Genomic DNA, 42,756 nt, shown 5'->3' on the forward strand with positions numbered 1-42,756 from the left:
AGTTCTGCGTAGTGCCGGAGCCGTCCGATCGTGTCACCGTGGTGATGGCCGTCGAAGGCAGCGTTACTCCGGGATTGTCGGCCATGATGGCGGCATCGTCCCAGGTCTTGACCTGCTGGCTGAAGATCTTCGCCAGGGTATTGGCCGAAAGCTGAAGCTTGTCCACGCCCTTGAGGTGGAAGACGATCGCCACCCCGTCCAAATAGACCGGAAGATTCACCGCTCCGCCGGTGCCGCAGACGGCCTGGGCCTTGGTGGCCTGATCCGCCGAGAGATAGGCGTCGGAACCGGCAAAATCATACGAGCCGGCGGTGAAGTTGGTGACACCGCCGCCGGATCCCTGCGATTTGTCGTAGTTGACAGTCACCTTCGGGGTCTGTGCCTTGAATCCCGCGCTCCAGGCTGCCTGGGCGTTGGCCTGCGCGCTGGAACCGCCGGCGGTGATCGTACCGGCGAGAGCGCTGTAATCCGCCGCGGCCGATGCCGACCCGGATCCGCCGGCGGAGGACGTGCCGGCAGCGCTGGAATTGCCGCCACAGGCTGTCAGTGCAAGGGCGCCGGCCGTCAATACTGCCGCAGCCTGCCCAAAGCGAAAAGCCTTCACTAAATTTTGCCCCTTCCAGGGAATCGCAGATCGGCTCCATAGTCCAGGAGCCACTGGTGTGCCTTACCGCTGCTTACGCTATGCAGCCCAGGTAACGGGACGGTCCGGGGCACATGAACGGCCGGTGAACAGTTCAGGACCTTCCGTGGACGTTGCCGACGGCCGGCCACATCGGCCCGTGTCGGTGGGCGCCGCTACGCTGGTTTGATGGCAACGAAATCCCTCCGCACCGGGCGGACACCCTCGCAAGGCTACAAATGCTCCGAATGCGGCTGGTCCACGGTCAAGTGGGTGGGCCGCTGCGCAGAGTGCCAGGCCTGGGGAACCGTGGAGGAATCCGGCGTCAGCGTCGGCAGAACGACGGCGGCAACAGCCGTCGTCGTTCCGGCGCTGAAGATTGCAGATGTGGACGCCTCGACGGCTGCATACCTGCCTACCGGCGTTCCTGAACTGGACAGGGTGCTCGGCGGAGGTATGGTTCCCGGTGCCGTGATCCTGCTGGCCGGTGAGCCGGGCGTCGGAAAATCCACCCTGCTGTTGGACGTGGCGGCGAAGTTTGCGCGCAATGAGGATCGGGTGGAGGTCCGTGATGTGCTCTATGTCACCGGTGAAGAATCGGCGGCGCAGGTCAAGCTGCGTGCCAACAGGATCGGCGCTGTTGCCGACACGTTGTATCTGAGCGCGGAAACCGATCTGGGCGCTACCTTGGGCCAGGTGGAGGCGCTAATGCCGAAATTGCTGATTGTCGATTCCGTGCAGACGCTCAGCAGCGCCGCCGTGGACGGCAGCGCAGGCGGCGTCTCGCAGGTGCGGGAGGTTGCCGCTTCCCTCATTGCCGCGGCGAAGCGGCTTAACATGACGACCCTCCTGGTCGGCCATGTCACGAAGGACGGCTCCATCGCCGGTCCGCGCCTGCTGGAGCATCTGGTGGATGTGGTCTGCCAGTTCGACGGCGAGCGCCACTCCCGGCTCCGGTTGGTCCGCGCAATCAAAAACCGTTACGGTCCCACGGACGAGGTTGGCTGTTTTGACCTCACCGAACACGGCATTATTGGCCTCGCCGACCCCAGCGGGTTGTTCGTGTCCCGGACCAAGGATCCTGTTTCCGGTACGTGCATCACCGTCACACTGGAGGGCCGGCGTCCTTTGCTGGCCGAAGTGCAGTCCCTGCTGGCGGCCAGTTCCACCTCGCAGCCCCGCCGTTCCGCCACTGGTCTTGATTCGTCCCGGGTTTCCATGCTGCTTGCCGTGCTCCAGCAGCGCGGCGGTGCCGATCTGACCGGCGAGGACAGCTACGTCGCCACCGTGGGCGGGGTGAAGCTGACCGAACCGGCCATGGACCTGGCGATTGTGCTCGCAGTGGCCTCGGCCAAGGCCAAGGTCGCCATTCCCAACCGGCTCATCGCGTTCGGCGAGGTGGGACTGGCGGGCGAGGTCCGCCCGGTCCCGGGTATCAGCCAGCGTATTCACGAGGCTCACCGCCTCGGTTTCACGCACGCCATCGTGCCCGCCAGCCCGAAGGGTGCCGGGACAGTACCCAAAGGATTCTCGGTCCGGGAGGTCCATCATCTGGCCGAAGCAATGCACCTGCTCTTCCGCGACGCCGCCAAGGAGCGTCCGGCGCAACCGTTGCCGGAATGACCAGCCGCTGTGATCCGAAGCGCCGAATTCTACTATTATTGGCGTAGTGACTAACGCGGACGTACCCGCGCGCACCGTGGAAGGAAAAAGGCGATGGCCCGGAGCCCCGAAGAAGCCCTCAAGGCCACGCTGGCCCGGGTTGCGCCCGGAACTCCGCTGCGAGACGGCCTGGAGCGGATCCTGCGCGGACGAACGGGCGCACTAATAGTCCTCGGTTCCGACCGCACCATCGACCCACTGTGTTCCGGCGGTTTCGACATAGGCATCGAATTCTCGCCGACCCGGCTGCGCGAGCTGGCGAAGATGGATGGCGCCATTACCTGCGACAAGGATGCGAACAGGATCCTGCGGGCTGCCGTGCAGCTTGTTCCGGATCCCAGCATTGAGACGCAGGAATCGGGCACCCGGCACCGCACCGCCGAACGGGTGGCCAAACAGACCGGCGTCCCGGTCATTTCGGTCAGCCAATCCATGCAGATCATCGCCCTCTACGTGCACGACCTGCGCTACGTGCTTGAGGGCTCCGAAAAAGTGCTTGCCCGGGCCAATCAGGCGCTGGCAACGCTGGAGCGCTACCGGTCCCGGTTGGACCAGGTCACCAGCTCGCTTTCCGCCCTGGAAATAGAAGCCATGGTGACGGTCCGGGACGTTGCGGTCACCCTGCAGCGGCACGAAATGGTGCGGCGCATCTCAGAAGAAATTGCCCAGTATGTGCTGGAACTGGGCGTGGACGGCCGGCTGCTGTCTCTACAACTCGACGAGCTGACGGTTGGGCGTGGCCCAGGCAGCGAAATGGTCATCCGCGACTATTCCGCTTCCCGAACGTCGGCCGAAATTGACGCTGCCGTCGCAGCGCTGGAGGGAATTGGCCCCACCGAGCTGATCGATCTGAGCCGGATTGCGAACATAGTCGGCCTCACCACCGGTCCGGAATCCCTGGAGGCAATAATCGGACCCCGCGGCTACCGGCTCGTGTCCGGGCTCAAGGCCGTGCCGAGGGCAGTGGCGGATAGACTGGTGGATCACTTCGGCGGTTTGCAGAACCTGATGGCGGCCACCATTGATGAACTTATGGTGGTGGACGGAATCGGCGAACAACGCGCCAGAACGGTTCGTGAAGGCCTGTCCCGGATCGCCGAGGCAAGTCTGCTGGACCGGTTCCTGTAAAGACCGCCGTTTCCGGCGTGGGCGCGGTTACGCTTACTGCAGCTCGAAGGAGACTTTAGGGCTGGTCCACGGCCCCAGGGTAGCTGCCAGCGAATAGTAGGCTCCACCGGCTCCCGGCGTGGCGGCGACGGTGGTACACCCGGCAGCCGAACGAATCCGTTTCCACGGGAAGTTTGCCACTTCGGAAGCGCCCGGCGCTATCGTCTTAATAAGGTCCGTGCCGCCCTCCTGGCAGTCTCTGGAGGAAAAAATCCTGTCAGCTCCGCTGCTGATCACGAATTCCATTTGATTGGTGCCAACGTTGACCGTGCACGGCGATTTGGACAGATTCGTCACTCTGAGCGTCAGCACTGGGTCCTGACCTGCTGCGTAGACCGCGGCATCCGTGCTTGCGGTGACAGAGACCGCGTCTGTCCCGCATGCGGGGACGGCCGCCTGCGTCGGGCTCGCGCTGCCGGCGGATTCCGTGCTGGTTGCATCCGAGGACGCCGTCGCCCCCGTTTCAGAGGTTTGCGTCCCTGCCGTCGGCGGTGCTGGAGCCTGCCGTGAGATGCTGCTGCCGGCACTGGACGATGACGCTGCTGCACTGGGGTGGTCCCCGCGCGGGCGCAGATAGGAGACCGCCGCAATCGCTGCGACAACGATCACGATCAGGACAAGTAGCGCGGCAGCTACCGCGGCCCGGCGGCGGCGGAAAATCACCCGCGGGGATGGGCGGGCAGAGGAGGCACCGGCAGTTCCACGTCCGCGCCCGGTGTCACCGCGCCCGTTACCCTTCCCAGCCATTCCTCCACTGTATGTTCCCTCGTCCCTGCAGCCTTGTCACCACGCCGCAGCTCTCCGGAGTGCGGCACGGGGAAGCCGGCGGACGGCAACAGCCGCACGCGCCCGTTAGCATTATTCCGGCATCGGTTATGGTTTTCGTTTGTTATTGCTTGAGGATGTTCAGTTGCACGAAGAAATCATCAATTGGTTCGCTTCCCATGCCCGGGACCTGCCCTGGCGGGACCCCGACTGCTCCGCGTGGGGTGTTTTGGTCAGCGAGGTCATGCTGCAGCAGACTCCAGTGACGCGCGTGCTGCCGGTCTGGAAGGACTGGCTGCTCCGCTGGCCGGACCCTGCCGCCTTGGCACAGTCTCCCTCCGGCGAGGCGGTCCGTGCCTGGGGCCGGCTGGGCTATCCCCGCCGGGCGCTGCGGCTGCATGCGGCCGCGGCACTCATGGCCCTGGAACACGACGGCGAGGTACCCGGCTCGTACAACGAACTGCTGAGTTTACCGGGAGTCGGCAGCTACACCGCTGCCGCCGTCGCCGCATTTGCCTTCGGCCGCCGGGAAACCGTGGTGGATACCAATATCCGCAGGGTGCACGCCCGCCTGATAGCCGGGACGGCGCTGCCGGCACCTGCTCTGAACGCTGCAGAGATTCGGCTTGCGGAGCAATTGCTCCCGGCAGAACCGGGGCAGTCGGTGCGGTGGAACGCTGCGGTGATGGAACTCGGGGCGCTGATCTGCACGGCCCGCTCACCCAAATGCGGCCAATGCCCCGTCCGGGAGAAATGCGCCTGGCTGGCTGCCGGCGGGCCCGCACCTACGTATCAGCCGAAAGGGCAGGCCTGGGCCGGCACGGACCGGCAGGTGCGCGGGGCCGTGATGGCGGTACTGCGCGCCGCCGGGCCCGGGCTGCAACGCGGGCTGCTCTTCTCCCCCGCAGCGGCACTGAGCGCGGCACCCGCACCGGACCCCGCCCAGGCGCACGATTCCGGGGCCTCTGGTTCCCGTGCTGTGGAGGCTTCCGGTCTGACGCCTACCGAACCTCCTGTAGCCACAGAACTGGCGCGGCTCTATCGGCTCAACGCCGAAGAAAGCCAACTGGAACGCGTCATTACGGGGCTATTGCGCGATGGACTTGCGCAAGCCACTGGCGGCGGTGGCATTGCCCTTCCTGCTTAGAAACTTCGTTGCCGCGCCTTCCGGTTGCCGCGGGCAACCGTTATAACTCCCCGAAGCCGTTTTCGATCTCAGAGCGCACCAGCTTCACGGCCTGCTGCGCGTCGGCGCCCGTGGCGCTCACGCACAGGGTCGTGCCGCACCCCGCGCCGAGCGTCATCAACATCATCACCGATTTCCCATCCACCCCATTGATGTCTATCTCCACGTCCATCGCACCGAGTGCCCCGGCAAGGGTGGCGGCTGGCCGGGCGTGCAGGCCCATTGGATTGATCAGCTCCAGCTCGGCGGTCACCGCATCAGCGTCCGGCCCTCTGGTTTCCGCGGGACTTGCCTTCTCGGGGAGGAGACCGGAGACGGCGGACGCCGTCGGATCCGGCTCAGGGTCCGGGTCCGGCTCCGGCTCAGGGTCTTGGCCCGACGACATTGAAGGCTGCCAAGCCTCTTCGGCAGCCCTGCGGACCGTATCCAAATCCTTGCCGGATTGCGCCGCAACTGCGGCGGCAACGGCGCCTTCAACCAGCGGCGCGTCCGCCAGCAGCGTGGTCGCCGGACTGCCGATGATTTCCAGCGCCGATTCGGCGATCATCACGGCGGAACCAAGATCGGTCAGCACCAGGACACCTTCGCCGGATTCAGCAGCGTTCAGAGCATCCATGATTTTCTCCAGCGAGGTGCCGAGCACGGTTTCCCCGGCCGCATCCATGGTCCCGCCTGCCGCAATAATTTTCACCGCCGGAGCCATTTGGGCTGCCAATTCAACGACGCCGGCCGCCAACTTCTCGCTATGCGAAACGATCACCAAGCCGACGCTCATGCGGCCTCCGCGGCGGCGCGCAGAATCAGAGCAGAAGACGCGGCCCCCGGATCACGATGCCCGGCGCTACGCTCCCCCAGATAGCTGGCCCGGCCCTTCCGCGCTATCAGCGGATCCGTGGCCACGGCTCCCGTTTCCGCGGCGGCTGCGGCAGCGGCCAGCACCGCCGTCACGTCCGCTCCGGCGGCCACTGCGGAATTGGCGGCATCGACGGCCGGCGTCCACGCATCGATCATTGTCTTGTCGCCCGGCTCCGCCTTGCCACGCAGAACAACGCCGTCACGGGCGGCTGTCAGCGCACCGGCGAGCAGCACCGGATCCAGCTCCATTGCATCGCCGACGGCGGTCGCCGCCCGCAGGAAAGCGGTACCGTACAGCGGACCCGCCGCGCCCCCCACCGTGGACATCAGGGTCATTGCCGCGAGCTTGAATGCCGCCCCTGGTGTTTCCGGGGCATCCAGGCGCAGCTTGGCCGCAACGGCGCTGAAGCCACGGTCCAGGTTTTCCCCGTGATCTCCATCGCCGATGGCTCGATCCAATTCACTCAATGCCACGCGGTGTTCGGCCACGGCCTCCGTGGCGCCCTGGAGCCATGCAATGGCCCATTCGGTGTCCAGTGTTGTCCTCATGCGCGGCGCTCCCTAATCCTCAGATGCCCCATCGCAGGGCGGCGGTGTTGACGGGGGCGTCCCACAACGCAGTGAGCTCGTCGTCCAGGCGGAGCACCGAGATGGAGCATCCCTGCATCTCCAACGCCGTGATGTAGTTCCCTACCAGTGAGCGCTCAATGATCATGCCCGCCTCGTCGAGGATGGCGGCTGCGTGCCGGTAGACAATGTACAGCTCGCTCAGCGGCGTTCCACCCATGCCGTTGACAAAAAGCAACACCTTTTCCCCCGAACGCAGCTGAAGGTCGGCCAGCACCGGCTCCAGTAGGCGCTCGGTAATGGAGTCCGCGCTCTCCATCGCGATCCGGTGCCGTCCGGGTTCGCCGTGGATGCCGATCCCTATCTCCACTTCGCTGTCCGCCAGCTCAAAGCTGGGGACTCCGGCGTGCGGTACGGTGCAGGCGGCCAACGCCACTCCCATGGTGCGCACATTCGCGTTCACCCGTCGGCCGATTTCCGTGACCGCATCCAGGTCGTCACCACGCTCGGCCGCGGCCCCGGCGATCTTCTCCACCAGCACCGTGCCGCCGACGCCACGGCGGCCGGCGGTGTACAGCGAGTCCTCAACAGCTACATCATCATTGACCAGAACGGTGCGCACCTGCACGCCCTCTGCCTCGGCCAGCTCCGCTGCCATCTCGAAGTTGAGCACGTCGCCGGTGTAATTCTTCACAATATGGACGACGCCGGCTCCAGAACTGACAGCAAGCGTTGCGGGCAGTATCTGGTCCGGTGTCGGTGAGGTGAACACCGCGCCGGGGACCGCGGCGTCCAGCATCCCGATCCCAACGTACCCGGCATGCAGTGGCTCATGACCGCTGCCGCCGCCGGAGAGCAGTCCCACTTTCCCGGGCACCGGCGCGGTCCTGCGGATGACAAACAGCGGGTCCGTGTTGACTTTGACCAGATTGGGATGGGCCAGGCCGAAGCCCTGCACGGATTCGTCGACCACGGACTTAGGGTCGTTGATGAGCTTCTTCACTGCGGACTCCTCACAGGCTTCGTCTCGGGCGCCTGCGACCGGCGCCCTGCTTGAACCCTACCTGCCGCTTTATGCCTTGGATAGGGCAGCAAAAGCGGCGGCGGACCCCCTGTGGGATCCGCCGCCGTCGAACTTACCATTACAGTGGCGCGGTGCTCCTCCGGTTTCTTCGCAACCGATTTTTTGCGCCGCACCAATGCAAGGCTGAGGCCTATTTGAAGGTGTCCTTGACGTTCTCGCCGACCTTTTTGGCGTCCGCGCTGACCTGATCCTTCATGCCATCGGCCTTGAGATCGTCATTATTGGTCGCATCTCCGGTGGTCTCTTTCGCCTTACCCATCAAGTGCTCTGCCTCGTTCTTGATCTTGTCACCCAGTCCCATTAACGTGCTCACTTTCGTTGTAGACAATGACGGATCCGCGGACGGATCCGTTGTGCCGAGTGCGACACCAAGCTCGTTTATTCTAAGCACGTAGGGGTAAAAAAAGCTAAGCAAGCGAGCTATTTTTGCGCCGTTTCCTCGTCACTGCTGAGGGAGGACGGCACCCCCGTCCCATCAGTTTTCCGTCTCGTGCTTGAGCTGTTGGCCGAAGAAGTCCTCGATTCGCTGCCAGGCATCGGCTGCGGCCTCCGGGTCCGGGCCCGCCCCGGTAATCAGTTTGAGCACCGGTCGCAGCAGCGTGGGGCCGGTGGGTGAATCGTTGAGGAAGGCATGCCCGGCATGGGGATAAATTTTGACATCGTGGGTGATGGAATGCTGCTTCAGCGCCGCCTCCAGCCGGGGGACGGATCTGGTCAGCAGAGGATCCCTGCCGCCATAGCTGGCCACTATCGGGCAGGCGCCCTCGAGCACCTGGGAGACGTCATTGGGGATCATCCCGTAGTTCACGGATGCGGCCCCAAATCCACGTGCGGCCGAGGCGAGCGCGAATCCGCCGCCCATGCAGAATCCGAGCACGCCAGCCGCCCCGGTGCAGTCCGCCCGGTCCAGTAGCAACCTGCGCGCGGCTTCAATATCCGCAAAGGCGCGGCCCTTGCCCGACTTCAGTGCCCGGAAGGTCGCGCTCAGGCAGCGCCGCGGGCCTCCGGCGCTGAACAGATCCGGCATCAAAACCAGGTAGCCGGCCGCGGCCATCCGCGCGACCTGGCGCAGCATGACGGCATCAATGGCGAACGCTTCGTGGAGCATTACTACGGCCGGCCATGGCCCGTGCCCCGGAGGTGTTGCCAGGTAACCGCGCAGTTGCGGGCTCTGCTCCGCCAGCAGCGAGGGGATGACTATCCGGCGAACGCCGGGCGGTAGTGCGGGAGGTCCGCCCTGCCCGTGTTGGGTCGGTGTGCCGGAGCGAGTAGCAGGTCCGGCGCCCAGTGCATGGCCAGCCTCGAGGGCCCCGGCATTGCTGACCGGTTGCGAGCCGGCAATCCTGCGGGCGGCCTCTTCCATCGCTTCACGGCTCACGACGTAGGGGGTCCCTACGGATGCATCCCTGGCCACCGTGGCCAGCCAAATATCGGGTGCGGTGGGGGCACCCCGGCGGGCGAACGCGTCCCGCAACATTGCACTGATCTCCTCCGGCGTGTGGCCATCGGCACGCGCCGTCACATCCAGAATGGCCAGCTGCCGGGCGACATTGTTTTGGGCTTCACTGTTCGGGGATTCCTGAGCGTTGGAATCCTGGGCGTTTTCCATCGGTCCTTCTTTCCTGCCGTCACGTTGTCCTACCGTCTGCTGTCCTCAGATTAGGCCTGTTCGGGCGCGAATTCACCCCTTAGACCGGCCGGCCCGCCATTCGCCAGCAGCAAAGACTCCGGCGACGACGGCGTCCGTGAGGGCCGCGCGTCTGCGCTTGGCATCTGCTGCAGCGAGCAGCACCATGCTGGCGGCATGAAGTGCATCCACGGCCGAACCTAACCGGTGGGCGGCAGAGGCTCTCGGGGACCCCGGAGGGGCAGAGCCTTGAACGACTGAAACCACTGCGGCCTGCAGCAGGTGCCGGGCACCGAGCACCCTGACCACCGCGGTTGCTCGCCCATCCAGCTGCAGCCCGGCCACGCGCTCTGACAGCAGGTTCGGAGCGACCAACTGCACCGTGCCGTAACCGGCCCGGGAAAGTTCCAGGCCCCTCATGGTCGCTTCCCCCGGCCCATCGCGGCTACCGTGGCTGCTGCTGTGGCGACCGTTCCGGCCACGGCATACAACAGTCCATGATGCTGCGACGCCCACAGCTGAAGGCTCCACTTGGCCGAGCGCTTGTCGAACACACCATGGGTTCCGAAATCCCGGTCCTGGTCCGCCGGCTCCCATAGATTGATTGGCTGGTCCGGGTCCTTAGGTTGGGATGTTTGCTGGGAGCTGAAGCCTGTACGTCCCAGATACCTGTCCAAGACACCGGGGGCGACGGCGTTGATGATTAGCGTTCCTGCCGTGCTGGCACCGACCCAATATTCGCGCCGTCGCGGATGCGCAGCAGCGTAGAGCACACCCCGCGCCGCCACCTCCGGTTGGTAGATCGGCGGCACCGGCTGGGCCTTGCGCGGCAGCCGGGACAGCACCCAGCTGAACTGCGGTGTGTTGACGGCAGGCATTTGGACCATGGTGTTTCGGATCGGACTCTTCTCATGGAGCAGCTCGCAGCGCAGCGCCTCGTTGAAGCCCTGAATGGCATGTTTCGCGCCACAGTACGCGGACTGCAGGGGGATGCCGCGATAGGCCAGCGCGGAGCCGACCTGCACGATTGTGCCCCGCCGCCGGGGCTTCATAAGCTTCAGCGCAATCATGGTGCCGTACACGTAACCGAGGTAGCTGACCTCGGTTACGCGCTTGAACTCGTCAGGTTTGATCTCGGCCAGCGGGGCAAAAACCGAGGTGAAGGCGACGTTGACCCAAATGTCGATTGGGCCCAGTTCGTCTTCCACCCGCGCCGCGGCCGCCTCGAGATCGTCAAATTTGGAGGTGTCCACGGAGATCGTGAGCGCGCGGCCGCCTGCCGCTTCAACCTCTTTTGCCGCCCCCGCAAGCCCCTGCTCGCCGCGGGCCAGTAGCGCTACGTGAGCACCAGCTCCACCAAAAGCGATCGCCGTCGCCCTTCCGATGCCGCCGCTCGCGCCGGTGACTACCACAACCTTGTTCAGCATGTTTATCATTTGGGCTCCTTTTCGGGTGGGCCGGCCAAAGGTCGGGATGCTTGAGGCATCGCGGCGTTAATGCGGGCCTGCGGGACTTTCCCGCACAATTCTCGCCTGTCGGTGTCGTATTTCTCGGTGAATTCCGAGCATTCGATCCACGGGTCCGCGACGGCTATGGTGTCCATGCGGAGGACCTGGGCTGACAACGCCTTAACCGAACTAATCAGCATACTGGCGAGTCTAGGAGCACCCGCTCCGAGGTTGCAATGAAAATCCCGGGAAGAAGCTGGACGTGGTCCAGAGTGGCGGGGCTACAGTCTGCGAATCATCCTGGTGTTGCCGAGGGTATTTGGCTTGACCCGCGCCAGGTCAAGGAACTCGGCGACGCCCTCATCGTGCGAATGCAGCAGCTCCTGATAAATGATCGGGTCCACGGCTTCCTGCTCTGCCATCACCGTGAAGCCGTGCCGGATAAAGAAGTCCACCTCGAAGGTAAGGCAGAAGACGCGGCTGACGCCCAGTAGCCGCGCCTCGTTCAGTAGCTGTTCCGTCAGGTCATGCCCGACGCCGTGTCCCCGCCAGGCGCCAGAAGTCGCCAACGTACGGATTTCGGCCAGATCCTCCCACATGACGTGCAGTGCACCGCAGCCAATGATCTCGCCGTCGCATTCCGCGATCCGGAACTCCTGCAGCGACTCGTAGTATGCCACCGTTTCCTTTGCCACCAGGATCTGCTGTTCCGCCAGCGGTGCCACCAAGGCCTTGATCGCCCTGACATCGGCGGTGCGGGCGGGGCGGATCCTTATAGCAGAGGCATTTACTGGCGCGGTCACCCAGCAATCCTACTGCCCATCGGTAGGCGGACTCCTGCGCGAGGTCGATTTCGCCGTGGATCCGGAGGTACCTGCTGGTTACGTTGTGCGGACCTGGACGACATAGGCAACGGCGCAGACCGGCGCTACTCGCTGACATGAAACCTAGCGGTTAAGCTGGTGAGGTTCACTTCTGGCGTTTGATGGAAGACGGTGAATCGCGAAGCGCATATTAATCCATTTCAAAAGGAATTTCATGAGGGTCGCTCTCTTAGCTGATGTAGGCCAGTCCGTGTATCACGTTGGGGATGAAGCGATAGCCCACGCTGCCACAAATGAGCTGCGAAGCCGCGGGATTGATGAATTAGTACTTCTCTCCCGTGACCCTGCGCAGACCCGGACTATACACGGCACGGACTCCGCCAAGACCGTCGAATTCCCTTGGGAGCCGCTGGGCCGGGAAAAGTATTTGGATCAAATTTTCCAGGTTCTGGGCGGTGAAACAGAAGCGCTGCCGGCGGATGACCAGTTCTGGGAACTGTTCCGCGTCGTCCAAACCTGTGATGCGGTCCTTATCGCCGGCGGCGGGAACATGAACTCGACCTACGGCTGGCTGCTTTATGAACGGGCGGCTGTCGCAGCCATCGCCAACCACTTGGGGAAACCTTTAGTAATCTCCGGGCAGACTTTCGGGCCCGTTCTCACCGTAAAGGATGCAGCCACTTTGGCCTGTCTGCTTGAATCCGCAGACTTAGTGGGAGCCCGGGAAAGTCAGTCCCGGCAATTGGCCCTGGACCTGGGGGTACCTGAGCTCAAGCTCTCAGCAGGGCTCGACGACGCGGCCTTCCTTGCCGCCGGTGTGTCGGGTACGCCAGCGGATACCGATTCGTACATCGGCGTTTCGTTCTCCCCCGCGAAAGGCGGGCTGGCAGAAGACGAGTTTTACCGTGCGGTCGGCGCAGTACTGGACGAGATCGCCGAGGTGTCAGGACTGGGCATCGTTTTTATCCCGCATATGGACTCACCCACCCTTCGGAACCAAGACCTGCACGCGCATGAACAGGTCGCAGCAACCATGACCACGACGAATCTGACCCTGCTCGAGGTCCTCCCATTCGAGGAAACTGCCGCGATGACCGCTGGAGCCAGCATGGTTATAACGTCGCGTTACCACCCGGCAGTCTTTGCCACAGGAGCCGGTGTTCCCGCCGTCGCCCTGAGTGCTGATCATTATTCCGACATCAGGCTTTCCGGCGCCCTGGGCAATTGGGGACTCGGGTCTTTTAACCTCCCCCTCACGTCCTTACTCACGAGCAGCTTTCGGGAAGCGGTTCTGGCCGCATGGGCCCAACGATCGGAAATACAAGCTCACCTCCGTAACCTCCGGAGGGGGAGGGTTCGGGAGTCACAAGCCTGGTGGGACGCCGTCGCCCTGTCGCTGAAAGGCCAAGCACAGCCGGCGCCACCGAACCTCAGCCCAGCTCCAGAGTATGCATCCCATGGCCCGTGGACCACGGAGGCAGCTGCCGTGCGGAAGGCCTTGGGTCAGGTTCAGCTGCGGGCAGCCGTTGCGGAATTGGAGCTACATCGCGAACGGGACGTGTGCCACGTCCTGGCGGGCGACAGAGACAGCATCCGCCATGAATTGGATGAGTTAGCCGGCTCCAAGGCTTTCCGAGTTGCTTCGATCGCGTGGCGTGTAACCGGGATGTTGAAGCGGGTGCGGGCCAAGTGATGGTAATCCGGCCGGACAACGACGCGGCGGCAATGAGGGACGTTCCCGCGGCAACAGTTGCGATCATCATGCGGACGAAGAACCGCACCTTGCTGCTGGAGCGGGGAATTCAGGATGTCCTTAACCAGACTTACACCGACTGGGTCCTGTTAATCGTCAACGATGGCGGTCCGGCCCGCCCTGTGAACAGCCTTGTCGCCAAGCACGCGGGCGAGGGGAAAGCACGCATCCAGGTAATACACAACCCCTCATCCCTGGGAATGGAGGCAGCGTCGAACCTGGGAATCCGGGCGACGAATTCTACCTACCTTGCCATCCACGACGATGACGACCAGTGGCGGCCAGACTTCCTACAGTCAACAGTTGACTGCCTTGAAGCCTCCGGCGAGGAAGGGGTAATGGTTCGGACGGACATCGTCTACGAACGGATTGTCGGAAGCCAGATCGAAGTTGTGGGCCGTGAACCGTTTGCGGCGGATATCACCGAAATAACGCTTTTCGATCTCCTCCGCCATAACCGCGGGGTACCGATCTCTTTCCTCTACCGACGGTCCGTCCATGACCAGATCGGCTACTACGATGAATCCCTCCCCGTCGTGGGCGATTGGGAATTTCACCTGCGATTCGCTGCCTGCTTCAGCATCAGCTTTATTGACGGTGCGGCCCGCGCCTACTGGAACCAACGCCGTGACGCCACCGGCGACATGGGCAACAGCTTCATCGCCCGAAGCGACGACCACCGAAAATACGATCTTAAGGTGCGGGAGCAGTATCTGAAAAACTATGTGGAAACCCACGGCGTCGGTGCCCTGCTCTACCTCACCAAACTTCAGGACCGCCAAACCCATGAATTCAACCTGCGCTCAGACCAGATTGAGCGCAAACTGCAGGAACTACTCGACGCGGTCAACACTGCCAGTGCCGGCTTAGCCCGTCTAGAAGCCCGTCACAACGATCCACATCACATCGGTGTCCTCCGCCGCCACTATCACCAATTCAAAAAACTAATAACAACGAAAAACCGCACCGCAGAGTAATCTGTGCCACCTAGGCCAACCCTTGGCAGACGCGCAGCATGCCGGACCGGTGGCGGGGCAGATGATCTTTAGGATGCGGACAAGGTAGAGCGGAGCCGCACAAAGCACGGACTCCTGTAAATAGGCTGGTAAATATCTGCTGAAAGACTTTACATGTCGGTCATTACACATAAGGGTAGAAGCAGTGGCCGCTTCTCCTTTTTTTTGGGGGGGGTCTGCCACCGGGGGCCCGAGTATCCGCTCGGTTAATCCTGACTTCACCGTATAGCCGCGGCGCCTGGGGGCAGCACTAACCTCATGCACGGCTCAGCACCGCCGTGGCGATCCTGCATGAGGAGTTCGATGAGCAAGCAATCACGACGAGCCAGATCACAATTTCTGGCCGTCCTTACCGGAGTGGCCATCGTCGCAACCATGGGCAACGCAGCCATGGCCGACGATGCCAAACCACCCAGCAATCTGGCCGCGGGGATTTCCGGCCAGAAAGCACCAGTCCAGCTGAAGCCGGTCCAAAAAATTGGCGGAACGCTCGGTTCCGCTTCCGGACCGGTTTCCGTCTACGTCCAGTTCAAGGGCCAAGGAGCTTTCGCCGCCACTCAGCCGCAGCAGGTTAAGGACGGTACGCAGGCGCCGGTGGACAAGTCAGCGCAGGTCAAAGAGCTCCGCGCCGGCATCGAGGCCACGGCACAATCTGTCGCAGGCGAAGCATCGGCCCAACAGATCTACACCACCACCAATACGCTTCCTGGTGTGGCCATCATTGGCGACGCTGCCAAGGTCCGGGCCTTGGCCAACCGGAGCGACGTCGTAAAGATTACTCCGATCGTGTCGAAGTCCTACGAGAACAAGGGCACCGACATCGACACCAAGGCTCTCGACGCCTGGGTCTCCAAGCACCAGACCGGAGAGGGCGCAACGATCGCTGTACTTGACACCGGACTGGATTACACGCACGCCGATTTCGGCGGCCCCGGAACTGAAGCAGCCTTCGCCGCTGCCAAGGCGATGACAGATCTGCCCCCTGCCAGTTCGGGGCTGTACGATCCGGCCAAGTTCGCCGGCGGTTGGGACCTCGTCGGCGACGACTACAATGCTGCATCACCAGACCCTGCAATGCACGTACCGCATCCGGACAGCAACCCGCTGGACTGCGGCGGACACGGTAGCCATGTGGCCGGCACTGCCGCCGGATACGGGCTCAATGCTGACGGCAGCACCTTCACCGGGGATTACAGCAAGCTGACGGCGGCTGATGTCAACTCGATGAAGATCGGCCCCGGCTCAGCACCGAAGGCCAAACTCGTAGCTCTGCGCGTCTTTGGCTGTGAAGGCAGCTCGGACGTCGTCGGCCTCGCCTTGGACAAGGTGCTGGACCCCAACGGGGACGGTAACTTCAGCGACCGCGCCAATGTGGTCAATATGTCCCTAGGCTCCGACTACTCCCCCACCGACGACCCGGAAAATGACATTGTCGATGCCCTCACCGGCCTCGGTGTACTCTCCGTGGTGGCGTCCGGAAATGCCGGCGATTTCTATGACATCGGGGGTTCCCCGGGCAATGCAAAATCCTCACTGACCGTCGCCAACAGTGTCGGCTCCCAGGCCGCTGTGGACCGGATCGATGTACTTGCACCCGCAGACAAGGTCGGTTCGGTTGCCGGTCAATATTCGGCCAGCTTCAACTACTCGGATCCTTTGGTGACACCGGCCACGCTCAAGGGCACGGTCCAGTTTGCACCGGATTCGAACAACACCGGATGTGCGTCTTTCACCCCGGCCGAGGCTGCCACCTTCGGCGGCAAATGGGTGATGCTCAGCTGGGATGACAACGATGCTACCCGTGTCTGCGGCTCCAAGGCCCGGTTCGACAATGCCGAGAAGGCCGGCGCCAAAGGCGTCGTTTTCACCTCCCAGCGCACCGTCTTCGAAGCCGGGATTGCCGGCAACTCGACGATCCCGGGTGTTCAGTTCAACAAGGCAGCAACAGATTCGTTGACACCCGCCGCCAAGGCAGGAACTCTGCAGATCCAGCTGGACGAGGCATTCAAGGGTGCTGCCGCTGCAGCCACTAATGCCCTCGATACGCTCAATTCCAGCTCCTCCCGCGGAGTCCACGGTTCCAATGGCATCGTCAAGCCCGACGTTGCAGCCCCAGGGACCTCGATTGGCTCTGTTGGTGTTGGTTCCGGTAATGGAATCGCCGTTATGAGCGGAACGTCGATGGCTACCCCGCATGTGGCCGGCATCGCCGCCCTGTTGTACGCAACGGGCAAGATGACGCCCTACCAGGTCAAGAGCACCATCATGAACACCGCCAACGTGGACATCATGACCGGTGATCTGGCGTACGGGCCGAACCGGGTAGGTTCCGGCCGGGTCAATGCCTTGGACGCCGTCAGCGACAGTGTTTTGGCGTATGCCACCGATGATCCGGCGCTCACCAGCGTGGACTTCGGCGTCGTGGAGGTGGCCGACAAGGCGGTCTCCGTGACAAAGAAGATCACCGTCGAAAACCGCAGCAATACAGCGCAGACGTTTGATGCGTCCTACCTTCCTGCTACGCAGATGCCTGGCGTTGCCTACAGCGTCTCTCCGGCTTCCCTCGTGGTTCCGGCGAACTCCTCGGCGGCCCAGGTTTCCGTCACTATGACGGTGGCTGATCCCTCCAAGCTGGCAAAGTCGCTGGATCCCACGATGTCCACGACTCAGTTGGGCGTTCCCCGCACGTTCCTTGCGGATGCCTCCGGCCGGGTACAGCTGAAGTCGGATTCTTCACCCACGCTGCGGGTTCCTGTCTATGCAGCCCCGAAACCCGTCTCCACCATGACCGCCGGCCCGAAGATCACTTTCAACCCTTCGGACAACACGGCAGCTGCCACCCTCGCGGGCCGCGGCATCATGCAGGGCACAGGGACACAGCAGTTCGTGTCCATCGCGGCTCCCTTCGAACTCGGCGCAAGCAGCGAGCGTAAGGCAGACAACCCGGTCGCTACGATCACTAACAGGTCGATGGATCTGCAGTACGTCGGCGCATCCTCGACTGTGCCAGCCTTGCTGAAATCCGGCGGTGACGTTGCTAACGGCATGATCAACTTCGGCGTCAGCACCTGGGGAAATTGGCCGGCGTTGCTGGCGGCCAGCCAGATCAGCGTCGAAATCGATACAAACGGCGACGGGCAAGCCGATTTCCAGACGTACACTACGGTGGCAAAAGGTTACGACGGCATCCTCGTGGTCACCGACAAACGAGCTGCCGATGGCACCTGGGAGACCGTGGACCAGGAGTTCGCGAACGGCGTGCTGGGTAATACCGATACCAACACCTACGACACCAACACCATCGTGTTGCCGGTGCTTGCCTCAGCCCTCGGAGTGGATGTGAAGAAGCCGGTACCGTTCACCTATAAGGTGGTCACCTCCAGCGCCTACAGCATCGACAACACGGGCGCGAATGTGCCGGTGGACCAGACCGCGGCGATCTCCTACAACCCGGTCACGCCCAACCTGTGGTTCGAAGGCGGTGCCCCCGATTCGCTGTTCGTTGATGCTAACGCAGCACAGCTGACCGTGCACCGTGCCTCTAAGGTTGTTAAGTCGCAGGCGTTATTCCTGCACCTGCACAATGCAACCGGGCAGAAGGCTGAGGTCGTTCCGACCGAGAACGGGCAGCTCCGCTTCAGCGATGTACCGAGAACGAAGTTCGAGGCGGACATCAACTGGATGGCTGACAAGGGCCTGACCACCGGATACCCGGACGGCACCTACCGGCCCTACGAGACGATGAACCGAGACGCCATGGCGGCGTTCCTCTACCGCCTGGCTGGTTCACCGGCGTATTCCGCCCCCGCGGAATCGCCCTTCAAGGACATCAACTCCAATACGCAGTACTACAAGGAAATGTCCTGGATGGCTGCGGAGAAATTGTCCATGGGCTATGACGACGGTTCCTACCGTCCACTGGCTCCGGTCAACCGTGATGCGATGGCCGCTTTCCTGAAGCGATTCGCCGGGGACTACTGCATGATCCCGGCTGCCAAGGACTACAAGGCCCCGGCAACCTCCGCGTTCAAGGATGTCGCCACGAACAATCAGTTCTACAAGGAGATCTCCTGGATGGGCGAGACCAAAATCTCCACCGGCTACCCGGATGGAAGCTACCACCCGGTGGAAGCCAACACCCGTGAGGCGATGGCCGCCTTCATCCACCGTCTGGACACCTATGAAGGTGCCAACGGCGGCTGTAACCCCGTAGCCCCGTAACGAGGCTGGGGATACACAACAAATAGCGAGCAACTGAGGTGGCCCGGAAGCGTTCCGGGCCACCTCTCTTGCGTCCGGGCAGTGGGCGCTCGGCGGCTCAGCCATCTCCGGATCCATCGGTCCGCCCCGGTACGCAAACCCACAGGGCCACTACAAAAAAGGTGAGTGTGGCGATCTGCCCCCAACAACCCTCGTTGTAGGGGCAGATCGCCACACTCACCGTGCAGTTGCTGCGGTGTTTAGCCGTGCAGTGCTAGGCGCCTGCGGGCAAGGCATCGGGGACGCGCGGCTTCGCCGTTCCCTCGAAGGTGAACTTGGCGTCGTCGCCCTCCCCTGCCACGTCAATAGCGACGATATCCCCGGCCTTGATCTCGCCGAAGAGGATCTTCTCGGAGAGCTGGTCCTCGATTTCGCGCTGAATGGTGCGGCGCAGCGGCCGGGCACCCATCGCGGGATCGTAACCCCGGGTGGCCAGCAGTACCTTGGCGGCACTGGTCAGCTCGATGCCCATGTCCTTGTCCTGCATACGCTTTTCCAGCCTGGCGACGAACATGTCCACGATCTCGATAATCTCCGTCTGGGTCAGCTGCGGGAACACCACAACGTCGTCCACGCGGTTGAGGAACTCGGGACGGAAGTGCTGTTTGAGTTCTTCCGTGACCCGGGCACGCATCCGGTTGTAGCCGGTCTGCATGTCCGTGCCGGACTGGAAGCCGGTGGCCACGCTCTTGGAAATATCCCGGGTACCGAGGTTGGTGGTCATGATGATGATCGTGTTCTTGAAGTCCACCACGCGACCCTGGCTATCCGTCAGACGTCCGTCCTCGAGGATCTGCAGGAGCGAGTTGAACAGGTCCGAGTGGGCCTTTTCCACCTCATCAAAGAGCACCACCGAGAACGGCCGACGGCGGACCTTTTCGGTCAGCTGCCCACCCTCCTCATAACCGACGTAGCCCGGAGGGGCACCGAAGAGGCGCGAGACAGTGTGCTTCTCCGAGTACTCGGACATATCCAGCGTGATGAGGGCGTCTTCGTCGCCGAAGAGGAATTCCGCCAGCGCCTTGGCCAGCTCCGTTTTGCCGACGCCGGTGGGGCCGGCAAAGATGAACGAGCCACCCGGACGCTTAGGATCCTTCAGCCCGGCACGCGTGCGGCGGATAGCCTGCGAGATGGACTTTATCGCCTCGTTTTGGCCCACCACACGCTTATGCAGTTCGTCTTCCATTTTCAGCAGACGCGAGGACTCTTCCTCCGTGAGCTTGAAGACCGGGATGCCAGTCGAGTTGGCCAGCACCTCAGCAATCAGTTCCTCATCAACCTCGGAAATGTCATCCAGCCCGCCGGACTTCCATTTGCGTTCCTTCTCCGCCCGCGCGGCAATGAGCTTTTGCTCCTTGTCACGCAGCGAGGCAGCACCCTCGAAGTCCTGTGCATCAATAGCGGATTCCTTCTCCCGCTTGACCTCAGCAATGTTGCCGTCCATGACCTTAAGCTCCGGCGGCGCAGTCATCCGCCTGATGCGCAGCCGGGCCCCTGCCTCATCGATGAGGTCAATGGCCTTGTCCGGCAGGAAACGGTCGCTGATGTATCGCTCGGAAAGCGAAGCAGCAGCCGCCAAGGCGCCGTCTGTAATGGAAACCCGGTGGTGAGCCTCGTAGCGGTCGCGCAGGCCCTTGAGGATCTCGATGGTGTGGACGACATTGGGTTCAGCCACCTGGATAGGCTGGAAACGCCGCTCCAGCGCTGCATCCTTTTCAATGTGTTTGCGGTACTCATCCAACGTGGTGGCGCCAATGGTCTGCAGCTCACCGCGCGCCAGCATTGGCTTAAGGATCGAGGCCGCGTCAATGGCACCCTCGGCCGCGCCTGCACCGACCAGCGTGTGGATCTCGTCGATGAACAAAATGATGTCCCCGCGCGTGCGGATCTCCTTGAGGACCTTCTTCAGGCGTTCCTCAAAATCACCGCGGTACCGTGACCCTGCCACAAGTGAGCCGAGGTCCAGCGTGTACAGCTGCTTGTCCCTAATGGTTTCCGGGACATCTCCGCGCACAATGGCCTGGGCCAGGCCCTCGACGACGGCCGTCTTGCCGACGCCCGGCTCACCGATCAGGACGGGATTGTTCTTGGTCCGGCGGGAGAGGACTTGCATGACGCGTTCCATCTCGTGCTCGCGCCCGATGACCGGGTCCAGCTTGTTTTCGCGCGCTGCCTGGGTCAGGTTCCGGCCGAATTGGTCCAGGACCACCGAACCGGCGGGCGCGCCTTCCTGTTGCCCGGCACCGGAAGCGACAGGCTCCTTGCCTTGGTATCCGGAGAGCAGCTGGATAACCTGCTGGCGCACTCGATTGAGGTCGGCGCCGAGCTTGACCAGGACCTGCGCCGCAACGCCTTCGCCCTCGCGGATCAGGCCAAGCAGAATGTGCTCCGTGCCGATGTAATTATGACCAAGCTGCAGGGCCTCGCGCAGCGAGAGCTCCAGCACCTTTTTGGCGCGCGGGGTGAACGGGATATGCCCGCTCGGTGCCTGCTGGCCCTGACCGATGATTTCCTGGACCTGCTCACGCACGCCATCAAGGGAAATGCTCAGCGACTCAAGTGCCTTTGCTGCGACACCCTCGCCCTCGTGGATGAGGCCGAGCAGAATATGCTCGGTGCCGATGTAGTTGTGGTTGAGCATGCGGGCCTCTTCTTGGGCCAGCACGACAACTCGTCGGGCTCGATCGGTGAATCTCTCAAACATTGCGCCACACTCCTAGCTACTGCGTACTTTGATGCTACGCAGGTACCGGGCTCCGTGGGGGCTTGTTCGCCACGGGGGAAATATGCAGGACGCGGCGCTTAGCCGTTGGCCCGGAAGTACGCCTCCTGGATTTCCGCCTGTATCCTGCCACGTTCGCGGACGGGATAGCCGTTTTCCCGCGCCCAGCGCCGGATCTGCCCCACGTCCTGGCCCTTGGACGTGCTCCCGGAGCGGCCCTTGGTTACGCGGCCCGTGACACGTCGGCCCTTGGTGAGATAAACGCCTAAGGCCTCGCGCAACTCACCGGAATGGGCGGTGGAAAGGTCGATTTCATAGCTGACACCGTCGAGGGCAAAACGGACATTTTCATCCGCGGGGCCCCCATCAATGTCATCGACCAGGGTGATTTCAACTTTTTGCGCCATCAGAACCCCTTACATAGATTCACGGATCCGCTGAGCCTGACATATAGCAGACCACACCTAACGGACGGTTGCTATTGCCAATTCATTTCCATATTAAGTATGGCTCTCTGCAGGTGCGCAGTCAAAGGCCTTTAATTCAGCTGTGGAAATGGAACCTTTTAATCGAGTCTTTCGTCCGCTTCCCGCTCGGCCTGTGCCAGCGCCTCACGTTCCGATCTGTCGGCATTGAAAATTGCCTTCATGGCGAAATAAAACAGCGCCGCAAGGGCGGCCGACGGGACGATAACCGCCAGGTAGGGCACCATAGCTGCCAGAAAATCCATTATTTCCCTCTTCTATTCTGGTTTTGGGAGGCTTTCGGGCTTCATAAGGGGGAAGAGAATGGCCTCGCGTATTCCCACACCGGTAAACAGCATTACCAGCCGATCCACCCCCAGGCCCAGGCCACCCATCGGAGGCGCACCATATTCCAGGGCGCGCAGGAAGTCTTCATCTAGCGCCATGGCCTCCGGATCCCCGGCCGCGGCCTGGAGCGACTGTGCGGTGAGCCGCTCGCGCTGAATCACCGGGTCCACCAATTCGGAGAACGCTGTGCCGGTTTCCCGGCCGTCAATGATCAGATCCCACGCCTCGATCAGCCGACCGTCCGCGCGGTGCGGGCGGGCCAGCGGCTGGGCCGACGGCGGATAGTCGCAGACGAAGGTCGGCTGGATCAACGTTGGCTCAACGATCTCGCCAAAGAGCTCCACCGCCAGCTTCTCGGCATCCCACGCCGGATCAACTGGCACGCCGCGCTGCGCGGCGATGGCCCGCAGCGCCGGCGCCGACGTCTCAGGTGTTATTTCCTCGCCGATGGCGTCCGAGAGCCCCCGGTACAGCGGCAGCCAGGGCCACTCGCCGTCGAGCTCCACCGTCCCGCGCGGCGTCTGGATGGTCCGCGAACCGGCCGCGTCGGCGCACGCCAAAATTATGCGCTGCATGATCCGGGCCATGCTGAACTGATCCCCGTAGGCTTCATAGGCCTCAAGCATGGTGAATTCGGGGCTGTGGGTGGAATCAACGCCTTCGTTGCGGAAGATGCGGCCGACCTCGAAGACCTTGTCAATTCCTCCGACGACGGCCCGCTTGAGGTAAAGCTCGATCGCGATGCGCAACGTCATGGGCTGATCAAAGGCATTTAAGTGTGTCCGGAACGGCCGGGCAGCAGCGCCGCCGTGCAACAGCTGAAGAATAGGCGTCTCCAGCTCAAGGTAATCCTCGCCGTGCAGGGTGTCCCGAATGGCCCGGACAATTGCCGAGCGGGTCCTGACCTGGTCACGGGCCTCCTGGCGGACAATCAGGTCTACGTAACGCTGGCGGACGCGCATTTCCTCGGAAAGCTCCGCGTGCAGCACCGGCAGCGGGCGCAGCGCCTTGGAAGCCATCCGCCACGAGTCCGCCATGATGGAAAGCTCACCGCGCCGCGAACTGATGACCTCCCCGTGGATGAAGACGTGGTCCCCCAGATCCACCAGCGCTTTCCAGTTAGCCAGTGTCGCCTCCCCCACCACCGCCAGGCTCAGCATGGCCTGCAGCCGAGTTCCGTCGCCGGCTTGGAGGGTGGCGAAGCAGAGCTTGCCGGTATTGCGGATGAAAACGATGCGGCCGGCAACACCGACGATGTCGCCGGTGCTTTCATCGGCCGCCAGCTCCGGGTACTGGGCGCGCACCTGCGCCAGCGTGTGGGTCAGCTCGACACCGACCGGGTAGGCCTGCGCCCCCGTTTCGATCAGCTGTGCCCGCTTTTCCATCCGGACCTGCATCTGCTCGGAGACTTCCGCGGCTTCTGGGATCAGGGTTTTTTCATTGCTCACAGGAGACAAGTTTAGTCCGTGGAACCGGGAACGCTTCCCAGCTGCGGACCCCGGGTCCGGTCAGTACCCCAAGGGCATGCTGTCGATCAGCCGGACTGGGCCAACCCGGGCTGCGATCAGAGCCAGCGCCGTACCGGTGAATGGTGTTTCGCGGCAGTTCTCCGCCCTCGGCTCCAACGTCTGGGGGTCAACAATCTCGAAATAATCCAGTTCCGCTAACGGCTGGCTTTTGATCATTTCGAATACCGAATCGGGATCCAGCGGAATGTGCCGGTCCGCGCGGTCGCGGAGGAGTTTCAGGGCCCGGGAAAGAACCAGGGACGCGTCACGTTCGGCCGTGGAAAGGAAGCGGTTCCGACTCGAAAGTGCCAGGCCTTCGGCACTGCGCACGGTCGGGACTGCGACTATCTCGACGGGAAAATTCAAATCTGCCGCCATTTGCCGGACGAGGACCAATTGCTGAGCATCTTTTTGGCCGAAATAGACTCGGTAATCCCCCGCCGCGGGCTGGCAGATATGCAGCAATTTGGCGACCACTGTTAGTGCGCCGTCAAAATGTCCCGGCCGGGAAGCCCCTTCATACTTCTGGCCTAAACGCCCGGACGCCACGCAGATCGACGGTTCGCCTGCCGGATAGATCTCCAGTGCCGAGGGAGCGAAGACCAGGTCCACCCCCGCTGCCTCAAGCAAGGCCATGTCCGCATCCAACGTGCGCGGATAGCGGTCCAGGTCTGCCGGGTCACCGAACTGCAAAGGGTTGACAAAGATGCTGGCGACGACGACGTCGTTGTGCTCCACCGCGGCGCGCGCCAGACCGGCATGGCCGGCATGCAGTGCGCCCATGGTCGGCACGAAGCCCAGCGACGGCAGCTGCGCGGACCCGACGGACCCGACGGCCGGCCCCTCTTGGTGGGCTTCCTGGCTTTTTTTCGCCAGCAAAGCCGCACTGGCGCTCCGGAGTCCGGCAATGGTGGTGGCAAGCGCGATGGCCATGATTTGAATCGCTTTCGTGGATTGGATTAAACGTGCTGCAGCGCAGCGGGAACGTTAAGCCGGCGGCAGGTGATCGGCCAGTGCCGCCTCGATCAGCTGAAGCTGAACCGGCGTGAGCAGACCTCGCGCCGCTGCCCGTGACGCGGTGGCTGCGGCCATGGCGAGATATGCGGCAACAAAATCTTCCGTCCCATCGCTGTCGCCGTACTCCCGCAGGGCGTGGGCATGCGCCGCGACCGTGCCCACATCACCGCGGGCGACTGGGCCGGTCAGCGCCGATTCGCCGGACGCCAGCGCGTTCTCCAGGGAGGCCCGCAACAGCGGTCCGAGCATCCGGTCCGGTGCTTCGACGCCAATATCGGCCAGCAGTTGCGCGGACTGCGCCGCCAGCGTGACCAAATGGTTGGCGGCATGTGCCAACGCGGCGTGGTAGAGAACCCTGTCCCCCTCCGCGATGACAACCGGTTCGGCACCCATTTCCACCACCAGCGCCTGCGCAATCGGCAGCATGGCCGGATCGGCGCTGACTCCAAAGCAGCAGTCCGGCAGTCTCGCCAGGTCCAGCGTCATTCCCGTGAAGGTCATTGCGGGGTGCAGCGCCAGCGGTATGGCACCCGCGGCGCGCGCCGGTGCCAGCACACCCGTGCCGTAGCGCCCGGAGGTGTGCGCGACGAGCTGCCCCTGCTGCCAGGCTCCGGCGCTTGCCAGGCCCTGCACCAACACCGGGAGAGCGTCATCCGGGACGGCAAGCAGCACCAGTTCCGAACGCTCAATCAGATCGGGGATTTCCAGTACCGGCACTCCCGGCAAAAGGACTTCGGCGCGGTCCAGCGAATTTGCCGACACGGCAGAAACCCCGACGACGGCATGGCCGGCGGCACGCAGAGCGGCCCCCAGCACGGCTCCCACCTTCCCGGCTCCAATGATCCCGACGCCCAGTCGTCCGGGCTTAGTGTTCATGGTTGCTCTCCTCTAACCAGCGGTCCGGGCGACCGATTCGCCGCGCTGTGGCCGCACGGGCGGCCTGCCCGGTGAATAGTTCGTGTGCCGTGGCCGTGTCCAGATGACGAACTACCGGGCGGACCGGCCCCGCGGTGGAATGCAGCTCAAAATTCACCAGGTGCAGCCGGCGCATCAGCGGGCCCTGAAACAGGCTCAACGATTGGGTGCGCTCATGCGGCACGACCTGGAGGCGGCGGAAGAACACGCCGTGCCGGCAGAGCAGTGCGGTGTCCGTAAACCGGTAGCCATTACGCCGCCAGGCCAGCGGATCCAGCAGCCGGGCGCGCGGCGGGGAATGGACGAACCCGTGCGCGGTCCCCTTGCCCCGAAGCCCGGCCCGGAAGACCCCCAGCGGGTCGGCCGTGCCGGGGTCCGGGAAGATCAGCCCCAAAATCGTCATGACCTCCGCCTCGGTGCCTACCGGCAACACCACCGTCCGTGGCCCGCTGTCCCGATGATCCGATCCGTAGCCGGCAACGTTGATATGTACGCGGTACCACCCAGCGGGCCGCCACCAGGGGCTCTGCGTGATTCCCACGGCCTGCACTCTTCCGGGCGGGATGGTCTGCGCCCGGGTATCGAGCATGCCGTAGCGCAGCCGGACTCCGTCGGGGGATTGGGCTATGCGGAAATTACAGTCAATGGTGAACGCTTTCCAGTAGGCGGCCGCCACGGCGAGCGCCAGCGGGAGGAACACGGCAAGGATCGACGGCGAACCCGTAGCGTACAGCGCGCCGATGGCGGCCGCGGCGAGGGCCAGTGCCGCGACGGAGATACCCGAAAGCAGCGTTGCGCCGGCAATCCGCCCCGGCGTCAGCGCCAGCACCGCCCGTTCCGGAGCCTGCGGGGCAGCCGATGGCCGGCATGGGTCCACGCTCATGCCCGATGCCCGGGCCAGAATCGCTGCCCGCAGCCGCTGTGCCTCGTCCAGTCGCAGAAAGGACAGTTTCATCGCTGATTTTCCCGCGTCCGCAACCTCGAATTTGAGTTCCGCCAGGGCAAAAATCCTTGCCAGCAGCGGTTGCACCACGTCAATGGCCTGGACCCGGTCTATCCGCGCCTGCCGCTGCCGGCGGAAAACCACGCCACTGTTGACCCGCACGTGATCGTTGGTGACCTGATATCTCGTGTAGTACCAGGACAGGAAGAAGTAAATACCAAAGACCACCACGGCGGCGCCCAGAAACAGAAGAATCAGCCAGGCGGGTGCCCCAGCCGGGTTGTGTCGCCCGCCGGAGCGAATCGACGCCAGCAGATCGTCAAAAGAGTTACGCCCGAATAGGAAGATCAGGGCGACGACGGCGAGCCAGCCGCGCACCAGAGGGGAGACGGGATGCACCCGATGCCATTCGTCAACGGAGTCGGTACGAAAACCGGTCCCCTGCGCGAACGCCAAGCCGGCGGTACGGCCCTGCGCATCGTCGTTGGGCGCAGCTGGCCCGGACACCACGCTCATAGCCCTGCCAACTTTGCCTCACCACGGGCGGACAACTGCTCGCGCAACCGTGCCGCCTCCGCTGTCGGCAGGCCGGCAAGGAGGGCGTTGGTGCTCGCCGAAGCCGTGTGCAGCTTGATCGAACTCAGGCCGAAGAGCCGCTCCACCGGGCCGACGGAAACATCGACGTACTGCATCCGGCCATAGGGCACCACCATGACCCGCTGAAAGAATATTCCGCCGCGGATCAGCAGATCATCGTCCCGCTCCGCATAGCCGATCGCACGCACCTGGCGCGGAATCAGCGCAAGGCGCCAGAGCATGATCAGCAGGGTCAGCAGCAGGATGGCCCACGCCAGCCAGCCGGGAAAGCCGCCCCAGACGCCCGCCAGCCTCAGCACCAATGGAAGGGAAGCCACGGCAACGGTCAGGAGGGAGCCCAGACCCCGTTCGAGGAGCCGGACCGTGACAAGCTTCGGGGAAACATGCCTAAACTCCAGTCCCGCCGGGGAAATCGGCTCACGCATATTCTTCCTCGCCGGTGCTCGTCCGTTTCGGTCCCCCCGCCGGTGGCGGGCCGTCCTCCGGCGGGATCCGGCAGAACCGTTCCACGATGAAACCAACCGCGACCATGACCAGACCCCCGGCCACCATAGCCAAGGCCAGCCAAATGACGCTGAGGTTACTGCGCAGGGCTACCGTGGGCAGCTGGTCCACCAGGATCCCTGCATGCCAGCCAACCAGCAGGGCACCGGCATAGGCGCAGGCCTGCGCCAGCACCCAGGTCCGGGCCGCCAGGATGGGATTGAGCACCCGGTCCCGCTTACCGTTGCGCCAGCGGCGGACGCGAAGCCCGAAGACCAGGGTCATTAGCACGATGATTCCCATGGTGATCAGCGAACTCAACGGCAATACGGGGGTGGGCAGGCTCCCGCGATTGGTCAGCATCGTCGCCACCCAACCGGCGGCGCCGGACACGAACGCTATTACGGCCAGCCAGAGGGGCCGGATGGTTTTCATGCTTCGCCTCACCCATCTCGGTTGCCCATCTGGTTCCACCGTACAGTTCTTTCCCGGCACGTGATGCAGTTCCGGCCATTCCCCCGCAAGCTGCGGGACGTTAGCTTGCAGCGCCGAGGTGGAGACCGTCGTCATCCGCAAAGTGCTCGATGCCGGCGAAATCGGGGGCATTGTGGGCCAGGGCCGAGACCGGTTCACCGTCGAGCGTGGCCTGCGGGTCCATGAGCGCCCACGGATACAGCACAAACGCACGCTGCGCTGCACGGGGGTGCGGCAGCGTCAGCCGTGCGTCAGCACTGCTGACGCTGCCGTAAGTGATGATGTCCACATCCAGGGTTCGTGCCCCCCAGCGGACCTCGCGGACGCGCAGATGCAGGTTTTCCACCGATTGGCAGTGCTCCAGCAGGGCGTAAGGCTGCAGCGAGGTGTCGATCTCCAGCACCATGTTCAGAAACTCCGGCTGCCCGGGAGGGCCGCCAACCGGCTTGGTCTGCACTACCGGCGAAACGTCCCGCAAGCGCACCTCGGGCCGGTCGACCAGTTCGGCGACCGCAGCGCAGAGGGTGTCGTTGCGCTCTCCCAGGTTGCTGCCGAGGGCCAGCACAGCCCTCGTGAAGGCCGGCTCGGTGGCAGCGGCGCTCATGCCTTCCCGCGGGCAAATGCTCATTGTTTTTCCCGGTAAATACTCACTGCTACGTCGCCGAAAGGAACCTGGATCGGGGCCTTCGGTTTGTGTACCGTCACCTCGACGGCGGACACGGGGAATTTGAGCAGAATCTGCGCAGCTATCCGCTCGGCGAGGGCTTCGATTAAATCGAACGCCGGCCCGGTAATCAGGGCTGCGATTAAGTCCGCGGCGTCGCCATAATTGGCCGTCAGGAGAAGGTCATCGGCTTCCGCGGCGGCCCGGATGTCGGTGTACAGCACGGCATCGACAATGAACGGCTGTCCGTCACGTCGCTCGCGCTCGAAAACCCCGTGCCGGCCAATCGCAGTGACGCCCGTGAGAGCGATCCGGTCCGGGCGGTGCAGCGCCGGGCGCGCGCTCATCGGCTGGCCTTCTGCGCAGGAACAGATAAATCGGGAACGCGCCCGCATTGCTGTGCAGCTACTTTTGCCGCGGCAAGGTTGCCGACCACATCATGGACCCGCACGCCCCAAGCGCCATTCGCGGCAGCCAGGGCCGTGGTGGCTACGGTGGCGCTGTCGCGCTCCTTGGGCGGGGCCGCCTTTCCGGCGCTGGCCAGCAGGGACCCCAGGAACCGCTTTCGCGAGGTCCCTACCAGCAGGCGGTGGCCCAGCACCTCGAATCGGTGCAGATTTGCCAGCAGTTCCCAGTTCTGATCGGAATTCTTGGAAAATCCCAGTCCAGGATCCACAATGATCTGTTCCGGACGGACACCGGCCTGATAAAACCGGTCCCGCACCTGCGCCAACTCGGAGATGACATCCCCCACCACGTCGGTGTAGTCGGTCAGGGCGTCCATGGTTTTGGCAGTGCCTCGGCGGTGCATGAGCACGTACGGCACGCCGCGGCTGGCCACCAAGGACACCATCTCCGGCTGAACACTCATTCCGGAGACATCGTTAATCAGGCCGGCACCGGCGTCCAGCGCTTTGGCAGCAGTATCCGCATCCCTAGTGTCCACGCTGATCAGCGCCCCGGCCTTGACCAGGGCTGCGATGACCGGCAGGATCCGGCGCTGTTCTTCCTCTGCGGGAACCTCTGGAGCGCCGGGGCGGGTGGATTCGCCGCCGACGTCGATGATGTCCGCTCCGGCATACATCATCCGCAGACCGTGCGCGATCGCGGTGTCAAGGGAATTGTGTTCGCCGCCGTCGCTGAACGAATCCGGGGTGCAGTTCAGGATCCCCATCACTACCGCACGGTTCGTCGGCAGGTCGGCAAATCCGGCCACCCGCCGAGGCCCCCGCAGCACCGGCAGGGGCGAGGTTGCGGGTCCGGTCCCGGGTGCTGCTGCAAGGGAATCCATAAAGTGCTGGTGTTACCTTCCGAGAATCAAGCTCATGGCTTCGGCCCGGGTCGCGGGCTCGTGCAACAAACCACGCACCGCGCTGGTCACGGTCTTGGCGCCGGGCTTGCGCACGCCGCGCATGGACATGCACATGTGTTCACATTCGACGACGACAATAGCACCGCGTGGCTTGAGGTGCTTAACCAGCGCCTCCACAATCTGCGTTGTCAGGCGTTCCTGCACCTGGGGTCGTTTGGCATACACATCCACCAGCCGTGCCAATTTGCTTAGCCCCGTCACCCGGCCCTCCAGCGAAGGGATATAGCCGACGTGCGCGGACCCGTGAAAAGGCACCAAGTGGTGCTCACAGGTTGAATAGAACGGAATGTCCTTCACCAGCACCATTTCCTCGTGCGCGATGTCGAACGTGGTGGCAAGGACGTCCGCGGGATCCTGATGCAGACCGGCGAAGACCTCTCGGTAGGCCTTCGCAACGCGCTTGGGCGTGTCAATCAGCCCGCTGCGGTCCGGATCCTCCCCAATGGCCAGAAGAATCTCTCGGACGGCTTTCTCGATCCGCGGCAGGTCAACGTGCGGCGCCCCGCCCGCCTTCGCCGTGCCGCCGTCCTCCGTGCCGCCGTCGTCAATTCCGTCAGCGTCAATATCGCCACAGTCGGCCATACCGGACTCAGCCCTGCGCCGAATGCGGCGGCTGCTCGCCGGGCTGGCCCGGTCTGCTGCCATTGCGCGCCGCCGGCGAGTCCGGAGCATCGACGCTGCCGGTCAGGTTGGCGTGCGCCAACTGATCCTGCGGCGGCACCGTTTCAGGGGCTGGCTCACGGGCAGCGGCGGCATCCCGGCGTTCCTTCTCACTGACCACCGGTGGCAGGTCCGACACGGGCCGGCTCTGTTTGGACAGCCAGACGTCACGGAGGTCGCGCTTGCGGATGTCCCGGAAAATGTACTGAATCTCGGCCTGGTTGAGGGTTTCACGCTCCAGCAGTTCCAGCGCCAGGCGGTCGAGTACATCGCGGTTTTCATTCAGGATTGTGTAGGCCTCGTCGTGGGCCTGGTCTATCAGCCGGCGTACTTCCTCATCGATGACGTAGGCTACCTGATCCGAGTAATCCCGATCATGCCCGGCATCACGGCCCATGAACGGCTCGCCTCCGCCGGTGCCGAGCTTAACCGCGCCGATCCGCTCGCTCATGCCGAACTGGGTGACCATTTTGCGGGCCGTTGCGGTTGCCTTTTCAATGTCGTTGGAAGCTCCTGTGGAGGGGTCGTGGAAGACGATTTCCTCGGCCGCGCGGCCACCCATCGCGTAAGCCATCTGATCGAGCAGTTCGTTGCGCGTGATGGAGTACTTATCATCTTCCGGGACCACCATGGTGTAGCCAAGTGCCCGGCCGCGGGGAAGAATGGTGATCTTTGTGACCGGGGCAGTATTCCGCAGCGCGGCTGCAACGAGGGCATGGCCGCCCTCGTGGTACGCCGTGATCTTGCGTTCCAGCTCCTTCATCACGCGGGTGCGCTTCTGCGGTCCGGCCATGACACGGTCAATCGCCTCATCCAGTGCCCGGTCGTCGATCAGCTGTGCATTGGAGCGTGCGGTCAGCAAAGCCGCTTCATTGAGCACATTGGCCAGATCCGCGCCGGTGTAACCCGGAGTCTTTTTCGCCACCGCATTGAGATCCACGCCGGGGGCCATCGGTTTGCCCTGTGCATGTACGCGCAGGATCTGCTCGCGGCCGATCCGGTCCGGCGCCTCGACGGGGATCTGGCGGTCAAAGCGTCCGGGCCGCAGCAACGCCGGGTCCAGAACGTCCGGGCGGTTGGTGGCCGCGATCAGGATCACGTTGGTTTTGACATCGAAGCCGTCCATTTCGACCAGCAGTTGGTTCAACGTCTGTTCGCGTTCGTCATTGCCGCCGCCGATGCCGGCACCACGGTGGCGGCCGACGGCGTCGATCTCGTCCACGAAGATGATGGCCGGTGAGTTCGCCTTGGCCTGCTCAAAGAGATCGCGCACCCTGGAGGCACCGACGCCGACGAACATTTCGACAAAGTCGGAACCGGAGATGGAGTAGAACGGGACGCCCGCTTCGCCGGCAACGGCCCTGGCCAGCAGCGTCTTGCCGGTTCCCGGAGGACCGTAGAGCAGCACGCCCTTGGGAATCTTGGCGCCGACGGACTGAAATTTTGCGGGCTCCTGCAGGAACGACTTAATTTCGTGCAGTTCCTCCACCGCCTCATCAGCTCCGGCAACGTCGCTAAACGTCACCTGCGGATGATCCTTGGTGATCAGTTTGGCCTTGGACTTGCCAAACTGCATGACCTTGGAACCGCCGCCCTGCATCCGGGAGAGCAGGAACCAGAAAATGGCACCCAAAAATACCACTGGCAGGATCAGGCCGAGGATGCCGGACCAGAAATTGTTCTGGATCGGCTGATCATCAAAGCTCTTCAAATCGGCGGAGCTGACAGCCTTAACGACGTCCGCGCCGCGCGCATCAACGAAGAAGAACTGCACGTCCTTGCCGGCCTTCACACCGCTGGGGGTGGTGTAGTCGTTCTTCAGCACCAGATCCACCCGGTCCTCGCCGTTGAAGATCTTCGCCGACTCAACTTGACCCTTATTCAGCAGTCCCAGGGCCTCAGAGGTGTCGATCTTGGTCGGGCCGCCGCCGGAAAGGGTGCCGAACGCAATCAGGAGCAGCACAACAACCGCAACGATCCACACGATTGGACCCTTGAAGATTTTCTTAATGTTCATGAGCTCGAGGCCGTGCCTCGCCCCTCCCGATCAATACGTCAGATAAGTCAGTTTGCTGCCGAATGCAGACGCGACTGCACGACTACCGTACTAGCTTTACACGCCCGCAAACTTTCACGATCGACGCGGGCGTTTAGTTCCCTGACAGCGGAAAAACCACACCACGGGCTTCCTTACCTAGACCGCGACGGAGCAATTTGATCGAGACTGCTTCATTGCGGGCACTTCAGCTGATGATTTTACTCGTAAATGTGCGGAGCGAGGGTACCGATGAAATCCAGGTTTCGGTACTTCTCCGCAAAGTCCAGCCCGTAACCGACGACAAATTCGCTGGGAATGTCATAGCCGACGTACTTGACATCGATTTCCACCTTGGCGGCCTGCGGCTTGCGCAGCAGCGTGCAGATCTCCACCGATGCTGGTCCGCGGGAGATCAGATTGGCCTTGAGCCAGGACAGCGTCAGGCCGGAGTCAATGATGTCCTCCACAATGAGCACATGCTTGCCCATCAGGTCGGTTTCCAGGTCCTTGAGAATCCGCACCACTCCGGAAGATTGGGTCCCAGAACCATAGGACGACACGGCCATCCAGTCCATGGTCACATGGCTGTGCAGGGACCGGGCCAGATCCGCCATCACCATCACCGCGCCCTTGAGGACGCCCACCAGCAGGACGTCACGACCGGCGTAATCCGCGTCGATCTGCCCGGCAAGTTCCGCGACTCTCTCCTGGATCTGTTCCTTGGTGTAGAGAACGTGCTTTAGATCGGCCTGGACGTCTTGTGAATCCACCAATTGCTCCTGGTGTTGAAGGGGTCGTGCGTGCAGTTAGGCATTGCGTCTAAAGACTAGCTTCCCATAGCCGGAGCGGTCCTGGGGAACCGAGGCGCGCCGCGGTTGCCGGTACACGCTGACCCCACCGGCCAATTCGACAGGTCCGGCGGATCCACGTCGCGCCAGCAGGGCTTCGGCGGCCAGGAGACGTTCAAAACTGGGCTGCTCCCCGCCAAGTCCGACGACGGCAAGCGCCAAGACGCGCTGCCGAAGTGCGGCGGGGAGGGCGCGCAGGTCTTCTTCGGAGATCCTGACCTCCCTGGACGCAGCCGAATCCGTCCCGTGAACCTCACTCAGCCGGTGATACTCGACGGCTGCCTGTTGATCCAGATAGTCCGCGTCCTGCGCCAGGATCCGCGCCGAGCGGTATAGCGACTGCGCAATGCCGGGGCCCAACTCGTCCTCCAGGTACGGCAGCACACGGGTTCGGACCCGGGAGCGCAGAAACACCGGATCATCGTTGGTCGGATCGTGCCAGGGCTGCAATCCCTCGGCGGCGCAGATCTGCAGCGTTTCAGTCCGCCGCAGTCCCAGGAAGGGCCGTAAGTAGATCCTGCGCCGCTGCGGGATGCCGGCTAATGAGCGGGTGCCGGAGCCGCGGGCCAGGCCCAACAGCACGGACTCCGCCTGATCATCCAGGGTGTGGCCAAGCAACACGGTGCGGGCGTTTAGCCGCGCCGCGGCTTCATCGAGCGCCGCGTAACGCGCGTGCCGGGCGGCCGCCTCCGGACCGGTACCCACCTGGGTGCTGGTGACGCTGCTGATCTCCACCGGGTCCAGGCCGATGCCCCGAAGTATCCCGGCCGTTGCCTCCGCCACCGCCCGGCTGTGCGGCTGCAGCTGATGATCAACAATCACTGCACCTACCCGGATTTCTCCCCGGCGGCCCAGAAATGCGGCAACTGCAGCCAGCGCCAACGAATCCGGTCCACCGCTGCAGGCCACCAGAATCAGCGGACGCGCTTCCCCGCTTGAGGCCCGCTGCGCTTCCTGCCGCAGCCTGCCCGTGGTGGCAACACCGAGCAGATCGCCCACTGCCTTCCGTGCCTTGCCGACGACAGGATCTAACCGGGGGCGTGGTGGGCCCTGCATCGGGATCAGAGTCCCATCCGATGGACCCAGCGGATGGGATCATGAATTTCCTGCTCGTTGGGCAGATGATCCGCGCTGGTCCAGACATGGTTGAACCCCTGCATCCCGGCCTCGGCCACCACGGCCCGGACAAAGCGGGCGCCATCACTGTACTGGCGCATCTTCGCATCCAAACCCAACAGGTTGCGAATGAACTTCTCCAGCACTCCACGGTCCTTGCCCCGGGAGTTGAAACGCTGCCGGATGGTCCGCACGCTTGGCACGATGCTGGCGTCCACCGCATCCATCACCACGTTCGCGTGCCCCTCCAACAGGCTCATCACCGCGGTCAGATGCGACAGGGCGGCCTTTTCCTCCGGGTCCTGCAGCAGATCCAGCACACCGCCCCGGCTCGGCGTTGTGTCGGTTGCTCGTTCCTTCCGGTTCCGAGTGAGCGAACGCGCGGCGGCTGCCACTTTTTCGGTGAGCTTTTCGGTATCTCCTACCAGCAGGGTGCTGAGTTTTTCGATCTCACTGAGCATGTGGTGCCGCAGCCAAGGTGCAGCAGCGAACTGGACCCGGTGGGTCTGCTCGTGCAGACAGACCCAGAGCCTGAAATCTGCGGGATCAACGTGGAGCTCCCGTTCGACGGATAGAATGTTCGGTGCCACCAGCAGCAGCCGGCCTCCGCCGGCACCGGTGGATTCCGCCCCGGCGGTCGAGGCAGGCGAGGCAGGCGAGGCCGGCTCGGCAAAGGGATCATACTGGCCCAGCACTTTGCTGGACAGAAATGCCAGCACACTGCCCAGTTGCGCGCCGGTGACCGTCCCGCTCACGGCAGTACTGGACGGCCGCTGGGCCGCCTGTTTTTTGGCTAGTGCGGCCATCGTCGACGCCATCAGGACCGAGAAACTTTGCGTATTGGCCCGCGCCCAGGACGCCCTGTCCACAATCAGAACCTGGGAATCCCGCAGATCCCGGGCCGCGTCAAGGCCGGTGATTTCGTGCACATACGGCACGGATCGGTCAGCACTCACGCGCAGATCAGCTACGGCCGCTCCGATCTCCGCTGCACTCAGGGCCGGGCCCGCCGGCGCCAACCTGGCGGCCGTGGAGGCGGCAAGCTCCCAATTGATCAGGCTTGTTCCCGGTCCGGCGGCGCTGTTCGGTAAATCCATAGTCTCCATCAGATCACACAACAAGGCACCGGTCAGCGGCAGCCGCAACCTGCCAGGATGGTCGCCGACGCGTCGATAACGGGTTTTGCCGCCGCGCTGCCGCCTTCCAGGTCGTTGCCGATCAGGGAAAACACCAATAACCGCCCGTCGGCATCCACCACGTATCCGGAGAGCGATATGACAGAATTCAGCGTCCCGGTCTTGGCCCGGACCAGACCGGCTCCCCCCACCGTCCCGGGGTCTAGATAGCGTTGCCCCAGCGTTCCGCTCAGGCCCGCAACAGGCAGGCCCAGCATGCCCAAGCGCAGATCCGGATTTGGGTCCGTGAGCATGATTTTCACTGCCTGGGTCAGTTGCTCCGCGCTGACCCTGTCGGCAGCGGCCAGCCCACAGCTGTCCGCCAGCACCAAACCGTCGGTTTTAACGCCCAAGGTGCCCACTGTTTCCCGCACGGCTTCGCTCGCTCCCGCCGAGGAGCCATCGTTGTGAAGATTCGCCGCGCTCATGCGCGCGAGCGTTTCCGCCACGTAGTTATCGGACTCCTGCAGCATGTATTGGACCTGCTCGCCCACGGTGGCTGAGCTGACAGCGGCCAGGGCAGCGGCGCCGTCGGCCGCGGTACCGCGCCGGATATCGGGCTTGACGTCGATTCCCAGGGCGGCCAGAGCTGCCGCGAACGCCGACGCGACCCGCATCGGCGAGTCCTGCGGCCGGACTCCGACGGACGCATCCGGCGTCAGTCGGGCACCATAGAGCGCCATGGGAAACACCGGCGCGATCTCGCCTGCGTCCACGTCGGCCTGCAACCAGGCCGGGTTCAGCGCCGGACCGGTGAAGAGTGTGTCATCGACGTCGATGCTCACCGCCGCTATGCCGTTGGCTTTGAGTGCGACGGCGGTCTGCGCCGCCAGCGAGGCCACGCCGGCATGCCCGACGGTAGCCTGCCCGTCGCTGTTACCCGGTGTGAGCAGTACGTCACCACCGCCGCGCAGCACGATCGAATCGGCCCCATCCGCGGTCCGGCCCCCGGCCAATACGGTCGTACTGAACCGGGTCTGCGCCCCCAAGGCCGCCAAGGCGGTCAGTGCCGTGAGCAACTTTTGGCTAGACGCCGGAAGACGCCCCGCGGAGGCATTACGGCTGTACAACACCTGGCCGCTCGCTGCGTCCTGAACCAGTGCTGCGTAGTTTCCCCCCTCCCGTGCCACCAAAGTCGCGTCGAGGGCCTTGGACAACGTCCTGCCGTCCGGGACCGGCGCGCCGGCATACAGGCGGCCAATTCCGTCGGGAGTACTCAACGCCGTCGGCAGCTGCTGTCCAGCGGGAGCGGGCGGCAGCGGGGCGGCGGCCGGCAGGGGGGAAAATGCCGGAGCCACGTTAATTCCGACCGGAACAGCCAGCACGCCCAGAACAAGCGTCAGCAGGGCCGCCGCCAGGACATTCGACGTGCGGCTCATGGGGAATAACGCCCTTCGGTGCAGGAAAAACAACAGCAGAATATTCGCGTGCGACCAGCGCCGAACGGCATCGCTCAAGGACGCCGGGCAACGGTGCAGTGCGGGTCGCTATATCCTCATATTAGACGGAACGCCGGCGCGCCTTTCGCGTTGCTGACCTTCATGGGGCAGCAGCGAGCGCTGCCGCCGTTCGGAGATCGCCTGACCAATACCCGCTGACCAACACCGGACGCTGCGGGTTTGACCCCAACAATGCGAACAGCCAAGGAGCATTAGATGAAGCACGACGTCACCATCGAAATCCCGCGCGGATCCCGCGTCAAGTATGAAGTCGACCACGAGACGGGCCGGGTGCGGCTGGACCGCGTGCTCTTCACCTCCATGGGATACCCCACGCACTACGGCTACTTCGAGGACACCCTCGGCGAAGACGGGGATCCCTTAGATGCCCTGGTGCTGCTGCAGGAATACGACCTGCATCCCGGTGTGGTGGTGCAGGCCCGCCCGATCGGCGTCTTCAATATGACAGACGACGGCGGCGGCGACGCCAAAGTGCTCTGCGTCATCGATGACAAACGGTACGACCACATTCAGGAAATTTCCGATGTTGACGACTTCCTGATCAAGGAAATTGAGCACTTCTTCACGCACTATAAAGACCTTGAGCCGGGCAAATGGGTCAAAGCCGAGGGCTGGGAAGACCGCGCAGCGGCCGAGACCGAGCTCGAAGCCTCGATCAAGCGCTTCGTGCCGGGCGGGCACTGACACCGGGCGCAGACAGCGCACCTTTACAGGAATCAGGAACGACGGCGGCTCCCGGACCGGGAGCCGCCGTCGTTGTGGTGTGCACGGTCCTTGACCACGGGCTTCAGCGGCGCTCCGTCCCCGGCTGCTTTAGAGCAGGCTGCGTAAAACGTGCGCGGCGCCGTCGTCGTATACCGACGCCGTCGTCTCGTTGGCAGCAGCGCGCACCGCGTCATTGGCCTGCCCCATGGCAACCCCACGTGCGGCCCACGTCAGCATTTCGATGTCGTTGTTGCCGTCCCCGACCGCCACAGTGTGCGATTGCTGCACGCCCAGGCGCGAGCGGAGCTTTTCCAGCGCCGTCGCCTTACTGACACCGGCCGCCGCGATGTCCAGCCACGCAGTCCAGCCCACCGAATAAGTGACACCCTGCAGCCCGCAGGCCGCGATGGCGGCGGCGAACTCCGCCGTGCTGCTGTCCGTGCTGTTCACCACCACGCGAACCGCTTCAACGTCGAGCAAATGCTGGAAATCGACTCCCTTGGCTTCGATGCCGAAACTGCGGTCCTGGAAGCGCTCGGTGGCCAGGAAGTTGCCGTGCGCATCCTCCACCGCATATCGGGCCCCCGGCAGGCGCTCCCGCAGCGCGGTCAGGGCAAGGCGAGGGTCGAACGTTTCGCGCTCGATCACCTCGTACCCCCATTCCAGGGACGGATCCAGCCGCACGGTCACGCCGCCGTTGCTGGCAACGCCAAAACCGCGCTCCAGCCCGATCTGCTTCACAACGGGCAGCAGCGCGCCCAGCGAACGGCCGGTGGCGATGATGACCTGATGACCGGCAGCCACGCTCTGGCGGGCGGCGGCGCGTACGGCATCACTCATCATCCCGTCGTGGTCCACCAGGGTACCGTCCACATCAAGGGCGATCAGGTGGCTGGGGAGGTTGCCCCCGTTAGCGTCGTCGTTGCGTTTGGTGATGTTGTCGCTTTCGTTATACCTCTGGTCCTCGGTGCCAGAGACTTCTGATGAAGTCAATATAGTCATTGACCAAGTCAAGCAGATGGAAGCGGCCGCTGGCTAGGAAGCAGATCACAGCACCGGGAAGACCTCAAGGCCGCCAAGATATTTGCGCAGCGCGGCCGGAACGTTGACCGAACCATCCGGATTCTGGTGGTGTTCCAGAATGGCAACGATCCACCGCGTGGTCGCGAGCGTCCCATTGAGCGTAGCGACGGCGCGGGTCGTACCCTTGCTGTCCTTGCTTCCGGCCTCCTTCTGCGTACCTGCCGGTGCCGGCACGCGTTCGCGGATATTGAGTCGGCGCGCCTGGTAGGTGGTGCAATTGGACGTCGAAGTGAGTTCCCGATAGGCATCCTGCGTCGGGATCCAGGCCTCGCAGTCGAATTTACGGGCCGCGGATTGACCCAGATCGCCAGCCGCCGTGTCGATTACCCGATACGGCAGGTCGACCTTCGCCAGCATTTGCTCCTCCCAGCCGAGCAGGCGCTGATGCTCCGCCTCCGCGTCCTCCACCGTGGTGTAGGTGAACATTTCCACCTTGTTAAATTGATGGACTCGGATGATGCCCCTGGTATCCTTGCCGTGCGATCCTGCTTCCCGCCGGTAGCAGGACGACCAACCCGCATAGCGCAGCGGGCCGTTGGACAGATCCAGGATCTCATCTCCGTGGTACCCGGCAAGGGCAACCTCCGAGGTGCCGACCAGATACAGGTCATCTTCGGCCAACCGATAGATCTCGGCGTCGTGCTTAACGTCGAATCCGGTGCCGGCCATGGTCTCCGGCCGCACCAGAGTCGGAGTGATCATCGGCGTGAACCCGGCATCGATGGCCTGATCCATCGCCAATTGCAGCAACGCCAGCTCCAGCCTGGCCCCAACGCCCCGGAGAAAATAAAAACGCGAGCCGGAAACCTTGGCGCCGCGTTCCATGTCAATGGCGCCGATCAACTCGCCGATTTCCAGATGGTCCTTGGGCTTAAAGCCCTCGGCGGCGAAATCCCGCGGAGTTCCCACGGTACGCAGCACCACGTAGTCGTCTTCCCCGCCGGCCGGGACACCGGAGGACACCAGATTTGCCATGCCGCGCACCAGCACATCAGCAGCAGCAGCGGCGGCATCGGCCTGCGTGGACGCGGCTTTCACCTGCCCCGCGAGATCCTTCACCTCGGCCAGCAACGTCTGCTTGTCGGCACCCTTGGCCTGCGCCACCTTTTTCCCGAAGGCATTCTGCCGGGCCCGCAGCGCTTCGTAGCTGCTAATGGCGTTCCTGCGCGTCGCATCGGCCGCGATGACCGCGTCAATCACAGCGGAATCTGCACCGCGCGCCCGCTGGCTGGCTCGGTAGTTATCGGGGTTTTCGCTGAGGTCTTTGACATCGATCACGCTCCAAGCGTATCCAACCGCACGCCCAGCCAGATGCAGGCCGCCCCGGCGCCCCTACCGGGCGCGCAATCCGGGGGCCGCATGACCGGCCTGCCAACAGCTATTGTTAGAGGATTATGCCCACCTCGGTTCTGGTCCTCATCATAGTTTTAGCGTCCCTTGCCTTCCTGACCGCCAGTTGGTGGGGCGTGCGGAAACTGGCGCAAAAACATACCCGCAGCGCTGTCGCGGACGTCCCGCACAAAGGCCAGACGGGCAAGCAGAAGGTGGTTGTGATCCTCAATCCGGTCAAGACCGGTGCGGCCGATGCCAAGACCTTCATCCTGCGCTCGGCTGCGCTGGCGGGCTGGAAGGAACCGATCTTCCTGGAAACCACCCGCGAGGACCCAGGGTACTCACAGGCCCGTCGTGCCCTGGATTACGGTGCCGACGTCGTTGTCGTGGGCGGCGGGGACGGTACGGTGCGCGTCGTGGCGGAGGTCCTGCGGCACACGCAGGTACCAATGGGGGTAATTCCGCTGGGCACCGGCAATCTGCTGGCCCGGAACCTTGGCCTGCGCATTAACGACATTCACAGCGACGTGCAAACCGCACTGTTCGGCCATCAGCGCCATATTGATACGGCCACGATGGCCATGGAGAACTCCGTCACGGGAGCCAGTTCCAAACACGCGTTCCTGGTCATCGGAGGCCTGGGCATGGATGCTGAGGTGCTCGGCGATACCAGCAGCCGGCTCAAGAGTTCGATGGGCTGGCTGGCCTATAGCGAGGCAGGCATGCGGCACCTGCCCGGTCGGCGGAAGAAAATCAGCATTGCCATGGACGGTGCGGATCCGCAGCAACGCAAGGTCCGGACGGTGCTCTTTGCCAACTGCGGTCTACTCCCGGGGGGCATCGATTTTGCCCCCGATGCGCTGCTGGATGACGGCGTCCTGGATGTTGTGGTGGCCAGTCCACGCAGCGCTCTGGGCTGGGCAGCAATGGCGGTGAAAATTGTCCTCCAGCACAAGGGCCGGCTGCCGGTGATCGATTATTACCGGGCGAAAACAATCACCATCCGCACCGCCGTGCCGGAGGAGACCCAGCTCGACGGCGACATCTTCGGCAAAGCGACGAAGGTTACCGTCGCCGTCGAGCCTAAGGCACTGCTGGTGCGGGTTACGCCTTAATACGAAATCGGCTAGATGACCGGCGGGGCAGCTTCCCTACCGACATCGCCGGCCGACTGCTCTGCGTGGCCCTGCTCGGTGATCAGCTCCTCTTCCTCGCTGAAGCGCAGTTCATTGGCGTCATCCCCGGCATCTCCCACCGAGTCGTCACGCTTATAGTCGGCACCGGGGTTGGTGATGGTGCCATCGTCATTACTGTCCCTGCCGGAGTGCATGCTTTCGCTCACTGGGTCCGCCTTTTCTGTCGGTGCACTCCCCCGTGCACGCCCCGCTATGGGGTTCACTCAGCTTACTTTCAATATCTGAGCTTTCAATGCCGGCGGCAGTTCCGGTGCTACAACACTCGCGGGGGCTGCGAATTTTCCGACACCATCGGGCGTTCGGCCTCGACCCACGCACCCATGCCACCGGCAACGTTCGTGGCCGAATAGCCGTTCTCCGTCAGCCACGTTGTGGCACGGAGCGAGCGGCCGCCGGTGCGGCAGATGATCTGGAGATCCTCGTCCGGATCCAGCTCGTCCAAGCGCGCCGGAATCTGCTCCAGCGGTATATGCAGCGCCCCGGCGATGTGCCCGGCCTCCCACTCGTAGTCCTCACGGACATCAAGGATCCGGGAATTTTCGTCCAGCGCCGTCACCTCAGTCGTCAGAATGTCAGCCATTGTGATCTCCTTTTCCATTAGCGGATTCGTGCGCAGGCGCTCGTCCAACGCGGCTTTTGCTTCAGTTTATCGCCGGGATCCACTCCGCGGGGAGGCGACGAGACTCAGCTAAAGTGCTCGCGAAATGGGGTGCGTGCCGCATTTGAGAAGTGCTCGCGAAATCTCTGGTGCATGTTCGGGTGCTTTGGTGTGCTGGAGGGATGGACTATGGGATGTCGTT

General features: G+C 63.4%; 41 protein-coding genes (1 of these 41 running past the window's edge). 8 read left to right on the forward strand and 33 right to left on the reverse strand.

Features of this window, described 5'->3' with window-relative positions; all coding sequences use genetic code 11:
* A protein-coding gene (pstS, locus tag OS914_RS04375; RefSeq protein ID WP_267544830.1) for a phosphate ABC transporter substrate-binding protein PstS crosses the window boundary here: on the reverse strand, nucleotides 1-604 show its 5' portion. It extends 524 nt beyond the left edge of the window; 604 of the gene's 1,128 nt are visible here — the first part of the coding sequence; it begins with the start codon at nucleotides 602-604; its stop codon lies off the left edge, out of view.
* A gap of 207 nt (nucleotides 605-811) precedes the next feature.
* Here pstS and radA point away from each other — a divergent pair, with 207 nt between their 5' ends.
* Both radA and disA read left to right on the forward strand, forming a co-directional pair.
* A complete protein-coding gene (radA, locus tag OS914_RS04380) occupies nucleotides 812-2,245 on the forward strand; it encodes a DNA repair protein RadA (protein WP_267544831.1) in 1,434 nt (477 codons plus the stop codon).
* A gap of 93 nt (nucleotides 2,246-2,338) precedes the next feature.
* A complete protein-coding gene (gene disA / locus OS914_RS04385; protein WP_267544832.1) occupies nucleotides 2,339-3,412 on the forward strand; it encodes a DNA integrity scanning diadenylate cyclase DisA in 1,074 nt (357 codons plus the stop codon).
* A 33-nt stretch (nucleotides 3,413-3,445) separates the two neighbouring features.
* Here disA and OS914_RS04390 read toward each other — a convergent pair whose 3' ends face one another.
* Nucleotides 3,446-4,198, reverse strand: a complete 753-nt coding sequence (locus OS914_RS04390; protein WP_267544833.1) for a hypothetical protein — start codon at nucleotides 4,196-4,198, stop codon at nucleotides 3,446-3,448.
* Nucleotides 4,199-4,337: 139 nt separating this feature from the next.
* Here OS914_RS04390 and OS914_RS04395 point away from each other — a divergent pair, with 139 nt between their 5' ends.
* Nucleotides 4,338-5,363, forward strand: a complete 1,026-nt coding sequence (locus OS914_RS04395; RefSeq protein WP_267544834.1) for an HhH-GPD family protein — start codon at nucleotides 4,338-4,340, stop codon at nucleotides 5,361-5,363.
* A gap of 40 nt (nucleotides 5,364-5,403) precedes the next feature.
* Here the strand turns inward: OS914_RS04395 and dhaM are convergent, their stop codons facing one another.
* The 9 genes from dhaM to OS914_RS04440 form a co-directional block, all read right to left on the reverse strand.
* A complete protein-coding gene (gene dhaM, locus OS914_RS04400) occupies nucleotides 5,404-6,177 on the reverse strand; it encodes a dihydroxyacetone kinase phosphoryl donor subunit DhaM (protein WP_267544835.1) in 774 nt (257 codons plus the stop codon).
* Nucleotides 6,174-6,806 (reverse strand): dihydroxyacetone kinase subunit DhaL, encoded by a 633-nt coding sequence (gene dhaL / locus OS914_RS04405; protein WP_267544836.1) that lies wholly within the window; start codon nucleotides 6,804-6,806, stop codon nucleotides 6,174-6,176. The genes dhaM and dhaL overlap by 4 nt, the downstream gene beginning before the upstream one ends.
* A gap of 19 nt (nucleotides 6,807-6,825) precedes the next feature.
* A complete protein-coding gene (gene dhaK / locus OS914_RS04410; protein WP_267544837.1) occupies nucleotides 6,826-7,827 on the reverse strand; it encodes a dihydroxyacetone kinase subunit DhaK in 1,002 nt (333 codons plus the stop codon).
* 211 nt (nucleotides 7,828-8,038) lie between these two features.
* Nucleotides 8,039-8,209 (reverse strand): CsbD family protein, encoded by a 171-nt coding sequence (locus OS914_RS04415; RefSeq protein WP_267544887.1) that lies wholly within the window; start codon nucleotides 8,207-8,209, stop codon nucleotides 8,039-8,041.
* 174 nt (nucleotides 8,210-8,383) lie between these two features.
* Nucleotides 8,384-9,517, reverse strand: coding sequence for a dienelactone hydrolase family protein (locus OS914_RS18070; RefSeq protein WP_324290618.1), 1,134 nt, complete (start codon nucleotides 9,515-9,517; stop codon nucleotides 8,384-8,386).
* Between the two features lie 72 nt (nucleotides 9,518-9,589).
* Nucleotides 9,590-9,955, reverse strand: coding sequence for a hypothetical protein (locus tag OS914_RS04425; RefSeq protein ID WP_267544838.1), 366 nt, complete (start codon nucleotides 9,953-9,955; stop codon nucleotides 9,590-9,592).
* Entirely contained in the window at nucleotides 9,952-10,971 is a 1,020-nt protein-coding gene (locus OS914_RS04430) for an SDR family oxidoreductase (RefSeq protein ID WP_267544839.1), read from the reverse strand. The genes OS914_RS04425 and OS914_RS04430 overlap by 4 nt, the downstream gene beginning before the upstream one ends.
* Nucleotides 10,968-11,183, reverse strand: coding sequence for a hypothetical protein (locus OS914_RS04435; protein WP_267544840.1), 216 nt, complete (start codon nucleotides 11,181-11,183; stop codon nucleotides 10,968-10,970). Before OS914_RS04435 ends, OS914_RS04430 begins: the two co-directional genes overlap by 4 nt.
* Nucleotides 11,184-11,264: 81 nt before the next feature.
* Complete coding sequence (locus tag OS914_RS04440; protein ID WP_267544841.1) at nucleotides 11,265-11,786, reverse strand: amino-acid N-acetyltransferase; 522 nt, start codon at nucleotides 11,784-11,786, stop codon at nucleotides 11,265-11,267.
* Nucleotides 11,787-12,021: 235 nt separating this feature from the next.
* On the opposite strand from OS914_RS04440, the gene OS914_RS04445 reads away from it, so the two are divergent.
* From OS914_RS04445 to OS914_RS04455, 3 genes are all read left to right on the forward strand, one after another.
* Nucleotides 12,022-13,500 (forward strand): polysaccharide pyruvyl transferase family protein, encoded by a 1,479-nt coding sequence (locus OS914_RS04445; RefSeq protein ID WP_267544842.1) that lies wholly within the window; start codon nucleotides 12,022-12,024, stop codon nucleotides 13,498-13,500.
* Entirely contained in the window at nucleotides 13,500-14,537 is a 1,038-nt protein-coding gene (locus OS914_RS04450) for a glycosyltransferase family 2 protein (protein ID WP_267544889.1), read from the forward strand. The genes OS914_RS04445 and OS914_RS04450 overlap by 1 nt, the downstream gene beginning before the upstream one ends.
* Nucleotides 14,538-14,879: 342 nt before the next feature.
* Nucleotides 14,880-18,797 carry a S8 family serine peptidase gene (locus OS914_RS04455; RefSeq protein WP_267544843.1) on the forward strand — a complete coding sequence of 1,306 codons (3,918 nt, stop codon included), beginning with the start codon at nucleotides 14,880-14,882 and terminating at the stop codon, nucleotides 18,795-18,797.
* A 253-nt stretch (nucleotides 18,798-19,050) separates the two neighbouring features.
* On the opposite strand, the gene OS914_RS04460 is transcribed toward OS914_RS04455, so the two are convergent.
* From OS914_RS04460 to dacB, 18 genes are all read right to left on the reverse strand, one after another.
* Complete coding sequence (locus tag OS914_RS04460; protein ID WP_267544844.1) at nucleotides 19,051-21,540, reverse strand: ATP-dependent Clp protease ATP-binding subunit; 2,490 nt, start codon at nucleotides 21,538-21,540, stop codon at nucleotides 19,051-19,053.
* 98 nt (nucleotides 21,541-21,638) lie between these two features.
* Nucleotides 21,639-21,965, reverse strand: a complete 327-nt coding sequence (locus OS914_RS04465) for a histone-like nucleoid-structuring protein Lsr2 (protein ID WP_267544845.1) — start codon at nucleotides 21,963-21,965, stop codon at nucleotides 21,639-21,641.
* A gap of 158 nt (nucleotides 21,966-22,123) precedes the next feature.
* Nucleotides 22,124-22,288 (reverse strand): hypothetical protein, encoded by a 165-nt coding sequence (locus tag OS914_RS04470; RefSeq protein ID WP_267544891.1) that lies wholly within the window; start codon nucleotides 22,286-22,288, stop codon nucleotides 22,124-22,126.
* Nucleotides 22,289-22,300: 12 nt separating this feature from the next.
* Entirely contained in the window at nucleotides 22,301-23,767 is a 1,467-nt protein-coding gene (gene lysS, locus OS914_RS04475; RefSeq protein WP_267544890.1) for a lysine--tRNA ligase, read from the reverse strand.
* A gap of 111 nt (nucleotides 23,768-23,878) precedes the next feature.
* Nucleotides 23,879-24,811 (reverse strand): pantoate--beta-alanine ligase, encoded by a 933-nt coding sequence (gene panC, locus OS914_RS04480; RefSeq protein WP_267544846.1) that lies wholly within the window; start codon nucleotides 24,809-24,811, stop codon nucleotides 23,879-23,881.
* A 54-nt stretch (nucleotides 24,812-24,865) separates the two neighbouring features.
* Nucleotides 24,866-25,771, reverse strand: coding sequence for a Rossmann-like and DUF2520 domain-containing protein (locus OS914_RS04485; RefSeq protein WP_267544847.1), 906 nt, complete (start codon nucleotides 25,769-25,771; stop codon nucleotides 24,866-24,868).
* Nucleotides 25,761-27,269 (reverse strand): PH domain-containing protein, encoded by a 1,509-nt coding sequence (locus tag OS914_RS04490; RefSeq protein ID WP_267544848.1) that lies wholly within the window; start codon nucleotides 27,267-27,269, stop codon nucleotides 25,761-25,763. The genes OS914_RS04485 and OS914_RS04490 overlap by 11 nt, the downstream gene beginning before the upstream one ends.
* Nucleotides 27,266-27,775, reverse strand: coding sequence for a PH domain-containing protein (locus OS914_RS04495; RefSeq protein ID WP_267544849.1), 510 nt, complete (start codon nucleotides 27,773-27,775; stop codon nucleotides 27,266-27,268). The genes OS914_RS04490 and OS914_RS04495 overlap by 4 nt, the downstream gene beginning before the upstream one ends.
* On the reverse strand, nucleotides 27,768-28,268 hold the full coding sequence (locus OS914_RS04500; protein ID WP_267544850.1) for a DUF3180 domain-containing protein: 501 nt from the start codon (nucleotides 28,266-28,268) through the stop codon (nucleotides 27,768-27,770). The genes OS914_RS04495 and OS914_RS04500 overlap by 8 nt, the downstream gene beginning before the upstream one ends.
* Before the next feature lie 100 nt (nucleotides 28,269-28,368).
* Entirely contained in the window at nucleotides 28,369-28,935 is a 567-nt protein-coding gene (folK, locus tag OS914_RS04505) for a 2-amino-4-hydroxy-6-hydroxymethyldihydropteridine diphosphokinase (protein ID WP_267544851.1), read from the reverse strand.
* Nucleotides 28,932-29,318: a dihydroneopterin aldolase gene (folB, locus tag OS914_RS04510; RefSeq protein ID WP_267544852.1), complete on the reverse strand. Its 387-nt coding sequence runs from the start codon at nucleotides 29,316-29,318 to the stop codon at nucleotides 28,932-28,934. The genes folK and folB overlap by 4 nt, the downstream gene beginning before the upstream one ends.
* Entirely contained in the window at nucleotides 29,315-30,262 is a 948-nt protein-coding gene (gene folP, locus OS914_RS04515) for a dihydropteroate synthase (protein ID WP_267544853.1), read from the reverse strand. Before folP ends, folB begins: the two co-directional genes overlap by 4 nt.
* Nucleotides 30,263-30,274: 12 nt before the next feature.
* Nucleotides 30,275-30,925 carry a GTP cyclohydrolase I FolE gene (folE, locus tag OS914_RS04520; protein WP_267544854.1) on the reverse strand — a complete coding sequence of 217 codons (651 nt, stop codon included), beginning with the start codon at nucleotides 30,923-30,925 and terminating at the stop codon, nucleotides 30,275-30,277.
* A gap of 7 nt (nucleotides 30,926-30,932) precedes the next feature.
* Nucleotides 30,933-33,020 carry an ATP-dependent zinc metalloprotease FtsH gene (gene ftsH, locus OS914_RS04525; protein ID WP_267544855.1) on the reverse strand — a complete coding sequence of 696 codons (2,088 nt, stop codon included), beginning with the start codon at nucleotides 33,018-33,020 and terminating at the stop codon, nucleotides 30,933-30,935.
* A 239-nt stretch (nucleotides 33,021-33,259) separates the two neighbouring features.
* Nucleotides 33,260-33,811, reverse strand: coding sequence for a hypoxanthine phosphoribosyltransferase (gene hpt, locus OS914_RS04530; protein ID WP_267544856.1), 552 nt, complete (start codon nucleotides 33,809-33,811; stop codon nucleotides 33,260-33,262).
* 36 nt (nucleotides 33,812-33,847) lie between these two features.
* On the reverse strand, nucleotides 33,848-34,945 hold the full coding sequence (gene tilS, locus OS914_RS04535; protein ID WP_267544857.1) for a tRNA lysidine(34) synthetase TilS: 1,098 nt from the start codon (nucleotides 34,943-34,945) through the stop codon (nucleotides 33,848-33,850).
* A 5-nt stretch (nucleotides 34,946-34,950) separates the two neighbouring features.
* A complete protein-coding gene (locus tag OS914_RS04540) occupies nucleotides 34,951-36,102 on the reverse strand; it encodes a zinc-dependent metalloprotease (RefSeq protein ID WP_420713861.1) in 1,152 nt (383 codons plus the stop codon).
* Between the two features lie 32 nt (nucleotides 36,103-36,134).
* Nucleotides 36,135-37,559: a D-alanyl-D-alanine carboxypeptidase/D-alanyl-D-alanine endopeptidase gene (dacB, locus tag OS914_RS04545; protein ID WP_267544859.1), complete on the reverse strand. Its 1,425-nt coding sequence runs from the start codon at nucleotides 37,557-37,559 to the stop codon at nucleotides 36,135-36,137.
* Nucleotides 37,560-37,835: 276 nt separating this feature from the next.
* On the opposite strand from dacB, the gene OS914_RS04550 reads away from it, so the two are divergent.
* A complete protein-coding gene (locus tag OS914_RS04550; protein ID WP_267544860.1) occupies nucleotides 37,836-38,324 on the forward strand; it encodes an inorganic diphosphatase in 489 nt (162 codons plus the stop codon).
* A 129-nt stretch (nucleotides 38,325-38,453) separates the two neighbouring features.
* Here OS914_RS04550 and OS914_RS04555 read toward each other — a convergent pair whose 3' ends face one another.
* Nucleotides 38,454-39,347: an HAD family hydrolase gene (locus tag OS914_RS04555; protein ID WP_267544861.1), complete on the reverse strand. Its 894-nt coding sequence runs from the start codon at nucleotides 39,345-39,347 to the stop codon at nucleotides 38,454-38,456.
* A gap of 45 nt (nucleotides 39,348-39,392) precedes the next feature.
* On the reverse strand, nucleotides 39,393-40,706 hold the full coding sequence (gene serS / locus OS914_RS04560; RefSeq protein WP_267544862.1) for a serine--tRNA ligase: 1,314 nt from the start codon (nucleotides 40,704-40,706) through the stop codon (nucleotides 39,393-39,395).
* Between the two features lie 116 nt (nucleotides 40,707-40,822).
* Between serS and OS914_RS04565 the strand changes: the two genes are divergently transcribed.
* Nucleotides 40,823-41,875: a diacylglycerol/lipid kinase family protein gene (locus tag OS914_RS04565; RefSeq protein ID WP_267544863.1), complete on the forward strand. Its 1,053-nt coding sequence runs from the start codon at nucleotides 40,823-40,825 to the stop codon at nucleotides 41,873-41,875.
* An 11-nt stretch (nucleotides 41,876-41,886) separates the two neighbouring features.
* Here the strand turns inward: OS914_RS04565 and OS914_RS04570 are convergent, their stop codons facing one another.
* Both OS914_RS04570 and OS914_RS04575 read right to left on the reverse strand, forming a co-directional pair.
* The gene (locus OS914_RS04570; RefSeq protein WP_267544864.1) at nucleotides 41,887-42,102 is read right to left on the reverse strand and encodes a hypothetical protein; all 216 of its coding nucleotides are present in this window, start codon (nucleotides 42,100-42,102) and stop codon (nucleotides 41,887-41,889) included.
* 107 nt (nucleotides 42,103-42,209) lie between these two features.
* Nucleotides 42,210-42,536 carry a rhodanese-like domain-containing protein gene (locus tag OS914_RS04575; RefSeq protein ID WP_267544865.1) on the reverse strand — a complete coding sequence of 109 codons (327 nt, stop codon included), beginning with the start codon at nucleotides 42,534-42,536 and terminating at the stop codon, nucleotides 42,210-42,212.
* Nucleotides 42,537-42,756 lie beyond the last annotated feature (220 nt).

This window comes from Arthrobacter endolithicus (assembly GCF_026627425.1).
GTDB lineage: Bacteria > Actinomycetota > Actinomycetes > Actinomycetales > Micrococcaceae > Arthrobacter_M.

Bases quoted from the DNA above. Each gene is read 5' to 3' on its own strand.
- OS914_RS04425 (WP_267544838.1), bottom strand. From the start codon at position 9,955: ATGAGGGGCCTGGAACTTTCCCGGGCCGGTTACGGCACGGTGCAGTTG.
- OS914_RS04450 (WP_267544889.1), top strand. From the start codon at position 13,500: ATGGTAATCCGGCCGGACAACGACGCGGCGGCAATGAGGGACGTTCCC.
- dhaL (WP_267544836.1), bottom strand. From the start codon at position 6,806: ATGAGGACAACACTGGACACCGAATGGGCCATTGCATGGCTCCAGGGC.
- OS914_RS04565 (WP_267544863.1), top strand. From the start codon at position 40,823: ATGCCCACCTCGGTTCTGGTCCTCATCATAGTTTTAGCGTCCCTTGCC.
- tilS (WP_267544857.1), bottom strand. From the start codon at position 34,945: ATGCAGGGCCCACCACGCCCCCGGTTAGATCCTGTCGTCGGCAAGGCA.
- OS914_RS04445 (WP_267544842.1), top strand. From the start codon at position 12,022: ATGAGGGTCGCTCTCTTAGCTGATGTAGGCCAGTCCGTGTATCACGTT.
- dacB (WP_267544859.1), bottom strand. From the start codon at position 37,559: ATGAGCCGCACGTCGAATGTCCTGGCGGCGGCCCTGCTGACGCTTGTT.
- OS914_RS04555 (WP_267544861.1), bottom strand. From the start codon at position 39,347: ATGACTATATTGACTTCATCAGAAGTCTCTGGCACCGAGGACCAGAGG.
- OS914_RS04495 (WP_267544849.1), bottom strand. From the start codon at position 27,775: ATGCGTGAGCCGATTTCCCCGGCGGGACTGGAGTTTAGGCATGTTTCC.
- OS914_RS04470 (WP_267544891.1), bottom strand. From the start codon at position 22,288: ATGGATTTTCTGGCAGCTATGGTGCCCTACCTGGCGGTTATCGTCCCG.
- OS914_RS04435 (WP_267544840.1), bottom strand. From the start codon at position 11,183: ATGCTGATTAGTTCGGTTAAGGCGTTGTCAGCCCAGGTCCTCCGCATG.
- OS914_RS04500 (WP_267544850.1), bottom strand. From the start codon at position 28,268: ATGAAAACCATCCGGCCCCTCTGGCTGGCCGTAATAGCGTTCGTGTCC.
- OS914_RS04485 (WP_267544847.1), bottom strand. From the start codon at position 25,771: ATGAACACTAAGCCCGGACGACTGGGCGTCGGGATCATTGGAGCCGGG.
- folK (WP_267544851.1), bottom strand. From the start codon at position 28,935: ATGAGCATTTGCCCGCGGGAAGGCATGAGCGCCGCTGCCACCGAGCCG.
- lysS (WP_267544890.1), bottom strand. From the start codon at position 23,767: ATGCAGGTCCGGATGGAAAAGCGGGCACAGCTGATCGAAACGGGGGCG.
- dhaM (WP_267544835.1), bottom strand. From the start codon at position 6,177: ATGAGCGTCGGCTTGGTGATCGTTTCGCATAGCGAGAAGTTGGCGGCC.
- OS914_RS04430 (WP_267544839.1), bottom strand. From the start codon at position 10,971: ATGATAAACATGCTGAACAAGGTTGTGGTAGTCACCGGCGCGAGCGGC.
- OS914_RS04415 (WP_267544887.1), bottom strand. From the start codon at position 8,209: ATGGGACTGGGTGACAAGATCAAGAACGAGGCAGAGCACTTGATGGGT.
- OS914_RS04455 (WP_267544843.1), top strand. From the start codon at position 14,880: ATGAGCAAGCAATCACGACGAGCCAGATCACAATTTCTGGCCGTCCTT.
- OS914_RS04390 (WP_267544833.1), bottom strand. From the start codon at position 4,198: ATGGCTGGGAAGGGTAACGGGCGCGGTGACACCGGGCGCGGACGTGGA.
- OS914_RS04550 (WP_267544860.1), top strand. From the start codon at position 37,836: ATGAAGCACGACGTCACCATCGAAATCCCGCGCGGATCCCGCGTCAAG.
- OS914_RS04490 (WP_267544848.1), bottom strand. From the start codon at position 27,269: ATGAGCGTGGTGTCCGGGCCAGCTGCGCCCAACGACGATGCGCAGGGC.
- OS914_RS04540 (WP_420713861.1), bottom strand. From the start codon at position 36,102: ATGGATTTACCGAACAGCGCCGCCGGACCGGGAACAAGCCTGATCAAT.
- disA (WP_267544832.1), top strand. From the start codon at position 2,339: ATGGCCCGGAGCCCCGAAGAAGCCCTCAAGGCCACGCTGGCCCGGGTT.
- folP (WP_267544853.1), bottom strand. From the start codon at position 30,262: ATGGATTCCCTTGCAGCAGCACCCGGGACCGGACCCGCAACCTCGCCC.
- folB (WP_267544852.1), bottom strand. From the start codon at position 29,318: ATGAGCGCGCGCCCGGCGCTGCACCGCCCGGACCGGATCGCTCTCACG.
- ftsH (WP_267544855.1), bottom strand. From the start codon at position 33,020: ATGAACATTAAGAAAATCTTCAAGGGTCCAATCGTGTGGATCGTTGCG.
- OS914_RS04460 (WP_267544844.1), bottom strand. From the start codon at position 21,540: ATGTTTGAGAGATTCACCGATCGAGCCCGACGAGTTGTCGTGCTGGCC.
- panC (WP_267544846.1), bottom strand. From the start codon at position 24,811: ATGGCCATCGCGCTTGCCACCACCATTGCCGGACTCCGGAGCGCCAGT.
- folE (WP_267544854.1), bottom strand. From the start codon at position 30,925: ATGGCCGACTGTGGCGATATTGACGCTGACGGAATTGACGACGGCGGC.
- OS914_RS04465 (WP_267544845.1), bottom strand. From the start codon at position 21,965: ATGGCGCAAAAAGTTGAAATCACCCTGGTCGATGACATTGATGGGGGC.
- OS914_RS18070 (WP_324290618.1), bottom strand. From the start codon at position 9,517: ATGGAAAACGCCCAGGATTCCAACGCTCAGGAATCCCCGAACAGTGAA.
- OS914_RS04575 (WP_267544865.1), bottom strand. From the start codon at position 42,536: ATGGCTGACATTCTGACGACTGAGGTGACGGCGCTGGACGAAAATTCC.
- radA (WP_267544831.1), top strand. From the start codon at position 812: ATGGCAACGAAATCCCTCCGCACCGGGCGGACACCCTCGCAAGGCTAC.